The organism is Streptomyces sp. WZ.A104 (assembly GCF_002382885.1).
Taxonomy (GTDB): domain Bacteria; phylum Actinomycetota; class Actinomycetes; order Streptomycetales; family Streptomycetaceae; genus Streptomyces.
Genome location: NZ_NWVL01000031.1, coordinates 1 through 57,671 on the forward strand (window position 1 = coordinate 1; position 57,671 = coordinate 57,671).

At 72.4% G+C, this 57,671-nt stretch carries 47 protein-coding genes and 2 pseudogenes (1 of these 49 running past the window's edge); 29 read left to right on the forward strand and 20 right to left on the reverse strand.

Annotated features, from left to right (window positions below; all coding sequences use genetic code 11):
- The 5 genes and pseudogenes from CIB93_RS18125 to CIB93_RS18145 form a co-directional block, all read right to left on the reverse strand.
- A pseudogene (locus CIB93_RS18125) lies at window positions 1–597 on the reverse strand (condensation protein); the annotation flags it as partial.
- On the reverse strand, window positions 597–4,883 hold the full coding sequence (locus tag CIB93_RS18130) for an alpha-(1->3)-arabinofuranosyltransferase family protein (protein ID WP_179500154.1): 4,287 nt from the start codon (window positions 4,881–4,883) through the stop codon (window positions 597–599). The gene CIB93_RS18130 and the pseudogene CIB93_RS18125, both read right to left, overlap by 1 nt.
- Complete coding sequence (locus tag CIB93_RS18135; protein ID WP_096628020.1) at window positions 4,880–5,599, reverse strand: bifunctional 2-polyprenyl-6-hydroxyphenol methylase/3-demethylubiquinol 3-O-methyltransferase UbiG; 720 nt, start codon at window positions 5,597–5,599, stop codon at window positions 4,880–4,882. The genes CIB93_RS18130 and CIB93_RS18135 overlap by 4 nt, the downstream gene beginning before the upstream one ends.
- A complete protein-coding gene (locus CIB93_RS18140) occupies window positions 5,596–6,765 on the reverse strand; it encodes a glycosyltransferase family 4 protein (protein WP_096628022.1) in 1,170 nt (389 codons plus the stop codon). Before CIB93_RS18140 ends, CIB93_RS18135 begins: the two co-directional genes overlap by 4 nt.
- Window positions 6,766–7,010: 245 nt before the next feature.
- Window positions 7,011–7,994 carry a DUF3068 domain-containing protein gene (locus tag CIB93_RS18145; RefSeq protein ID WP_096628023.1) on the reverse strand — a complete coding sequence of 328 codons (984 nt, stop codon included), beginning with the start codon at window positions 7,992–7,994 and terminating at the stop codon, window positions 7,011–7,013.
- 184 nt (window positions 7,995–8,178) lie between these two features.
- On the opposite strand from CIB93_RS18145, the gene CIB93_RS37965 reads away from it, so the two are divergent.
- Both CIB93_RS37965 and CIB93_RS18150 read left to right on the forward strand, forming a co-directional pair.
- Window positions 8,179–8,331: a hypothetical protein gene (locus tag CIB93_RS37965; protein WP_179500155.1), complete on the forward strand. Its 153-nt coding sequence runs from the start codon at window positions 8,179–8,181 to the stop codon at window positions 8,329–8,331.
- Window positions 8,328–9,533: a helix-turn-helix domain-containing protein gene (locus CIB93_RS18150; RefSeq protein WP_096628025.1), complete on the forward strand. Its 1,206-nt coding sequence runs from the start codon at window positions 8,328–8,330 to the stop codon at window positions 9,531–9,533. The genes CIB93_RS37965 and CIB93_RS18150 overlap by 4 nt, the downstream gene beginning before the upstream one ends.
- Before the next feature lie 74 nt (window positions 9,534–9,607).
- Here CIB93_RS18150 and CIB93_RS18155 read toward each other — a convergent pair whose 3' ends face one another.
- The 3 genes from CIB93_RS18155 to CIB93_RS18165 are packed head-to-tail and all read right to left on the reverse strand — an operon-like array spanning window position 9,608 to window position 13,186.
- Complete coding sequence (locus CIB93_RS18155) at window positions 9,608–10,393, reverse strand: 3-oxoacyl-ACP reductase (RefSeq protein ID WP_096628026.1); 786 nt, start codon at window positions 10,391–10,393, stop codon at window positions 9,608–9,610.
- Window positions 10,394–10,398: 5 nt separating this feature from the next.
- Entirely contained in the window at window positions 10,399–11,781 is a 1,383-nt protein-coding gene (locus CIB93_RS18160; RefSeq protein WP_096628028.1) for an aldehyde dehydrogenase, read from the reverse strand.
- Window positions 11,782–11,821: 40 nt separating this feature from the next.
- Complete coding sequence (locus CIB93_RS18165) at window positions 11,822–13,186, reverse strand: glutamine synthetase family protein (protein WP_096628029.1); 1,365 nt, start codon at window positions 13,184–13,186, stop codon at window positions 11,822–11,824.
- 73 nt (window positions 13,187–13,259) lie between these two features.
- On the opposite strand from CIB93_RS18165, the gene CIB93_RS18170 reads away from it, so the two are divergent.
- From CIB93_RS18170 to CIB93_RS18180, 3 genes are all read left to right on the forward strand, one after another.
- Window positions 13,260–14,069: a FadR/GntR family transcriptional regulator gene (locus CIB93_RS18170; RefSeq protein WP_373558767.1), complete on the forward strand. Its 810-nt coding sequence runs from the start codon at window positions 13,260–13,262 to the stop codon at window positions 14,067–14,069.
- 137 nt (window positions 14,070–14,206) lie between these two features.
- On the forward strand, window positions 14,207–15,685 hold the full coding sequence (gene eat / locus CIB93_RS18175; RefSeq protein ID WP_096628031.1) for an ethanolamine permease: 1,479 nt from the start codon (window positions 14,207–14,209) through the stop codon (window positions 15,683–15,685).
- A gap of 59 nt (window positions 15,686–15,744) precedes the next feature.
- Complete coding sequence (locus CIB93_RS18180) at window positions 15,745–16,485, forward strand: gamma-glutamyl-gamma-aminobutyrate hydrolase family protein (protein WP_096628032.1); 741 nt, start codon at window positions 15,745–15,747, stop codon at window positions 16,483–16,485.
- A gap of 9 nt (window positions 16,486–16,494) precedes the next feature.
- On the opposite strand, the gene CIB93_RS18185 is transcribed toward CIB93_RS18180, so the two are convergent.
- The 3 genes from CIB93_RS18185 to CIB93_RS18195 all read right to left on the reverse strand — a co-directional run bounded on the left by CIB93_RS18185 (window position 16,495) and on the right by CIB93_RS18195 (window position 18,485).
- Window positions 16,495–17,157 carry a hypothetical protein gene (locus CIB93_RS18185; RefSeq protein WP_179500156.1) on the reverse strand — a complete coding sequence of 221 codons (663 nt, stop codon included), beginning with the start codon at window positions 17,155–17,157 and terminating at the stop codon, window positions 16,495–16,497.
- 93 nt (window positions 17,158–17,250) lie between these two features.
- Complete coding sequence (locus CIB93_RS18190; protein ID WP_096628034.1) at window positions 17,251–17,832, reverse strand: TerD family protein; 582 nt, start codon at window positions 17,830–17,832, stop codon at window positions 17,251–17,253.
- Window positions 17,833–17,909: 77 nt separating this feature from the next.
- Window positions 17,910–18,485: a TerD family protein gene (locus CIB93_RS18195; RefSeq protein ID WP_096628035.1), complete on the reverse strand. Its 576-nt coding sequence runs from the start codon at window positions 18,483–18,485 to the stop codon at window positions 17,910–17,912.
- A 185-nt stretch (window positions 18,486–18,670) separates the two neighbouring features.
- Here CIB93_RS18195 and CIB93_RS18200 point away from each other — a divergent pair, with 185 nt between their 5' ends.
- Complete coding sequence (locus CIB93_RS18200; RefSeq protein ID WP_096628037.1) at window positions 18,671–19,102, forward strand: BlaI/MecI/CopY family transcriptional regulator; 432 nt, start codon at window positions 18,671–18,673, stop codon at window positions 19,100–19,102.
- Window positions 19,103–19,104: 2 nt separating this feature from the next.
- Window positions 19,105–20,037 carry a M56 family metallopeptidase gene (locus CIB93_RS18205; RefSeq protein WP_096628038.1) on the forward strand — a complete coding sequence of 311 codons (933 nt, stop codon included), beginning with the start codon at window positions 19,105–19,107 and terminating at the stop codon, window positions 20,035–20,037.
- Window positions 20,038–20,132: 95 nt separating this feature from the next.
- Here CIB93_RS18205 and CIB93_RS18210 read toward each other — a convergent pair whose 3' ends face one another.
- Window positions 20,133–20,354 (reverse strand): hypothetical protein, encoded by a 222-nt coding sequence (locus CIB93_RS18210; protein ID WP_096628040.1) that lies wholly within the window; start codon window positions 20,352–20,354, stop codon window positions 20,133–20,135.
- Window positions 20,355–20,755: 401 nt separating this feature from the next.
- Here CIB93_RS18210 and CIB93_RS18215 point away from each other — a divergent pair, with 401 nt between their 5' ends.
- Window positions 20,756–22,087, forward strand: coding sequence for a hemolysin family protein (locus CIB93_RS18215; RefSeq protein WP_096628041.1), 1,332 nt, complete (start codon window positions 20,756–20,758; stop codon window positions 22,085–22,087).
- The gene (locus CIB93_RS18220; protein WP_096628043.1) at window positions 22,084–23,106 is read left to right on the forward strand and encodes a hemolysin family protein; all 1,023 of its coding nucleotides are present in this window, start codon (window positions 22,084–22,086) and stop codon (window positions 23,104–23,106) included. The genes CIB93_RS18215 and CIB93_RS18220 overlap by 4 nt, the downstream gene beginning before the upstream one ends.
- 24 nt (window positions 23,107–23,130) lie before the next feature.
- Here CIB93_RS18220 and CIB93_RS18225 read toward each other — a convergent pair whose 3' ends face one another.
- A complete protein-coding gene (locus tag CIB93_RS18225; protein ID WP_096628044.1) occupies window positions 23,131–23,403 on the reverse strand; it encodes a twin-arginine translocase TatA/TatE family subunit in 273 nt (90 codons plus the stop codon).
- A 149-nt stretch (window positions 23,404–23,552) separates the two neighbouring features.
- On the opposite strand from CIB93_RS18225, the gene CIB93_RS18230 reads away from it, so the two are divergent.
- Together CIB93_RS18230 and CIB93_RS18235 are read left to right on the forward strand one after the other, a co-directional pair.
- Entirely contained in the window at window positions 23,553–24,485 is a 933-nt protein-coding gene (locus CIB93_RS18230) for an ion transporter (protein WP_096628046.1), read from the forward strand.
- Window positions 24,486–24,610: 125 nt separating this feature from the next.
- Window positions 24,611–26,455, forward strand: coding sequence for a hypothetical protein (locus CIB93_RS18235; protein WP_143660062.1), 1,845 nt, complete (start codon window positions 24,611–24,613; stop codon window positions 26,453–26,455).
- Window positions 26,456–26,581: 126 nt separating this feature from the next.
- Here the strand turns inward: CIB93_RS18235 and CIB93_RS18240 are convergent, their stop codons facing one another.
- On the reverse strand, window positions 26,582–27,940 hold the full coding sequence (locus CIB93_RS18240) for a geranylgeranyl reductase family protein (protein WP_096628049.1): 1,359 nt from the start codon (window positions 27,938–27,940) through the stop codon (window positions 26,582–26,584).
- A 217-nt stretch (window positions 27,941–28,157) separates the two neighbouring features.
- Between CIB93_RS18240 and CIB93_RS18245 the strand changes: the two genes are divergently transcribed.
- The gene (locus CIB93_RS18245; RefSeq protein WP_257002249.1) at window positions 28,158–32,147 is read left to right on the forward strand and encodes a HEAT repeat domain-containing protein; all 3,990 of its coding nucleotides are present in this window, start codon (window positions 28,158–28,160) and stop codon (window positions 32,145–32,147) included.
- Between the two features lie 69 nt (window positions 32,148–32,216).
- Complete coding sequence (locus CIB93_RS38925; protein WP_257002250.1) at window positions 32,217–32,948, forward strand: HEAT repeat domain-containing protein; 732 nt, start codon at window positions 32,217–32,219, stop codon at window positions 32,946–32,948.
- 165 nt (window positions 32,949–33,113) lie between these two features.
- Here the strand turns inward: CIB93_RS38925 and CIB93_RS18250 are convergent, their stop codons facing one another.
- Complete coding sequence (locus CIB93_RS18250) at window positions 33,114–33,680, reverse strand: DNA polymerase ligase N-terminal domain-containing protein (protein WP_096628050.1); 567 nt, start codon at window positions 33,678–33,680, stop codon at window positions 33,114–33,116.
- Window positions 33,681–33,950: 270 nt separating this feature from the next.
- Between CIB93_RS18250 and CIB93_RS18255 the strand changes: the two genes are divergently transcribed.
- Window positions 33,951–34,943, forward strand: coding sequence for an aldo/keto reductase (locus tag CIB93_RS18255; protein WP_096628052.1), 993 nt, complete (start codon window positions 33,951–33,953; stop codon window positions 34,941–34,943).
- 65 nt (window positions 34,944–35,008) lie between these two features.
- On the opposite strand, the gene CIB93_RS18260 is transcribed toward CIB93_RS18255, so the two are convergent.
- From CIB93_RS18260 to CIB93_RS18270, 3 genes are all read right to left on the reverse strand, one after another.
- Window positions 35,009–36,292: a serine/threonine-protein kinase gene (locus CIB93_RS18260; RefSeq protein ID WP_257002252.1), complete on the reverse strand. Its 1,284-nt coding sequence runs from the start codon at window positions 36,290–36,292 to the stop codon at window positions 35,009–35,011.
- Between the two features lie 247 nt (window positions 36,293–36,539).
- The gene (locus CIB93_RS18265; RefSeq protein ID WP_096628055.1) at window positions 36,540–37,256 is read right to left on the reverse strand and encodes an HAD family phosphatase; all 717 of its coding nucleotides are present in this window, start codon (window positions 37,254–37,256) and stop codon (window positions 36,540–36,542) included.
- A gap of 40 nt (window positions 37,257–37,296) precedes the next feature.
- Entirely contained in the window at window positions 37,297–37,803 is a 507-nt protein-coding gene (locus tag CIB93_RS18270; protein ID WP_096628112.1) for an Lrp/AsnC family transcriptional regulator, read from the reverse strand.
- A 334-nt stretch (window positions 37,804–38,137) separates the two neighbouring features.
- Here CIB93_RS18270 and CIB93_RS18275 point away from each other — a divergent pair, with 334 nt between their 5' ends.
- The 15 genes and pseudogenes from CIB93_RS18275 (at window position 38,138) to mtnC (ending at window position 56,401) form a co-directional block, all read left to right on the forward strand.
- Window positions 38,138–39,643, forward strand: a complete 1,506-nt coding sequence (locus CIB93_RS18275; RefSeq protein WP_096628056.1) for an FUSC family protein — start codon at window positions 38,138–38,140, stop codon at window positions 39,641–39,643.
- A 326-nt stretch (window positions 39,644–39,969) separates the two neighbouring features.
- A pseudogene (locus tag CIB93_RS39625) lies at window positions 39,970–40,066 on the forward strand (type I-E CRISPR-associated endonuclease Cas1); the annotation flags it as partial.
- A gap of 462 nt (window positions 40,067–40,528) precedes the next feature.
- Window positions 40,529–42,325 (forward strand): non-ribosomal peptide synthetase, encoded by a 1,797-nt coding sequence (locus CIB93_RS18280; RefSeq protein WP_096628058.1) that lies wholly within the window; start codon window positions 40,529–40,531, stop codon window positions 42,323–42,325.
- Between the two features lie 4 nt (window positions 42,326–42,329).
- Window positions 42,330–45,851: a type I polyketide synthase gene (locus CIB93_RS18285; protein WP_096628059.1), complete on the forward strand. Its 3,522-nt coding sequence runs from the start codon at window positions 42,330–42,332 to the stop codon at window positions 45,849–45,851.
- Between the two features lie 38 nt (window positions 45,852–45,889).
- Window positions 45,890–47,098, forward strand: coding sequence for an aminotransferase class V-fold PLP-dependent enzyme (locus CIB93_RS18290; protein WP_096628113.1), 1,209 nt, complete (start codon window positions 45,890–45,892; stop codon window positions 47,096–47,098).
- Window positions 47,095–47,871: a thioesterase II family protein gene (locus tag CIB93_RS18295; protein WP_096628061.1), complete on the forward strand. Its 777-nt coding sequence runs from the start codon at window positions 47,095–47,097 to the stop codon at window positions 47,869–47,871. Before CIB93_RS18290 ends, CIB93_RS18295 begins: the two co-directional genes overlap by 4 nt.
- Before the next feature lie 2 nt (window positions 47,872–47,873).
- Window positions 47,874–49,019, forward strand: coding sequence for a peptidogalycan biosysnthesis protein (locus CIB93_RS18300; protein WP_143660063.1), 1,146 nt, complete (start codon window positions 47,874–47,876; stop codon window positions 49,017–49,019).
- A gap of 7 nt (window positions 49,020–49,026) precedes the next feature.
- On the forward strand, window positions 49,027–50,247 hold the full coding sequence (gene metK, locus CIB93_RS18305; protein ID WP_096628064.1) for a methionine adenosyltransferase: 1,221 nt from the start codon (window positions 49,027–49,029) through the stop codon (window positions 50,245–50,247).
- Window positions 50,244–51,809: an S-methyl-5-thioribose-1-phosphate isomerase gene (mtnA, locus tag CIB93_RS37970; protein ID WP_179500157.1), complete on the forward strand. Its 1,566-nt coding sequence runs from the start codon at window positions 50,244–50,246 to the stop codon at window positions 51,807–51,809. The genes metK and mtnA overlap by 4 nt, the downstream gene beginning before the upstream one ends.
- A complete protein-coding gene (gene mtnB / locus CIB93_RS18315; RefSeq protein WP_096628065.1) occupies window positions 51,806–52,459 on the forward strand; it encodes a methylthioribulose 1-phosphate dehydratase in 654 nt (217 codons plus the stop codon). Before mtnA ends, mtnB begins: the two co-directional genes overlap by 4 nt.
- A gap of 50 nt (window positions 52,460–52,509) precedes the next feature.
- On the forward strand, window positions 52,510–53,304 hold the full coding sequence (locus tag CIB93_RS18320; RefSeq protein WP_096628067.1) for an S-methyl-5'-thioadenosine phosphorylase: 795 nt from the start codon (window positions 52,510–52,512) through the stop codon (window positions 53,302–53,304).
- Window positions 53,301–54,485, forward strand: a complete 1,185-nt coding sequence (locus tag CIB93_RS18325; protein WP_179500158.1) for a pyridoxal phosphate-dependent aminotransferase — start codon at window positions 53,301–53,303, stop codon at window positions 54,483–54,485. Before CIB93_RS18320 ends, CIB93_RS18325 begins: the two co-directional genes overlap by 4 nt.
- Window positions 54,486–54,659: 174 nt before the next feature.
- On the forward strand, window positions 54,660–55,019 hold the full coding sequence (locus CIB93_RS18330; RefSeq protein WP_218839788.1) for a response regulator transcription factor: 360 nt from the start codon (window positions 54,660–54,662) through the stop codon (window positions 55,017–55,019).
- A gap of 54 nt (window positions 55,020–55,073) precedes the next feature.
- Entirely contained in the window at window positions 55,074–55,667 is a 594-nt protein-coding gene (locus CIB93_RS18335) for an acireductone dioxygenase (RefSeq protein ID WP_096628070.1), read from the forward strand.
- Window positions 55,664–56,401 carry an acireductone synthase gene (mtnC, locus tag CIB93_RS18340; protein ID WP_096628072.1) on the forward strand — a complete coding sequence of 246 codons (738 nt, stop codon included), beginning with the start codon at window positions 55,664–55,666 and terminating at the stop codon, window positions 56,399–56,401. Before CIB93_RS18335 ends, mtnC begins: the two co-directional genes overlap by 4 nt.
- Before the next feature lie 73 nt (window positions 56,402–56,474).
- On the opposite strand, the gene CIB93_RS18345 is transcribed toward mtnC, so the two are convergent.
- Together CIB93_RS18345 and CIB93_RS18350 are read right to left on the reverse strand one after the other, a co-directional pair.
- Window positions 56,475–57,203 (reverse strand): 4'-phosphopantetheinyl transferase superfamily protein, encoded by a 729-nt coding sequence (locus CIB93_RS18345; RefSeq protein WP_257002251.1) that lies wholly within the window; start codon window positions 57,201–57,203, stop codon window positions 56,475–56,477.
- Window positions 57,200–57,671: the final stretch of an ATP-grasp domain-containing protein gene (locus tag CIB93_RS18350; RefSeq protein WP_096628073.1), read on the reverse strand. The gene runs 788 nt beyond the window's last position; only the last 472 of its 1,260 coding nucleotides appear in the window; its start codon lies off the right edge, out of view; it ends in the stop codon at window positions 57,200–57,202. The genes CIB93_RS18345 and CIB93_RS18350 overlap by 4 nt, the downstream gene beginning before the upstream one ends.

The window sequence follows — 57,671 nt, forward strand, 5'->3', positions numbered from 1 at the left end:
GGGCCGGGCCGGCACCGGGGTCCGGGAGCGCCGGGGCGGCGCGGACGGCGGGCGGCCCGGGGCGGGCGGCGGCGGTGTGGGACACGCGCCGTAGATCTCCGCGGCCGTCCCCGCCAGCCGCAGACACGCCGGGCCGTCGAGAGCGGTGTGGTGCACGGTGAACAGCAGCACACAGCCCTCCCGGTCCGGCTCCCGGACCACTTCGAGCCGCAGCGGCGGCGAGGCCGTCAGCGCCGGGGCCCGCTCCAGTGCCCCGGCCCGCGCCCGCTCCAGTGCCCCGGGAGCGCACGGCGGGAAGGAGACCGGGTCCGTGTCCGGGCTCTCGGTCAGCTCCCACTCGTAACGCCGGGCGAACAGGCCCCGGGGCCGCTCCCGCATCAGCGCCCGGGGGTGCCGGGCGAGCGAGGCGGCGAACGCGGAGCGCAGCCGCTCCTCGTCGACCAGGCCCGGCAGCTGGATCTCGATGAGCACCGTGCTCGGCTCGGCGTCCTGCGCACAGTGCCGGGCCACCTCGTCGACGACCGGGAACGGCACCCGGGCGAGCCTCCCGGGCGGCTGCCCGCCGCCCGGGACCCGCTGGTGCTGCGTGGCCGCCATCAGGTGTCCCCTCCCTTCGCCGGGTGCTTGCCGTCGGCGGACAGCGTCCGGCCCGAGGGCGGTGCGGGCTGCGCCGGAAGCTGGAGCGTCCGCCCGTCCCCGGCGGCCGGGTCCGGCTCACCGCCGCCCCGGCCGACCCGGACCGCCCGCCTGCCGAGCGGCTCCCGGCCCACCGTGACCAGTGCGGCGAACAACGCGATCAGGGCGAGCAGTTGAGCGGTGGCACCGAACGCGCCCGCGCCCATTGCCGTACTCTCCCCGGTGCCCACCGCCGCGACGATCCCCGCGGCGGCCATCGCCGTGAACGCGACCGGCGCGAGCAGTCTCGGCCGGAAGTGCGCGAGCACGGCGAGGAGCGGAACAGCCACGGCGAGGGGACCCGCGATCACCACCCCCACCAGGGTGAGGGCGACCGTGCCCAGGACCAGCCCCGGCCCCGGCGGGACCGGCTGCTCCTCGGCCTCGTACGGTCCGGAGCCCCGGCGCGGTACGAAAGCGAGCGCCACGAGCGCCAGGAACAGCACACCCGCACCGATCAGACCCGCCCGGTAGATCTCGGCCGGTTCGTACTCCAGGGTGACCGTGCCACCCTCGCCCTCGGGCACCAGCCAGGCCTGCTGCCAGCCGTCGATCCGCAGCGGCGTCAGCTCCTTGCCGTCCAGGGTGGCCTTCCAGCCCTCGTTGTGGTTCTCGTGGATCTGGAGGTACGAGGCCTCGCCCGCACCGACGGAGACCGTGCGCCGGTCGCCTTCGCCCTGCTCGACATCCACCGTCCGCGGTGCCGCCGCCGCGGCCGCGGTGCTTCCGTTGCTCAGGGTGACGTCGGTGATGGCCAACGGGCCCGTGTCGCCCGCCTGGACCGTGGTGGACGAGGCGGCCAGCTCCACCTTGCTGTCCTTGGTGCACAGCGAGACCTGGATGGGCCGGCGCTGGGTCAGATCCCGCACCCGCCCTTCGGCCCGGGTCTCCAGATACGTACCGCCGACGGAGAGGACCGGACCCCTGCCGCACGGCAGGCTGAACTTCTGATCCGGCTTCGGCTGCGGCGAACGGAACTCCTCCAGCGCCGGGATGTAGACCTCGCTCAGCCCGACCGGCAGCTGCAACTGGCCGTCGGCCACCGGGTTGTGCACGGTCAGCGGCGCCTGGCGCGAGATGGTGATGTCCATCCGGTCGGTGTTGACGGGCGAGAAGCGGGCCATCCCGTTCTCGTCCACCGAGGCCACCGCCGTACCGTCCGGCGAACTGATCTGCACCTGCTCGGGCCGGGTGGACAGCCCCCCGGCCGCCGCGAAGACGATCTCGCCGACCGGCCTCTTCTCCGGCCAGGTCAGATGCAGTACGGGGCGTTCGCCCGCGATCCACGCCGTGGTCAGATCACCGTCGGTCAGGTTGCGGGGGCTGAGGTTCGTACCGAGCCGTGCCGTGGAGTCGGCACTCACCTCGATCCTGTCCCGCTCCCCGGTCAGCTCGAACAGCAGCTTGTCGAGCGCCTCGCCGGGCACCGGCAGCGCGCTCGCCGAGACCGTGTACTCGCCCGCCTCCTGTGCGGTGAACTGCCGGCTCAGCCCGACCTCGGCGGCCACGGACGACAGACCGCCCGGGTCACTGCCCCGCCGCAGTGAGAACATCGTCGAGTCCGCACCCTCGCGCGGCGCGTCGTTCGGCAGCTCCAGCATCCGGGTCACCTGTACGCCGGGGATGGCGATGTCGGTGAACCCGGCGCCGCTGAGTCCGGGGCGCCCCTGCTGGGAATCCAGGATCGTCACCTTCAGCCAGGCCGCCTGCCCGGCGGGAGCGGCCACCTGCTGCGCCGAGCCGTCCGGCCGCAGCGGGCTGTCCTTGAAGCCCCGGTCGGTCTGCACCCGGATCACGGTCGCCGCGGCCCGCATGTTCCCGCTGGGCAGCGGAGTCACCTGGAGGGAGCTCGGCAGCTCCGTCGGGGTGGCGAAGTCGACCCGCACCCACTCACCCTCGGGAGAGCCGGGGGACCCCTCCGCCCAGCCGGTCTCCGGATTGCCATCGAACGCGTTGACCGGGTCGTACTGCGGCAGATGGAACAGCCAGTTGCCCACCGACGACGCACTGACCGACTTCGCGCCCCGGAGTACCGCCGTCGTCTGGTGCTTCGCCCCGGAGGTCGGCAGGATCTGCCGGGGTTCGCGGCCCGGATCCTGCACCGCGCCCACGGCGTTGCGCTCATCGACGGTGTACGTGTACGAGGTGTTGGAGTTGACCAGACCGAACCGGGTGTCGGCGCGGCGCAGCCCGTCGCCCGCCGCGTACAACGACGGCCGTCCCAGGCCCGGGTGCGCGTCACCGGCCAGCACGGCCGGCCGGCCGTCCAGCGCACCGGTCGCCGACAGCGGCAGCAGCGACTCGGGGCCGCCGCTCACCACGGCCGTCGAGGCGACCGGGGTCGCTTCCGCCCGTCCCGGACGCTCGGTCCCGGCGGGCGGCCGGTAGATCTCCACCGCCTGCTGCCGCGGATACAGGCCCTCGATCTGCACGGGGGTGTCCGCCGCGATCCGGCCGCCGGTCATCACCGGCCCGTAGCCCTTCACCCGCCGGTAGCCGGACGCCTCCAGGGTGCGCTTCACCGTAGTGGTGGGGACGTACCCCAACTGGTCCGGGTCCAGGTCGTTGCGGACCACCACATAGTGCAGCCCGGCCCGGTTCAGGTACCCGCTCAGCCCGGGAACCTCGCCCCCGGAGGTCAGCGCCTGCTCGACGGCGTCCATCGCCCGCCGGTTGCCGGGCGTGCCGAAGGGGACGTAATCCCGTTGCGCGTAGGGCGAGTTCGCCAGCACGTCCAGTGGCTGGTCGATGGGGGAGCCCCAGGTGTAGATGCCGTGCGCGGTCGCCGGGACGACCAGGGCGCGGTCATGGGGCGAATTGTCCTTGAGCCAACCACCGGTCTTCTTCCAGTAGTCGGGCAGCTCCTTGAACGAACCCGGTTGCAGGATGGAGCCGTTGACGTACGGCCAGGCCAGACCGGGCAGCACGATCACGGCGGCGATCACCGGCGCGAGGCGGCGCATCCGGGCCGGGTCGCGGTCCCGGCGGGCGGCCGCCAGAGCGGCGACGGCGGTGATGTGCGTCAGGCCCAGGGCCAGCGCCAGCGCCAGACCCGTCTGGAACTTGTAGATGTTCCTGAAGGGCACCAGCCAGGTGTCCAGCCAGTCCTGCACGGTTCCGTGGAACAGCCCGCCCAGCGCACCGCCGTACCCGGCGAGCGTGATGAGCGCGACGGACAGGACGGTCAGCACCAGCCAGCGGCGTTCGGGCAGATCCCGCCGGGCAAGACCCGCGAGTCCCAGGGCGGCGGCGAGCGCCGAGCACAGGACGGTGAGGGTCGCGGTCGCGACGGTCCACCCGGCCGGGAGCCAGGCCTCGCCGAAGTTCAGATAGCCCACCCAGTTGCCGGCGCCGCGCAGCGCTTCGGTCGCCGACATGGTGGTCGTGGTGGTGTACGAGGACTCCACGTACGGCATGAAGTTCTCGCCGAAGGTCCCCAGCAGCAGCAGTGGAACGATCCACCAGGCGGTCGCCATGACCACGCCCGGTATCCACCAGGCGAGCAGTGCGCGCTTGCGTGGTCCGGGGGGCCGGGACAGCAGATACAGCCCGACCGGCAGCAGCGAGGCCAGTGTGGAGGCGGCGTTTACCCCGCCCATCAGCGGGATCAGCAGCGCGGACCGGGCCGCCGCGATCCTCGGCGCCAGGCGCGGGTCCGTCAGCGGCAGCAGCACCCACGGCAGCAGGGCGCCCGGCAGCGCGGCCGCGGACGTCGAACCCACGACGATGGTGTACGTCGGCCACAGCGCGTAGACGACGGCGCCCAGCAGCCGGGTGGCCGAGGAGCCCACCCGCAGCCGCTCCGCCAGCCGCAGCGCACCCCAGAAGGCGGTCGCCACGATCAGCGACAGCCACAGCCGCTCCGCGAGCCAGGTGGGCACCTTCAGCAGGTCGGCGGCCCCGTAGTACGGCAGCATCGGGACGAGATAGCCGATGTACTGGTCGGCGATGCCGCCGAACCCGGCCCGGCTGTGCCACAGCTCGCCCAGGTCACCGAGGAACCGGCGGGGGGCCGTGACGACGCCGAGCTTGGTGTCGAACGTCATCCGCCCGGGCGACACCGCCAGGAACGCCAGGAAGACGACGGCCCAGAACCCCAGGAGCCAGCGCCGCGACCGCGGCTGCGGCAGGCCGCCAGCAGGGACGGAGGGCTCGGGACCCGGGCCGTCCGGGGCGGCGGGCCGGGGTGGGTGGACAGCGCTGGTCATGAACACCGCCGGAGGATGAGGAGGAGGTTCCAGGTGGCGAATTCCCGCAGTACGGGGACCCGCGGCACGAGCTGGGGAAGGACGGGCCAGTAGCGCGAGCGTGCGGAGACGACGGACACATCGGTACGGGCCCGGACATGGCGCAGCGTCTCGCCGACGCCGATCCGGAAGAGGTTCTCGCCGAGCCGGTGCTTGGCGGGGGAGCCGGTGCGCCGCTCGTAGCGGCCACGGGCGCGCTCGGCGCCGAGATAGTGCCAGGGCGCCCACTCATGGCCGCCCCAGGGGGAGAGCCAGTTGGTGAACGACACGTAGATCAGCCCGCCGGGACGTGTCACCCGCGCCATCTCGCTGAGAAAGGTGTGCGGATCGGCGACGTGCTCCAGCACATTGGAGGAGAAGCAGACGTCGGCCGCGCCGTCGGCGAGCGGCAGCAGATAGCCGTCGGCGACGACGGTGTCCGCGCGCTGCCCCGGGCCGAGCTCCGAGGCGTCCGGCTCGAAGAGATAGCCGTGCGCACCGCGCCGCCGGAACTCCCGGGTGAAGTAGCCGTCGCCGCCGCCGATGTCCACGACGACCTTGCCCCGGAGCGGACCGTGCCGCTCCACCTGGTCCGCCGCATCGCGGGCCAGCAGGGTGTACGCCGTCGCCGGGTCGCCCTGTTCCCGCAGGAAGGCGCGGAACAGGGCGGCCGAGCGCCGGAAGGAAGGGTCTTTCACGCGCTCGCACCGATCGCCGGGGTGCTCGCGCCGCTGGTCGCCTCGGCGGCGACCGCCATGAACTGGCGCACGCTGGAGGTCCACCGGAACGCGGCCGCGCGTTCCCGGGCCGCCTTCCCCATCGCCTCGCGCCGCTCGTCGTCCAGCGCCAGCGCGCACCAGGCCGCGGCGAAGGAGGACGCACCCCGGGCCAGGATGCCGGTGACCCCGTCCTCGACGGAGTCGCGCAGCCCCGGCACGTCGAAGCCCAGCGTCGGGGTGGAGCGCGCACCGGCCTCCGTGACGACCAGCCCCCACCCCTCCACGGCCGCCGGATGCAGCAGCATCCACGCGGCGCAGAGCAGCCGGTGCTTCTCGGCCTCGGTGACATGACCGGCGAACTCCACCCCCGGTCCGGCCAGCCGTTCCAGCCGGGCGCGCTCGGGGCCGTCGCCCACGATGACGAGACGGCCGCCGGTGACCGGCCGGACCCGTTCCCACAGCTGGAGCAGCAGGTCGATGCGCTTGTAGTCGACGAGCCGGCCCAGCGCCAGGAAGAGCGGGGTCCCGGACCGGTCGCTCTGCGGGCTCGGCTCCTCGACACCGTTGTGCACCACCCGTATCCGCCGGTCGGGCACGCCCAGCTCGCGCAGGGCGCCCGCCGTGGACGGGGACACGGCGATCATCAGGTGGTCGCGGTAGGCGCGGGACAGCGCCCAGTGCTCCAGCCGCCGCCCGGCACGGGCCACCGGCGTGGGGAAACGCATGTCCCACAGGTCGGTGTGCACATGGTTGACGAGGCACACGGTGGGCCCGCGATGCCACAGGGGGGCCAGATACGGCATGCCGTTGCAGACCTCGACCAGCAGATCGCAGTCGCCGACCTGACGGGCGAACGCGGAACGCGCACCGAGGTAGTGCCCCAGCGTGCTGCCCGCCGAGACGACCCGGTAGGGCCTGCGGGCGGCCTGGCCGCCGCACAGGAGCGTCACGTCATGGCCCTCCTCGGTGAGGCCCAGGGCAAGCCGGTCGATCAGCAGCTCGGAGCCGCCGGCGGCCGGATTGCCCAGGTCGCGGTGGGCGAGGAACACGATGCGTCTGGGAGCGGCCGGGACCCTGGAGGACGTCGGGCCCTGACCCTGGCGCGTGGCTGCGTCGAGCAGTGGGGGAGGTACGTGCTGGGGCATGGGCGCTCCAACTCGGCTCTGGGTGCGGGGACTCGGGGATGAGCGGTACGAGGGGGGAGGGGAACCGCGGAAAGAGGGGAGAAGCGGCGGAGGGGCGAACCGGAGAGGGCGGGGAAGGAAGGGGTGGTGTACGCGAACGACGGAACGGAAGGGCGAGACCGGGGGGCCGTGCTCTGGTGGGGATAGACAGTTTTCGGCACGGGTTACCGCCCGGCTACTCACCGGCGCAACAACTTGCGAGTAACTCAGGTGCGCATACTCGTCATCATGTGAGTGCTCGGGGCCTCCGGCTCCGTCCGCCGCCCCCGCACGACGAGGACGACCCCCGCCGCCGTGAGTACGCCCCCGAGCCCGGCCGCCCCGATCGGCACGGTCTCACCGAGCATCGCCAGCCGGTCGCTGTCCGCCGAGGCGAGCGCGACCTGCTTCTCCTGGGTCTCCTTGGTGAACTCCACCCGCATGCTCTCCAGCAGCACCACGGCGTCCCTCTCCGAGCCCGGTGCGCGCAGCGTCTTCTTCGGCCCGATCGCCGCGTTGATGATGCGGCCGGTACGCCGGTCCACGACCAGCTCGATGCCGCTGTTGGAATACCACTCCTCGGCCAGCACCTGGGGCGTCTTCTTCCGGCCCACGAGCACGCCGGGCACCTGGCGCACCCCGGTCCTGGTGGGCTCGACCCGGCCCTTGAAGAGGTAGCCCGAGTAGCCCTGGACCTCCTGCTCACCCGCGTAGGAGAGCCGCACCACCCCGCCGAGCGTGCTGTCCCACCAGCGGTAGGCGCGCTTCTCGACGTCGAAGGGAAACTTCAGGTACGCCTCCCCGTCGAATGTCGGGGACTCCTCGCAGCAGTGCACCGGCTCGTTCGTCGTCCGGTTGGTCACCCAGCGTTCCAGCGTCCACTGGAGGGCGTCGCGGGGATCGGCGGCGGGCAGCGTCCCGTCGTGGTCCACGGAGGTGGACACGTCCCAGACGGCGTTGCCGCTCTTCTCGCTGTCGGCCACGTCCCCGCGCACCTGCCGGGTGATCGTGATCGTCTCGCCGTCGACCGTCTCCACCTCGCCGGTGTCGAAAAAGCTGCCGGTCCCGGTGAAGACGGTGGTGGTGTCGATGTCGATCGGGGTGCGCTTGGCCTGCGGCTGGACGTACCAGACGAGCAGCGGCGCGAGCACGAGCAGGAAGACCCCCGCCCCCAGCAGGACGAGCGAGAGGGGTGAAGTATTGCGGCGCATCCGGGCACTCCTGGGTCGAATCTCTTCGCGGAGGTGCACGGGCCCCGGGCCGGTCAGCCCTTGATTGGCGTGAACAGTAGGCAAGGCCTTGACGAGATGTCAATGACCTGTCGACACTGTGTGCCAGCCGGAGGGGCCCGGCTCACGGGGTGGGGATCGCCTCCAGCAAGGAGCTGACCCGACTATGCGCAGACTCATCGCCGCTCTTGTCACCGCTCTGGCGGCCGCGGCGCTCGCCGTAGGTGCGGCGGTCGGTGTCGTGGCACTGCTCGACGCCACCCCCGACCAGCCCAATACACCGCTGATCAGCTACGACACCGCACCGGCCGCCCCATGACGCGCACGGCCTGGCAGGAGGTGCCCCGGCCGAAACTGGACCGTTTCGCCGCCATCGCCCTGTCCGAGGCCCCGGAACTCGCGCAGACGATCCTGCACGCGATCCGCCGGGACTACCCCTATCTCCACCTGGTCGAGGACGAGTCCGGGGAGCCCCTGGCCCTGGTCGGCATCCGCCGCGCCATCGAGGGCTTCGTCCACAACCTCACCTCCGGTGCGCACCCCCGGGTGCCGCCGGAGATGTTCCAGGAGTTCGGGCGGGGCGAAGGGCTTGAGGGCCGCAGCCTCGACTCGCTCCAGGCCATCTACCGCCTCGGCGTGAGGCTCACCTGGCGCAGGTTCGCCGAGATCGGACAGCAGATCGACATCGCCGCACCCGCCATGTACGAGCTCGCCGAATCGGGATTCGAGTATCTGGACGGACTCGTGGAACAGTCGGTACGGGGCTACGCCGAGGCGGCGGCCCGGCGCGCCAGCGAACGCCTCCGCCTCCAGCGCCAGCTGATCGAGATGCTGCTCATGGAGCACCGGGCCGAATCGACCCGGACCCTGGCCGAGCGGGCCGCCCGGATCGGCTGGGAGCTTCCCGAGACGATCGCGGTGGGCGTCCTCATCCGCCCCGCCCGGGAAGCGGTGGCCCCGGCGGTCGGCCAGGGCATCCTGCTGGACATGGAGAGCGAGCAGCCGCGCATCGTCATCCCGGACCCGGACACGGCGGGCCGCGCGGAGACCCTGCGACGGGCCACGGCCGGCTGGTCAGGGGCGATCGGGCCGCCGGTCCCGCTGGCGTCCGCGGCGACGTCGTTGCGCTGGGCGGAGACGGCGGTCCAGCTGATCAAGAAGGACCTGCTGCCGCAGGGGGAGGTGCTGCACTGCACCGAGCGCACGGAGGAGCTGGTGCTGCTGCCCGCCCAGGAGCTGACCGACGCGTCCGCCCGCCGCTGCCTCGCCCCGCTGGACGGCCTCAGCCCGACCCAGACCCGGCGCCTGGCCGAGACCCTGCTCGCCTGGATCGAGACCTCCGGCGGCGCACCCGAGGTGGCCACCCGGCTCGGCATCCACCCCCAGACGGCCCGCTACCGGCTCCGGCAGATCCGTGAGCTGTGGGGCGACGCGATCGACGAACCGGACCAGCGCTTCGAGATGCTCCTCGTGCTCCGCTCCCAGCGGCTGCGGGGCGATCTGGCACCCGTCCAGGGCTGAGACCGCAACCGCCGCGGCCCCCGCGTCCGGGGCCGCGGGCGCCCCGGTGTGCCCGCGGGGGCTCGGGCCCGGGCTCAGACCGGGGTGACGTACGCCCCGGCGATCCCCCCGTCGACCAGGAAGTCCGTGGCGTTCACGAACGAGGAGTCGTCGCTCGCCAGGAAGGCGACGGCGGCGGCGATCTCGGTCGGCTCGGCGAACCGGCCCACCGGAATGTGCACAAGACGCCGCGCGGCTCGCTCCGGGTCCTTGGCGAACAGCTCCTGGAGCAGCGGGGTGTTGACCGGCCCCGGGCAGAGCGCGTTGACGCGGATGCCGTCGCGCGCGAACTGCACCCCCAGCTCGCGCGACATCGCCAGCACCCCGCCCTTGGACGCGGTGTAGGAGATCTGCGAGGTGGCCGCACCCATCCGGGCCACGAACGAGGCCGTGTTGATGATGGAACCCCTGCCCTGGGCCCGCATGTAGGGGATGGCCGCCTTGCAGCAGAGGTAGACGGAGGTCAGGTTGACCTCCTGCACCCGCCGCCAGGCCTCAAGACCGGTCTCCAGGATCGAGTCGTCCTCCGGCGGGGAGATCCCCGCGTTGTTGAACGCGATGTCCACCGAGCCGTAGGTGTCGAACGCCGCCTTGAACAGGGCGTCCACCTGCTCGGCGTCGGTGACGTCCGTACGGACGAAGAGCCCGGCGGCCTCCTCGGCGGCGGCCTTGCCGCGCTCCTCGTCCACGTCGGCGCAGACGACATGGGCGCCCTCGGCGGCCAGTCGCCGCACGGTGGCCAGTCCGATGCCGCTGCCGGCTCCGGTGACGACGGCGGTGCGGCCGACCAGGCGGCGGCAGACAGAAGACGTGTCGGTCATGGTGCTCAGGCCTCCGTGCTGATGAAGACGTTCTTGGTTTCGGTGAAGGCGGCCAGGGCGTCGGGGCCGAGCTCACGGCCCAGACCCGACTGCTTGTAACCGCCGAAAGGGGTCGAATAGCGCACGCTGGAGTGCGAGTTGACGGACAGGTTGCCCGCCCGCAGACCCTGGCCGACGCGGAGCGCGCGGCCGATGTCCCGGGTCCAGACCGAGCCCGCCAGCCCGTAGTCGGTCGCGTTGGCGAGGCGCACGGCGTCCTGTTCGTCCTCGAACGGCAGGACCACCGCGACCGGCCCGAAGACCTCCTCGACGGCCACCGGCGCATCGGGCGAGACCCCGGCGAGGACGGTCGGCGGATACCAGAACCCGGGCCCCTCGGGCGCCTTGCCGAGGAAGGTACGTACGCCGTCGGCGCCCCGGCCGCCGTCGACGAACCCCGCCACCCGGTCCCGCTGGACGGCCGAGATCAGCGGGCCCATCTGGGTCCTCTCGTCGGCCGGGTCGCCCACCACGACGGCGGCCACGGCGGGGACGAGCAGGTCGAGGAAGCGGTCGTACACGGACCGCTCGACCAGGATGCGGGTGCGGGCACAGCAGTCCTGGCCCGCGTTGTCCAGGAAGGACAGGGGGGCGGCGGCCGCCGCGGCCGCCACGTCGGCGTCCGCGAAGACGAGGTTGGGACTCTTGCCGCCCAGCTCCAGGGTGAGCCGCTTCACGCGCTCGGCGCACCGGGTCATGATGTGCTTCCCGGTCCGGGTGGAGCCGGTGAAGACGATCTTCGCGACGCCTGGGTGCTCGACCAGGGCGCTCCCGGCCACCGGCCCCTCGCCGGGCAGCACCTGGAAGAGACCCTCGGGAAGACCTGCCTCCAGGGCGAGTTCGGCCAGCCGGAGAGCGGTCAGCGGGGTCGTCTCGGCGGGCTTGAGGAGGACGGCGTTGCCCGCGGCGAGCGCCGGGGCCAGCCCCCAGGCGGCGATCGGCATCGGGAAGTTCCACGGGGCGATCACACCGATGACGCCGAGCGGCTCCAGGACCGTGAAGTCGATGCCACCCGCCACCGGGATCTGCCGGCCGAGCAGCCGCTCCGCCCCGCCCGCGCTGTAGTCGAGGAGATCGCGGACGTTGCCCGCCTCCCAACGGGCGTTGCCGATGGTGTGGCCCGCCTCGCGGACCTCCAACTGGGCCAGTTCCTCGATGTGTTCGTCGACGACGGCGGCGAAGCGGCGTAGCAGCCGGGCCCGGTCGGCGGGCGCGGCGGCCGCCCAGGGGCGCTGGGCGGCGGCGGCGCGGGTGACGGCCGCGTCCACGTCGGCGGCGGAGGCGGCGGGGACGGTGGCGATGAGCTCGGCGGTCGCCGGGTTGAGGACATCCAGGGTGGGCTGGGACACGTACGGACCTCGATCGGGAGTGGTCGTGGTGACGGGCGGGTCAGAGGCGTTCGAAGGAGCGGCGCAGCTCCCAGTCGGTCACCGCCGCGTCGTACGCGGCGAGTTCGACGCGGGCCATGTTGAGGTAGTGCGCCACGACCTCCTCGCCGAACGCCTCCTTGGCGATGGGGCTGGCCTCCCACAGCTCGGCCGCCTCGCGCAGGGTCGTCGGCACCTGGTCGTAGTCCCCGGTGTACGCGTTGCCCGTGCAGGCCTCGGGGAGCGGCAGCCGTTGCTGGACCCCGTACAGGCCGGCGGCGACCAGTCCGGCCACCGCGAGGTGCGGGTTGACGTCGCCGCCGGGCAGCCGGTTCTCGAAGCGCGTCGAGCGCCCGTGGCCGACGACCCGTAGGGCGCAGGTGCGGTTGTCGACGCCCCAGGCGACGGCGGTGGGGGCGAAGGAGCCGGGCTGGAAGCGTTTGTAGGAGTTGATGTTGGGCGCGTAGAGGAGGGAGAAGTCCCGCAGGGCGGCCAGCTGACCGGCCAGGAAGTGGCGCATCAGCTCCGACATGCCGTCCGGGCCGTCCCCCGCCATCGCGTTCTCGCCGTTCTCGTCGGTGAGCGAGAGGTGGATGTGGCAGGAGTTGCCCTCGCGCTCGTCGTACTTGGCCATGAAGGTCAGCGACACGCCTTCCTGGGCCGCGATCTCCTTGGCGCCCGTCTTGTAGACGGCGTGCTGGTCGCAGGTGGTCAGCGCCTCGTCGTAACGGAAGACGATCTCGTGCTGGCCCGGATTGCACTCGCCCTTGGCGGACTCGACGGTCAGCCCGGCCTCCTGCATCTCGTTGCGGATGCGGCGCAGCAGCGGCTCGATGCGGCCGGTGCCGAGGATCGAGTAGTCGATGTTGTACTGGTTGGCCGGGGTGAGTCCGCGGTAGTCGCGGTCCCAGGCCTCCTCGTAGCTGTCCCGGAAGACGATGAACTCCAGCTCCGTGCCGACCTGCGCCGTGTAGCCGAGCTCCGCCAGCCGGTCGAGCTGGCGGCGCAGGATCTGGCGCGGCGCGGCCACGACCGGGCTGCCGTCGTGCCAGGCCAGATCCGCGATCAGCAGGGCCGTGCCCTCGTGCCAGGGGACGGGGCGCAGGGTGGCGGCGTCCGGGACCATGCCGAAGTCGCCGTAGCCGTTCTCCCACGAGGACATCGCATAGCCGTCGACGGTCCGCATCTCGGTGTCCACTGCCAGCAGGTAGTTGCAGCCCTCGGTACCGTGCTCCAGCACCTCGTCCAGGAAGAACCCGGCCGCGAACCGCTTCCCCTGGAGCCGCCCCTGCATGTCCGGGAAGGCCAGCACCACGGTGTCTATCGACCCGTCCGCGACGCGTGAGCGGAGCTCGTCGACGCCGAGCGGGGGTGTGCGGTCTGCCACGGGATGCCTCCTTGGGTGAACCGGGAGCCATAAGGTATGACAGAGAACCATTGCTTGGGAAGGGGATTCGCCAGTGGTCACCAGAAGGAGAACCGACGGCACCCGTCCGGCGGTCGAGGAGGGCGCTCCCGGTGCCGGCGGAGCGGTGGCGGGCGGGGGAGCGGCCAAGGGCGGCTCCGGCCCGCTGGCCTCCGTCCTGCGGCCCGTGCGCGCGGGCAACGGCTTCGAGGAGACCCTTGAGCAGGTCCTGCAACTGCTCCGCCTCGGCCTCGTCCCGCCCGGCGGCCGGCTGCCCGCCGAGCGCGAACTCGCCCAGCACCTGGGCGTCAGCCGGGTAACCCTGCGCGAGGTGCTCAAGGTCCTCCAGGACCAGGGCATGGTGGAGAGCCGGCGCGGCCGCTACGGCGGGACGTTCGTCCTGCCGCGCACCAGTGGCGCCGACGGCAGCGACGAACTGCGGCGCCGGGTGGCGGCCGTCGACGTGGAGGACACCCTGCGCTTCCGCGAGGTCCTGGAGACCGGGGCCGCCGGGCTCTGCGCCGACGGCCTCGCGGCGGACGGGGCCGCCCGGCTGCGGGCGGCCCTGGAAGCCACCCAGGGTGCCCGGCTGGATGACTACCGCCGTCAGGACACCCTGCTCCACCTCACCCTCGCCGAGCTCTCCGGCTCCCGCTCGCTCGCGGCCCGGTACGCCTCCGTCCGGGCGACCCTCAACGAACTGCTCGACTGCATCCCCCTGCTGGTGCGCAACCTGGAGCACTCCCAGCAGCAGCACGCGGCCGTCGTCGAGGCGGTGCTCGACCGGGACGCGGAGGCGGCCCGCGAGATGATGCGCGAGCACTGCGGCGGTACGGCGGCGCTGCTGCGCGGCTTCCTGGCCTGAGACCCGGGAAGCGAATCCGTAACCGCTCTTTGACGCACGCCCCTTGCCATGCGTCCCGATGTTCCACAAAGGTGTGCCGACGAACCTTTGATCGACGCAGTTCCACCGGTGAAGTCGACACACATCTGGAGCACCTGATGGCTCAGGAAACCGAAACACCCGCAGGTCCACCCGGCGACGCGAGTACGGGAACGGCCGACGCCTCCGGCACCACCGCGTATCTCCACCGCCGGACCCTGCGCCGGGGCAGCGCCGGGTGGCTGCTGCTGACCGGGCTCGGCGTCGCCTATGTCGTCTCCGGCGACTTCTCCGGCTGGAACATCGGCCTCTCCAAGGGAGGCTTCGGCGGACTCGCCGTCGCCACACTCCTCATGGGCGTCATGTACGCCTGCCTCGTCTTCGCCCTGGCCGAACTCTCCGCCATCCTCCCCACGGCGGGCGGCGGCTACGGATTCGCCCGGCGCGCGCTCGGCACCTGGGGCGGCTTCCTCACCGGCACGGCCATCCTCATCGAGTACATCCTCGCCCCGGCCGCCATCTCCCTCTTCATCGGCGACTACGTCGAGTCGCTCGGCCTGTTCGGGCTCACCTCCGGCTGGCCCGTCTACCTCGCCTGTTTCGCGATCTTCATCGGCATCCACCTCTGGGGCGTCGGCGAGGCACTGCGCTTCAGCCTGGTGGTGACCGCCATCGCGGTGGCGGCCCTCCTCATCTTCGCCGTCGGCGCGTTCACCGAGTTCGACGCGGGACGCCTCAACGACATCCCGGCGGACGCCTCCGCCTTCGGCTCCTCCTCGTGGCTGCCGTACGGACTCCTCGGCATCTGGGCCGCCTTCCCCTTCGGCATGTGGTTCTTCCTCGGCGTGGAGGGCGTGCCGCTCGCGGCCGAGGAGGCCAAGGACCCGGTCCGCTCGATGCCGAAGGCTCTGGCCATCTCGCTCGCCGTGCTGGTCTTCCTCGCCCTCATCACCTTCGTCTCCGCCACCGGCGCCCAGGGCGCCAACGCCATCAAGGAGGCCGGGAACCCGCTGGTGGTCGCGCTCCAGGGCAGCGGCGAGCCGACCGTCCTGAGCCGCTTCGTCAACTACGCGGGCCTCGCGGGCCTGGTCGCCTCCTTCTTCTCCCTGATCTTCGCGGGCTCCCGTCAGCTGTTCGCCCTCTCCCGGGCGGGCTACCTCCCCCGCTTCCTCTCCCTGACCAACCACCGCAAGTCCCCCTACCTCGGGCTGCTGATCCCCGGAGCCATCGGGTTCACGCTCGCCGCCTGGAGCGGCAACGGCGGCCGGATGCTGAACGTCGCCGTCTTCGGTGCCACCATCAGCTACGCCCTCATGGCCCTCTCCCATATCGTGCTGCGCCGCCGCGAACCGGACCTGCCACGCCCCTACCGCACCCCCGGCGGCGCCCTCACCTCCTCGGTCGCCTTCGTTCTGGCATGCTCGGCGCTGGTGGCGACCTTCCTGGTGGACCGCGACGCGGCCTTCATCGCGCTCGGTGTGTACGCGGTGGCGCTCGCCTACTTCGCCTTCTACAGCCGCCACCGCCTGGTCGCCGGAGCGCCGGAGGAGGAGTTCGCCGCCCTCGCGGCGGCCGAGGCGGAACTCGCCCGCCACTGAACCCGTCCGCACCCTTGCGGCCGTCGACGCGATCCCCCCGACCCGAAGGAGTACGTTCCATGTCCCGGCCCGTCATCGGCATCAGCACCTACCAGGACCCGGCCCGCTGGGGTGTGTGGGAGATGCCCGCGGTGCTGCTGCCCGCCGCTTATCCGCGCCTCGTCCGGGCGGCGGGCGGCCTCGCGGTCCTGCTCCCGCCCGATGACGCGGCGGACGCGGCCCGGGAGACCGTCGCGGCCCTGGACGGACTGGTCATCGCGGGCGGCGCGGACGTCGAACCGGCCCGCTACGGCGCGGCCCCCGACCCCCGTACCGGCCCCCCGGCCCGCGAACGCGACGCCTGGGAACTGGCCCTGATCGGGGCCGCGATCGAGCAGCGCATCCCGCTGCTCGGCATCTGCCGCGGTATGCAGCTGCTGAACGTCGCCCGCGGCGGCACCCTGCACCAGCACCTCGACGACCACACCGGCGGCCCCGGCGTCTTCGGCCGCCACCCGGTGACCCCGGTACCCGGTACGGCGTACGCGGACGCCGTACCGGAGACGGCCGTGGTGCCCGCGTACCACCACCAGGCGGTCGACCGCCTGGGCGCGGGCCTGACTGCCTCCGCCCACGCCCCGGACGGAACGGTGGAGGCCCTGGAGCTCCCCGGCCACGAAAGCCTGGTGCTCGGCGTCCAGTGGCACCCCGAGATGGGCGAGGACACCCGGGTCATGACGGCCCTGGTCGAGGCGGCCCGCCGCGGCTCGCGCACACCGGGTGCCGGAGCACCCGCCGATGTGGCGGTCGCCGTCTCCTGACGCGACCGGTCAGCGGCGGGTGTCGGGGAGGTACGGGGAGGGGGCCGCCTCGGTCAACTCCCCGACGAGGAACGGCCGGATGCCCTTGTCCCGCAGGGCGTCCAGCCAGGCTTCGCGGGCACGGTCCAGGGTGTCCGCCCGGAGGGGAGCGGCCGACGGCCCGTCCGCCGACTGCCTCGCCGCCGTGCGGTAGAGGGCGACGATACTGATCAGGGACGCGGCCGCCGCGACCGAAAGGCTGATCCAGCCGACGCCGACGAGGGTGCCGGACAGCGCGGGCAGGCTCTCGGCGAAGCGCAGCGCGTAACCGAGGAGCAGGAACGTGGCCGCGGCGACGGCGGCGAGCACCGGCGTCAGCACCCCGAGCACCGCCAGCACCCCGGCCCCCGGCCGCTCCTGGTCACCCGGCCCGGACAGCGGCGCCGCCCTGACGCCGTGCCGGGCGCCCAGGGTCTCCTGCCGCAGGACCGCGTAACGGCGGTACTCGGTGTCCGCGGCGGCGGCCGTGCGCGGGGCGGCCTCCAGCGCCAGGGTGCGCAGCCGGCCGACGGGCACTCCTGACCGTTCGAGCAGCTGCTGGATCTCGGGACCGTTGATGACCTCGTCGAGCGCGCTCGTGTAGTCGGATCTGTCCTCGTCCTCGAAGTCCCCGGACCGGGAAGGCCTGCGCATACTGTCCCTCAGTCGATACATCGATACGTCGCTGTACAGCGGTGCGCCGACCCGGTGGCTGCCCTCCGGGCCGGCGCGGTGAAGCCGGTGGAACTACAGGTGCTGTGCGACCGCGGGCATGAGGTCCTGGAACGTGCGCCCGTCCGCCGCCGCTCCGATGGCGGTCATCTGCCAGCCCGCGCCCGCCCGCTGGACCTTGGCCATGATCTGCGCGGTGTGCCGTCCGCCCCCGGTCAGGGTGTAGCGGGCCAGCTCCTGTCCGTTGCTCTCGTCGACCAGTCGGCAGAAGGCGGCCTCGACCTCCTCGAAGGTCTGGCCGGTGAACGAGTTCACCGTGAAGACGATCTGGTCCACATGGGCGGGCACACGCCGCAGGTCGACGACGATGGACTCGTCGTCGCCGCCCTCGCCCGCCCCGCCCACCCGGTTGTCCCCGGTGTGCTGGACCGAACCGTCATCGCTGGTCAGGTGCTGGAAGAAGACCACGTCCTGCGGCTGACCGCCCGCGAAGAGCACCGCCGAGGCATCCAGATCGATGTCGCGGGCGGTCAGCCGGGCCAGGAACCCCTTGCGGGGAGCGGACTTCCAGCCCAGACCCATCCGCACGACGCCGAGTTCGCCGCCGCCGGACTTGGTGAGACTGACCTGCTGGCCCTTGGTGAGGTTGATCGTCATGGTTCCGCCTTCGGTGCCTGGTGCTGATGCCTGTGTTGCTGGACTTCGTGTGGTGTGCGTGTCCGGAGCCCGGCGGCTCAGAGACTGACCCCGAAGTCGGCGACGATGCCGCTGAGCCCGGAGGCGTAACCCTGCCCGACCGCACGGAACTTCCACTCCGCGCCGTGCCGGTACAGCTCGCCGAAGACCATGGCGGTCTCGGTGGAGGCGTCCTCGCTCAGGTCGTAGCGGGCGATCTCCGCGCCGCCCGCCTGGTTCACCACGCGGATGTAGGCGTTGCGGACCTGGCCGAAGCTCTGCCCGCGGCCCTCCGCCTCGTGGATGGAGACCGGGAACACGATCTTCGCGACGGTCGCGGGCACCGCGGAGAGGTCGACCTTGACGATCTCGTCGTCGCCCTCGCCCTCACCGGTGAGGTTGTCCCCGGTGTGCTCGACCGAGCCGTCGGGGCTCTTCAGGTTGTTGTAGAAGATGAAGTGCTCGTTCGACAGGACCTTGCCGGCCTCGTCGCAGAGCAGCGCGCTCGCGTCCAGGTCGTAGTCCGTGCCGGTCGTGGTGCGGACGTCCCAGCCGAGACCGACGAGGATCGCGGTCAGACCGGGGGCTTCCTTGCTCAGCGAGACATTTCCGCCCTTGGCCAGACTCACGCCCATGATGTTCTCCCTTGTACGGTGACGGGTGGTCAAATCTACAGCACTGTAGATTTGCCGTGCCGGAAGACGGACGATTCCCGCCGCTCCCGGCCGGTGGCCGCTCCTCCCGGTGGCTGGATACGATTTCCCGATGCCCGGCCGGTGAACGGCCGGAACCGGGCCGGACGGAAACAGGGGGTCGGGCCGTGGAAGCCGAAGGAGCCGGTGGCGAGCGGGAAGTGCCTGTCCGCAGACGGGGCCAGGGCGAGCTGGAGGCCCAGGTGCTGTCGGTGCTGGGCGAGGCCGGCGAGCCGGTGAACGCGGCCTGGGTGCTGGAACGGCTCGGCGGCGGCCTGTCGTACAGCACTGTCATCACCATCCTCACCCGGCTGCACGCCAAGCAGGCAGTCACCCGCACCGGGCCCAAACGCCCCGTCCTGTGGCAGCCCGTGGCGAACGAGGCGGGCCTCGCCGCGCTGCGCATGCGCCGACTGCTCGACAAGCAGAGCGACCGCGACGCGGTGCTCTCCAGCTTCGTCTCCGTCCTGTCCTCCCACGACGAGGAGCTGCTGCGGTCCCTGCTCGCCGAGAGCGGTCCCGGCCACCCCCACGCGCCCACGGACCGGCCGGAGCGCTGACGATGGGTGTCTTCGTCTTCCTGCCTCTCGTTCTCCCGCTGACCGCCCTGCCGATCGCGCGGCTCGCCGAACAGCACCTCCACCCCCGCAGGGCCGCGCGGCTGCTGGCCACCGCCGCCGTGATCCTCGCCTCGTGCAGCCTGGTCTGCCTCGGGCTGCTGGTGGTCGTCGGCACGGCCCAGCTGCCCGGCAATCCGCTGCCCGATGGCTGGTCCGACGACGAGGTCCGCGACGCCGTGCCCCACGACGCGTTCGCCGGCAAGGCCGCCATCGTCGCGCTCGTCGCCGTGGCCGTGTCCTGCGGTTTCACCGTCCACCGCCACTACCTCTTCCGGGCCCGGGCGCACCGGGCGCTGGCCGGTCTGCCGGGCGGCGACCTCGCCGTGCTCCCCGATGACGTGCCGTACGCCTACGCGCTTCCCGGTTCCCCGGGTCGGGTGCTGGTCTCCACCGCGATGCTCGCCTCCCTGGAGCCGGCGGAGCGCCGGGCGCTGTTCGCCCACGAGCAGGCCCACCTGGCGGGGCGTCACCACCGGCTGCTGCTCGCGACCCGGCTGGCTGGATGCGTCAACCCCCTCCTGCGGCCCCTGATCGCGGCCCTGGTCTACAGCACGGAGCGCTGGGCGGACGAGGAGGCGGCCCGGGTCACGGGCGACCGCAGGCTGACCGCTCGCGCGGTCGGCAAGGCGGCGCTCGTCTCCCGTCCGGCCCCCGGCCGCCCGGCCTTCGCCGCGTTCGCCGCGACGGGACCGGTGCCCCGCCGGGTGGCCGCGCTCCTCGGTCCCGTGCCGCCGGACCGGGGATGGCCGCCCGCCCTCACCCCGGCCGGGGCCGCCGCGTTCGTCGCCGCGGCCGGGACGACCGTCTCGGCACTGTCGGCGCTCAACGCGGCCGTGGCGCTGTTCCTCGTCCTGGAAGCGGCGACACCTCTCTAAGGGCTGTCCCGCGATCCCTGGTGGATCAGGGACAGCCCTTAGGGCAGGCGCGGTGCGGCCCGCCGGAGGAGCCCGGCGGGCCGCACCGGAGCCCGTCAGGCCCGGCCGACGTCGAGCGCGGCGAGGGCCTGGGCCCAGCGGGCGTACTTCAGGTTGGCCAGATCTGCCACCGTCTTGACGTTGAACGCCTCCTGGAGCAGCTCGCCGTCGCGGTCCGAGACGCCCTTCAGCGCCGAGACCGGGGCCGCCAGAATCGTGCTGAGGTCCTTGTCCGCGTAAGCCTTGTCGAGCACCTTGTCCAGGTCGATCTGGGCCACTGCTGCCTCCTGGGAGCATGTCGCCCCGCCTTGACGGCGGGTGGCCCCGGTCGGGGCCGACAGCACAACCGCGGAGGGCGTCCGGTCAGTTCCCGGCCGTGCCCGGCACCGAAAGGTTCTCGCCACGGAGGCCGCCCCGATCTCCGGTCTACTCCGCTGTAGAGTTCGTGGACCGCAGTCCCATCGTGGGCGCCGCCGGAAACGCACCGGCAGCGGCGGAGCGGGCGCTGCCCCTCCATACGTTGGCTGGACCCCCAGCCGGACAGGAGCCATGCGTTGTATGCCAGTCCGGGCCCTTCGGGGCCTGACCTCCGCCCTGCGGGGCCTGACTTCCACCGCGCCCGGTCCGCCACCGCGGCCCCGGACCGGGTGGGCCACCGCTCCTGTGGGGCGAGTGCCCGATGACCGCCGCGCTGCTCGGCCTCCTGGCCGTCTTCGTCCTCACCGCCGGGACCGGCTACTTCGTCGCCCAGGAGTTCGCCTACGTCTCCGCCGATCGCCTCACCCTCTCCCGGGAGGCCGCGGCGGGTGACAAGCGGGCCGCCCGCGCCGTGAACGTCCTGGAACGGCTCTCGTTCATGCTGTCCGGCGCGCAGCTGGGCATCACCGTCACGGGGCTGATCGTCGGCTTCCTCGCCGAACCGTCCGTCTCCACCCTGCTGCGGCCCGCCCTGAGCGGCACAGGTGTGCCCGACGGAGTGGTGTCGGGCATCTCCGTGGCACTCTCCTTCGTGGTGGCGACCGTCATCCAGATGGTCCTGGGCGAACTCGCCCCGAAGAACCTCGCCCTCGCCATCCCCGAGCGGATGGCGAAGTCCCTGGCCGCCTCCACCCTGATCTACCTCCGAGCCGTCGGCCCGGTGATCCGCGTCTTCGACAGCGCCGCCAACCGGCTGCTGCGTCGGATCGGCATCGAACCCGTCGAGGAGCTCCACCACGGCGCCACGCTGGAGGAGCTCGGCCATCTGATCGGCGAATCCCACGAGCAGGGCCAGCTGCCGGCCGCGACCGCCGAGCTGATCGACCACGCCCTGGAGTTCTCCGAGCGCACCCTCGGCGAGGTGATGATCCCGCGCGCCGATGTCGCCTTCGTCCGCCGGGACGCCATGGCCGCCGAGGCCGTCGAGCTGATCGCCCGCCACGGACACTCCAACTACCCCGTGCTCGGGGACCACCCCGACGACCCCGCCGGAGTCCTGGGCGTACGGGAGCTGATGCGCCTCTCGACCGCCGAGGTCGGCCGCACCACCGTGGGCACCCTGGCACGCCGCCCCCTCCTGCTGCCCGAGCTTCTGAGACTCCCCGCGGCCGTCGCGCAGATGCGGGAGCGTGACGACGAGTTCGCCGTCGTCCTGGACGAGCACGGCGGCCTCGCCGGGATCGTCACCTACGAGGACATCGCCGAGGAGCTCGTCGGGGACATCGCGGACGAGAGTGACACCGTCGTCGAACTCGCGGTGGCCGACGGGGCCGGCTGGATCGTCGACGCGGGGCGCCGCCCCGACGAGATCCAGGAGGCCACCGGCGTCGAACTGCCCCAGGAGAGCGACGACTACGACACCCTGGCCGGACTGATCATCGACCGGCTCGGCCGCTTCCCGACGGTGGGGGACCGGCTGACCACCGGCAGCGCCCGGATCGAGGTCCGTACGCTCGACCGGCATGTCGCCGAGTACGTGCGCATCGAAAGCACCCAAGGCACCGGACGCACCGAACAGGAGCCGCAGGCATGAGTTTCCCTCTGGCCCTCTTCGTGACCGTCCTGCTGCTGATCGGCAGCGGATTCTTCGTCGCCGCCGAATTCGCCCTGGTCGCCTCCAAGCGCCACCGCATGGAACAGGCCGCCGCCCGGGGGCAGCGCGGGGCGAAGGCGGCGCTCGCCGGAATGCGCGAGCTGTCCCTGATGCTCGCGGGTGCCCAGCTCGGCATCACCATCTGCACCCTGGGCCTCGGCTCCGTGTCCAAGCCCGCGATCTCGCACGAGCTGGACCCGCTGCTGGAGCGGCTCGGACTGCCCGCCGCCCTCAGCTACGGAATCGCCTTCGCGCTGGCGATGATGGTCGTCGTCTTCCTGCACATGGTCGTCGGCGAAATGGCACCCAAGTCCTGGGCCATCGCCCACCCGGAGCGCTCCGCGATGCTCCTGAGCCCGCCCTTCCGCGCGCTGGTCAACGCCGTACGCCCGCTGATCCGGCTGCTGAACGCGATCAGCAACGCCCTGGTACGGCTCTGCAAGGTGACCCCGCGCGACGAACTCACCTCGGTGCACAACCGGGACCAGCTCACCCACCTCATCGAGGAGTCGGAGCGGCTCGGCCTGATCAGCAAGGGCGACTCCGGGCTGATGACTCGGTCCCTGACCGAGCCGCAGGCCCCGGTGTCCACCCTCCAGATCCCCGCCGAACGGATCGCGACCGTCCCCGCGGACGCCGGACTCGACCGGATCCTGGCCACCGCGGCCGAGGCCGACCGCACCCGCCTGCTGGTACGGGACGGGGAACGGGTCCTCGGATCGGTGCACGCCCGCGACGCCCTGGTCGCCCGCGCCGGCGGCAGGGCCGTCCTCGCCCGCGACCTGGCCCGCCCGGTCCCGGAGCTGGCGCCGGAGGAGACCGCCGCCCACGCCGTGGAGCGGCTGCGCGATCGGCGCGCCACGATCGCCGTGGTCCGCGACGCGGAGGGCGGGCTTACCGGACTGGTCAGCCTGGACGATCTCCTCGCCCGCCTGCTGCACCCGCCGACGGCCGCCTGAGGGACCGCCGGGGCCGCGAGCGGGCTACAGGTCCTTGCGCTCGGTCGCCTCCCCGCGGATCACGCGAGGGGACGGCCGGGCGTCGTCGTCCGGGGCCGCCCCGCCGGGCGCCGCCCCGGCCTGCGGGACGCTCTGCGGGTCGGTGTGCGGGGTGTCCTGGTCCTTGAGGGCCCGCTTCTCGCTCTTGAGGATGCGCGCGGCCTTGCCGGCCGAACGCATCAGGTCCGGCAGCCTTTTGATGCTCAGGACCACCACGATCACGAGAAGAAGAAGGGTGAGCTCACCGAACCCCAACATGGCTGCTGCTTTCTCTCGTGCGATCTGCGTCGGTAGATAATCTACAGGGCTGTAGAGTATCCGTTCGCGGGTTCCATGATCAGGCTGCCCGGAGCAACCTCCTTTCAGGCCAGTCGTGTTCGGTGGCCGCGGACGACCAGGGAAGCAGGATGACGGACCCAGCGGCGCAGACCCCGCGCCGGCGGCGGGCGGTGGCCGGGCGGTGCAGGGAGATCACGGAAGCCCGCTGGTTCGCCGCCCTGGTCTTCTGCCTCATCCTCGCGAACGCGGCGGTCCTCGGCGTCGAGACGTACTCCGGACTGGCCGAGCGCTGGCATCTGGCCCTGCGCACGGTCGAGTACAGCTTCCTCGCCGCGTTCACCGTGGAGATCCTGTTACGCGCGGGAGCCCACGCCGAACGGCCCGCGGCCTTCTTCCGCGACCCGTGGAACCTCTTCGACCTCACCGTCGTCCTCTTCGCCTTCCTGCCGTTCCTCCGCGAGAACGGCACCGTGCTGCGCCTCCTGCGCCTCGCCCGGGTGCTGCGCGCGGCACGCTTCCTGCCCCAGCTGCGCGTCGTCCTGGTCGCGGTCGGCAGAAGCCTTCCCGGCACCGTCAGCTTCCTGCTCGTCGGCGGTCTGCTGCTCTACCTCTACGCCATGGTCGGCTGGATCTGCTTCTCCGACAGCGACCCGGAACACTTCGGCTCCCTGGGCCGCGCGATCCTCACCCTGTTCCTGCTGATGACCCTGGACGGACTGGGTGACGCGGTGCGCGCGGGCCTGGAGATCTCCCGCTGGAGCATCCTCTACTACGCCTCGTACGTCCTGTTCGCCTCTTTCGTCCTGGTAAATGTCCTTATCGGGGTCGTCATCACCTCGCTCGACGAGGCCCGTTCGATGGAGGAGTCGGCGGAATCACCGGAGCCCGCCCGCCCCGCCCCGGCCGACGCACCCCTGCCCACCGCCGACGCCATCGTGCTGCGCGAACGCGTCGCCGCGGCCCGCCGGGCCCTGGACGACCTCGAACGAGCCCTGGCGGCGGCCCCGGTGGAGCACACGGCCACCCCACTCGCACCCGCGTCCCGTACGCGTACCGACTGATCCGGGTCCGTCTGCGGACACCGCTGTCCGCCCTCCACCGGGCGGAGACGATACTGGCTGTCCTATCAGCGGTCATATCGGCAGTTCAGGCCTGTCGGCCGGCCGGTGGAGAGGCAGGGGCGCGCGTGAGTTCCACGAAGGATCGGGAGGGGACGGCGATCGCTCTCCCGGCCACCGCGAGAGCCGTCGCCCGCTACCGGAGACGGGCGGGCACATGGTGTGCTGCCGGGGGCGGGGCTCTCGTGGCCGGTCCGGCGGCGGCCCTCCTGGCGGGGAGCGGCGGGGCCCGTCGGGGCTGGGCCATGCCGCTCGCGGCGTGGCTGTCCGTGGCGGGCCTCATCGCTCTCCTCGTCGGCCTGGTCCTCGTCCTCAACGCCCGCCGCATGCACGGGCGGCTGTCCGCGGCCCCCTGGACGGCCTGCGTCGCCCGGTCGACGATCTCGGCCATGACCGGCGCACCGCGCCTGGTGCTCCGCGACCCCCGCACCGGTGACCTCGTGTGCCTCGGCGCCGTCGTCGCGCAGGCCAACGCCCGCCTCGCCGAAACCGGGTGGGACGGCATCCTGTGGTGGTGCGGCGACCCGGTGCGCGGCGGTGTCGCGTCACGGCCCGGCGGGGAAGGCCTGTTCTGGGCCCGCCCGGAGACCGGTGCCAAGGGGAGCCGGCTCATCGAGTGGGCGCGGGAGACGGGCATCGACGGCCGCCCCGACCCTGAGCGGATCCCCGGACAGCGGCCGCAGGCGGGGCCGGGCACAGCCGAGCACAGGGCCCCGGCGGCGGTGCCACGCCGGCGGCCGTGCTGGCGCTGGGTCCTGCTCGTGGGTTGTGCGGTCCTGGGGCTGGGCATCGCCGCGTCCCTGGCGGCCATGGACGACCCGAAGGCCGAGCTGACCGTGATCAGCGAGTCGGCCGACGGCGACTGCACCGTGCGCTGGGCCGACCCCTGGAGCGGCGAGCGGCGGGAAGGCCCGTTCCGCTGCGACCCCGACCGGGCCCCGATCCTGCACGACCGGGAGGTCGGCTGGGTGGTGTCCTACGGCCCGTGGAAGGGCGACCTGTACAACGCCGACTGGGAGGGCACCCCGGCCAACGAGGTGAACGATGTGGTGTTCCTGGCGGGCGTGCTGCTGATCCTCGGCTCCCTGATCGGCGGCGCCATCCGCGTCGTACGCCGGATGCGGGACCGCCGTTCCTTCGCGCACCGCCCGGCCCACGCCTCCCTCGTGACGCCGCCGCGCCCTCGTGTGTCCCTGGTCAAAGGCGCCCCGGCGGAACAGGGCCCCGACCTCTCCTGCGCGGTGATGTCCGCGGCGGCCGAGCGCCGGGCCCCGCACGTCACGGAACCACTGCCGCCCCTCCCGCCCGGAGCCCTGGAGCGGCCCTGGTGGCGGATCGGGCCGCTGCTGGAGCTCTCGGCGACGCTCGGGACCCTGCGCTCCCTGGCCGTGTCGCTGGCCGCGACCGCCTTGTGGTTGTGGCTGGACGAACCGGCGCCCCTGCTGGTCGGCGGCCTCGCGGCCTGCAATGCCGTACGGCTGGGCTACCGCGCCCTGCGCCACGGGATACCGAACGTCCGCGGACTGGTCCGTGCAACCCGCCACCCCGGACCCGTACGCAAGCGGTACGCCCTGCTGCGCAGCCACGACGACACGATGGTCCTGATCTTCTTCCCGCTGGACGGCGGACCGGAGGCGCAGGCGGAAAGCTCCCTGGAGGTATTCCCGCCGGGCACGTCACGCAAGCCGTGGCGTGGCCTGCCCGCCCCCACCGGCGTCGCGGAGCTGTACGGGGACGCCGACGGCACGCCGACGACGGACGGCGGACGGACGGGCGCCCTGCCGGACGACGCGGAGCGCCCCTTGCTCGTGCCGTGGATCGACGGACGCCCGCTGTGGCCGCTGCACGGATACGACGCCGTGCGACCCGAGGACGTACGGGACCGGGAGTACTTCGCCGGGCTCCTCTCCTGAGCCGCCCGGACACGATTTTGGGGGCCGGGGCATGGGCCGCGCGCGACCGCCCGTTCCGCGTCGTGCCGCGAGGGCCGATCGAGGGCGCACGCCGTGCCCCGATGGCGGAGGAAGGGGCCGGGCCCGTCAGCGTGAACGCGCGCCGCTGCCGCGAGCGCCCGGCTTCGGGGACGGGACCAGGCGGAACGCGGTGTTGAGCAGATGGTCGACGACATCGCGCGAGGGCGTGTCCGTGAGGTTGGTGAGCAGCCGGGCCAGTGTGTTGAGGAGAAACGGCGAGCCCATGACGTACCGGTTGAGCACCGGCTGGAAGCCCGACCGGCTGAAGACCAGGTCGGCGGCGGTGTTGCCCAGCCGGTAGTAGCGGCCCCAGCGGCGGTTCATCTCCACCGGGTAGCCGCGCAGCACCTGTTCGCGGCGCGGGCCCTCGGGATGGGCCAGGGCCAGCGCCGCGCTCTCGGCGGCGACCTCGCCCGCCTCCATGGCCTGGGCGATGCCCTCACCGTTCCAGGGGCTGACCATTCCGCCGGAGTCACCGACGAGCAGCAGCCCCCGCGCGTACAGCGGATGCCGGTTGAAGCCGAGGGGGAGCGCGGCGCTGCGGACCGGGCCCTCCGCGTTCTCCTCGCGCAGCCCCCACTCCTCGGGGGTACGGGCCAGCCACTGGTCCAGCGTGGCGCGCAGGTCCGCCTTGCCGTGCCGCCGGTGGGGGAGCGCCCCGAGCCCGACGTTGACCCGGCCGTCGCCCATCGGGAAGATCCAGCCGTACCCCGGAAGATACGGGCCGCCGTCCGGGAAGCGAAGGTCGGCCCACAGCTCCAGATAGTCCTCCCGGGAGCGCTCCGGGCTGCGGTAGTAACGGCGGGCCGCAGTCGCGATCTGCCGCCGGGGGTCCCGCTCCAGGCCCATCGCCAGGGCGAGCCGCGCGGAGGCCCCGTCGGCGGCGACGACGACCGGCGCGCGGAAGTCGACCGGTTCCGGCAGGTCCGGGGAGTCCGAAGTCGCGGCGACCCCGATGACCCGGCCCGCCCGGTCGGTCAGCGGCCGCTCCGCCTTCCAGCCGCTGTACAGCCGGGCCCCGGCCGCCACGGCGTGCCGCGCGAGAATGTCGTCGAAGTCGTGCCGGCTGCGGGAGAGACCGAAGTCCGGGTAGCGGCCGAGCGCGGGCCAGTCGATGTGCACCCGGTGCTCCCCGGCGACCCAGCGCATACCGCGCGAACGCGTCCAGCCCGGCGCGGAGACGTCGACGCCCATCCGGATCAGCTGATGCACCGCGTGCGGGGTCAGACCGTCCCCGCACACCTTCTCCCGGGGGAAGCGGGCCTTCTCCAGCAGGATCACGTCGACCCCGGCCCGGGCCAGGTGGTAGGCGGCCGACGAGCCCGCCGGTCCCGCCCCCACCACGATCACCCGGGCGTCCTCCCCCGAGCGGGACACCTCCCGTACGTCCGTCGTCGCCAGGTCCGGTGGTGAGAGATCCCGCATCGCAGTCCCTTCCTTCCGCGGCCGTTGCTCCTGCCGGGGCGGTGGGGCCCCGGGCCACATCATCGACCAGGACGGGCGGCAGCGATACCCGGCCCAGTGGGTGGGAGAGCCGACCGCCCGTCCACGATCCCCGGCCCAGGGGGTGGGAGACCGGACCGTCCGTCCACGATCCCGGCCCAGGGGGTGGGAGACCCGACCGCCCGTCTACGATCCCCGGATGGCCACCCCACCGGACGCGCTGATCGACGACGCCCTCGACCGCGCCGACGCCGGACTCCTCGCCCGGCACCTCGACGCCCGGACCTGCCCGCCGGAGCTGCTCGCCCGGCTGCTCCGGCACCCCGCCCCTCGGCTGCGCCACCTCGGCCTCCTGCTCCTCACCGAACGCACGGCCACCCCGGCGGCAGCGGGCGGCGGGGCGGATCAACAGGATGTCCTGGCACGCCTGTTGCCCGCATCGCCGGGCACGTCCCCCGAGGAGTCCCTGCTGCTCGCGGAGCTCCACGCGCGGCTCGGCGCGCAGCGGCCGGGGCACCGGCTGCCGGACTGGCGTACGGCGGAGCTGCCCGCGCGGGTACGGATCGCCTGGCTGCGGGCCGAACTCCTCGGTGACCCGGCCGCCGTCCGTACGGAACCGCCGGGCGAACTCCTTTACCGGGCCGTCGGCGCGATCGCCGCCGCCGTCGTGCACCGGCCCGACCGCCTCGACCGGCTCGTGGCCGAACTCATCGGCAGCCGGGACCCGGTCCTGGGGGCCGAAGCGCTGCGGCTGGCCCGGGAGGGGCTGCACGCCGGGCTGCTCGCGCCCGCGTCCGCCCGCGCTCATCTGATCCGGCTGCTCGACGCGCCCGACGGCGAGGTCGTCACCGGGGCGCTGCGCGAACTCGCCGAGCCCTGGGCGGCGGTGACGCCCCTGGAACTGCTGCCGCTGTCCCGCCTGGTGGGCGGGCCGGGGACGCCGGGGAGGAGGGAAGGGGCCACGGCGGTCGCCGACGCCGCTCTCCTCGCGGCGGCCCGCCACGGCCGTCAGGAGCTGCTGTGGAGGACGGCGGAGGACGCGGCCTCGCCCCCCGCCCTGCGCCGACGGGCGCTGGAACTGCTGGGCGACTCGGCCGAACGCACGGACACTGGCCGCCTGTTGGCGGTAGCCGCGCCGGACCCCCTGCTGCTCGCGGGGCCCGTACTGGCCGCTCTGCTCGGACTGCACCGGCGCGGCCACTTCCCCACCGGCCCGGACGTCCGGCCGCTTCTCGCCCTGGCCCTGGGGGACCACACGCTCCCGGCGGACGATGTCGCCACGGTCCTGTACACCTGCCGCCGGTACCTCTTCGACGCCCTCGTGGACGCACCGCCCACCGCCCCGGACTGGCCGCGCCGTCTGGAGCTGCTCGTCGCGCTGGCGGGGCAGGGCGCCACCGACGTGCCGATCGGTGAGGCGGTCACCCGGCTCCTTCCCACAGCTCCGGCCGCGCGCCCGTTTCTCGACGCGATCCGTGCTCTGCGCCCGCCGGACGCCGAGGAGGCCGTGCTCGCCCTGCTGCCGAGGGCGCCGGGCGCCGCACTGGCCGCGCTGGAGGCCGTCGGCGGGGCCCGTACGCGGGAGGCGCTCGCCCAGGGCCTGGGCGTGGCGGACCCTACGGCGGTCCCCGGTGCCGCCCCCGCCGGTGCGCCCGCGCCCGCCATCGCACCCGAGCTGCGCCCCGTACGCGACCGGGCCCTGGAACTCCTCTGGCACCTCACCGACGAGCCCGTCCAGCGGCGGCGGCTCCTCTCGCGGCTCGACCCCAAAGACCTTCCGGGAGCCGTCGAGGCCGACCTCGGGGCCCCGGACGAACGGGAACTGGCCGTTCTGCGCTCCCGGGTGGACGTCGACGACCCGGTGGGCGCACTGTGCCGGATCGCGGGGAACGCCGGAAGACGAACACCGCCCCTCGTCGCCGACCTGATCCTGCGCATCGTGCGCGATCTCGCCGCGCCCCGGGAGCCCGGCCCCGAACCGGAGCTGCCACAGGAGGCGTTGAGCGCCGTGCGGGCCCTCGGCCGCCGACTCCGCGGACGTGCGCGGATCAGGCCCGTCTGCCTGCTGGGCACCACCGACGGCACCGCGGCGGGCCACGCTCTGCTGTCCACGACGCTGCTCGACCTGCTGGAGCGCCCGGGTCTCTCCGGCGGCGAACAGGCCGTGCTGCTCAAGGCGTTGACGCAGACCACCGCCACCCCCGCCACCCGCGCCCGCGTGCACCGGCTGCTGCGCAGCCGCGACCCGCAGGTGCGCAAGCACGTCATCGCCCTGCTGGCCCATGACACTTCGGGACGCGACGCCCGGGCCCTGTCGGCGACGCTCGTCCCCCTGACGGCCGACCCGGACATCCGGACCGTACGACAGGCCCTGCTGGCCCTCGGAGCGGCGCGGGCGTTCTGGGCGGGCGAGGCGGTCGCCGCGTGCCTCGACCACCCGAACATGAACGTCAGGAAGACAGCGGCGGCGACACTGGTCCACGCGGGCGCACCCGCCTCCGTCCCCCGTATCCTCGGACGGCTCGGCCGCGACGACAATCCGGGACTGCGGGCCGCGCTGACCCGGGCGCTGCGGGCCGTCGTGGGCCCTGCCTACGCCGCCACCCTCCTCGCCGCCGCCGAGGCGGGCCAGGAGGCGCGCGGCCGCCGCCTGCTGCTGAGCGCGCTCGACGGCGAGCTGACCGCGCGTGCGGTGCTCGCCTTCGACGCGCAGGCTTCGCCGGTCGTCCCCCTCCTCCTGACGCTCGTGGCGGACGGCGGCGTCCGCCTCGCCGACGGTTCCGTCGAGGACCTGGCGGAACCACTGGCCCGGCACGGAGTTCCGGCGCCCCCGGTCGCCCCGAACCCGTCACCGTGCGTGCCCGATCCGGAGGTCGCGGCCCTGCTGCGGTCGGGCTGGGACCCGGCGCTCGCCCTGCGGATCGCCCGTCGGGCCACGCCCCCGGACCTCACCGACGTGACGGCCGCCGCCCTACGCGAACACCCGCGAGCTCGGGCGCAGTTGGAGAAGTGGCTCGTCCTGGCCGAGAGCACCCGCGAGGCCGGACTCCCAAGCCGTCTCCTGCGGTGCGCGCTGCGCCTGTGCCCGGCGCCCTGGTCCGCCGACGAGACGGCGCTCCTCGCCCGGTACGCCGGCACGGTGGCCGACGCGTTCGACGAGGCGACGGGGGTCGGCGAGGCATCGTTCGCGGGGGAGCTGACCGGCGTACTGCACGCCGTCGCACCGGAGTTGTCCGGTGTCCAGCGCTTCATGGTCGTCGAGGGGCTGCGCACCCTGCCGCCCGGTGCTGGTGAAGCGCCCGACGGGTACGGGCCCCCGGCGCTGGCGGCCGCTGCCACCCTGACCCTGCTCCGGGAGCTGGGTGCGGTGCTGGTCCGCGCCGATCTCGACCGGGCCCTGGACTCCGCCCACCTGGGCGCCGACCCCTGGCAGGCCGCGCCCGCCGTGCTCGGTGAGGCGTTCGGCGTAGCGGGACCGCGGGAGGTGTCCGGGGCGGCGCCGGAGGAGGACGCCGGGGGCGGCGTATCGGAGGCGTGGCGTGCGGAGTTGAGGGAAGCGGTACGGACGCCCGGGGCGCTGGCGGAGCTCCGGGGGCGCGGCACCAGTGGTGCGGCCGGGTCCAGGGATCTGCTGGCCGCCCTCGTCACCGCGTACCCGGCGGCCGGACCGGACGTACGGGGGCCGCTCGTCGACTGGATGGCCGAGCTCCAGCCGCTCGACGCGCCGCCGTGGAACGTCGCTGAGACCAGGACGGTGGTACGGGCCGCCGCCGCGCCACCGCGTCCGGTGCGGGCGGACGATCTCGACCAGCCCCGGTCGGCCGCGCAGCGAGCCCGCTTGCTGGCCATGCTGGAGGCCCCGGAGCCGGAACGCCGGAACACCGCCGTGCGGGCCCTGCGGACCTGGCCCGAGCCGGAAGTGTCGCTCGCCCTGCTCCGGGCTTTCCTGCACGGTCGCGTCGACCTCCTCCCCGCCGACCTGATCGGGCCGGCGGCTCGCGCGGGGCAGACCCGTCTCGCGGGGCAGACCGCCGACCAGGTCCTGGCCGCTGAGGGGGTACTGCCCGAACGGGCCCTGCGCTGGACGGGCCTGCTCCCCGAGGACGACCTGCCTCCGCTCGTCCCCCTGCTCCTGAAGTGGTGGGAACACGGCCCGCCCGCCGTGCGAGAGGCCGCCCGCACCGCGTAGCGGCGGGTACCCGCCGACGCCCTCGCCCACCTGCTGGCACCCCGTATCGACGCGGGCGACCTCGGGCTCGTGGACCTGCTGACCGGTCGCCCCCTGCTTCGGACCCCGACGCTGACCCGGGCCCTGGGCCGACTGCGCACCGAAGGCCGCGACAGCGTCGCAGACGGCCTCAGGCTCGTCGACGGTCCGTTGCGCGCACCCGGGACCGACAGCGAGGACGCCGCCGTGCTGGACGTCCTGCGCGCCCCGTCCCCCGCCCCTGCGGTTGTGGCGCCCCGCCCGTCACTGCCGGAGCTGCTCGACCTCGCCCGTACGGGAACGCCCGAGCAGACCCGCCGTACGCTCACCCGCCTCGTCGAGGAGCACGCACCGCCGCCCGGGGCGGAACCGGACGAGGCCCTGCGCGAGCTGGTCGAGGAGCTGCTCCGCCACCCGCGTGCCGGGGTCCGGCTCCACGCCCACCGCACCTCGCGGGCCCTGTTCGACCGGGCCACCCACGCCCGGCTCACCGGGCTCCTGCTGTCCGACCCGCTGCCGGACGTGGTGCGCATGGCCGTCCGGACGCTCGGCCGCGCCGCCTGGGAACCGGCGCTGCCGGACCTCGTCCGGCTCCTCGGCCATGCCAGGCCCGTGGTCCGGGGTGCGGCCCGGGAGGCTGTCGTCGGGTTCGGGGCGACGGCGGTTCCCGTCCTGCGCCGGGCCGAGGCGCACGCCCGGCCCGACCGGCGGTCGCTCTACACCGACGTCCTCACCGAGATCACGGACTCGGGCCCCGGCCCTGATCGGCGCGACGGGCCCTGAGGGCTGTCCCGTCGTCCCTGGCGGATCAGCACACGGCGTCAGATGCGGCGTATCCCACGGCGGAGGGGCGTCCGCATAGCAGACGTGTCCGGGCCTTCCGGCAACGCGGCCGGCTGCCGTGGCTGTCGTCCTGCGCCCGCCAGGGATCACGGGACAGCCCTCGGCTCAGCCCGCGTCTCCCCGCGCCGCCGCCGCGACCTGGTGCAGCGTGCGTCCCGTACGGGCGGACCGGGCGTGGTACGGGTCCGGTGAGCCGGGTCTGCCGCGTACGGCGAGCCGGTCGTTGGCCTTGATCAGCAGCCAGGCCTCGTGGCCGCCGCTGTCCGGCTCGTCGCCCTTCCGGATGCGGGTGAGCGCGAACTCCCCGTGCAGCTTCTTCCCGTACAACCAGAACGTCGCATGCCCGAGGCCGAGCGACTGGGCGAAGGGGACGGAGCCGCCCTGCCCGTCGTGTCCGAGCGGCCGGTAGGTTCCCTGGTCCCAGACGATGACCGTGCCGCTGCCGGACTCGCCCCGGGGAATGACCCCCTCGAACTCGCGGTACTCCAGCGGATGATCCTCCGTGGGCACGGCGAGCCGGCGGTCGCTGGGGTTCTCCGAGGGGCCGCGGGGCACCGCCCACGACTTGAGTACGCCTTCGACCTCCAGCCGGAAGTCGAAGTGCATACGGCGTGCGTCATGGATCTGCACGACGAAATGCGGCCGTGCCGTCTCGTCGCTCTCCGTCCCCACCGCTCTGCTCCCTCCGTCGGCCCGGACGTGTCACAGGTGCGTGTCTCCACTCTGCCGCCGTCCCGGGGGAATCGCGCGTCGGACCCGCTGCCTTCAGGTGCATATGCGCAACGACTGTGCCGTGAGGGCCGGTGGCGCGGGCCGTCGTCTTCGAGGACCGGTTCGACGCTCCGGCCGGCTCCGCCGTGGGCGGCGGCAGCGGTGCTCCTGCCGCTGTTCGCTCCCGCGGCTGCCCGCCACCCCTGCCGCTACGGGGCGGAGCGGAATAGCATGATCTTCATGGAGCAACGCACACTGGGCAGGACCGGCCGTGACGTGTCGGCCGTCGGACTGGGCACCTGGCAGCTGGGGGCCGACTGGGGCGAGGTCGCGGAGAGCGACGCCCTCGACATCCTCGACGCGTCGGTCGAATCCGGCGTCACCTTCTTCGACACGGCGGACATGTACGGAGACGGCCGGAGCGAACAGCTCATCGGCCGCTACCTCACGAGCCGTCCCGACGCGGACGTCTTCGTCGCCACCAAGATGGGCCGGCGCGCCGAACAGGTGCCGGAGAACTACGTCCTGGACAACTTCCGCGCCTGGAACGACCGTTCCCGGGCCAACCTGGGCACCGACACGCTCGACCTCGTACAGCTGCACTGTCCGCCCACCGGCGTCTACTCCTCCGACGCGGTCTACGACGCGCTGGACACCCTGGTCGCCGAGCAGCGGATCGCGGCCTACGCGGTGAGCGTGGAGACCTGCGCCGAGGCCCTCACGGCCATCGCGCGCCCCGGCGTCGCGAGCGTGCAGATCATCCTGAACCCGTTCCGGCTCAAGCCCCTGGACGAGGTGCTCCCGGCGGCGGCCGCCGCGGGCGTCGGGATCATCGCGAGGGTCCCGCTGGCCTCAGGTCTGCTCTCCGGCAGGTACACCAAGGACACCGTCTTCGCGCCCGAGGACCACCGTACGTACAACCGCCACGGCGAGGCCTTCGACCAGGGCGAGACGTTCTCCGGTGTCGACTACGCGACCGGTCTCGCCGCTGCCGCCGAGTTCGCCGAGCTTGCCCCCGAGGGTGCCACCCCGGCCCAGGCCGCGCTGCGCTGGATCATCCAGCAGCCCGGCGTGACCACCGTCATCCCCGGCGCGCGCACGTCCGAACAGGCGCGGGCCAACGCGGCGGCCGCATCCCTGCCGCAGCTGCCGCAGAGCACGCTGGACGCCGTACGGGAGCTGTACGACCGGTCTGTCCGCGCGGACGTGCACGGCCGATGGTGAGCGGCTGCCTCTGAACGACCGCCGCTGAACGGGCCGCCGCCGAACAGCCGTGCGACGAGCGGGAGTCAGTCGTCCCGCTCGTCGTCCTCGTCGTCCCGGTCCCCGTTCTGGTTCGTATCCTGATCTCGGCCCTGGTTCGGGTCGCTGCCCTGTCGGCCGCCCGGCTGGTCCTGTTGCTGATCCCGCTCCCGGCCGGGCTGCTGTTCACCGCCGTTGCCGCCGTCGCCGACGTTCTCCGCCGGGCCGGAGGACGTCGGCGACGGGCCCGGCGTGCCGGCGGAGCTGGAGTCCGGGGAGAAGAGGATCATCCCCAGATACACGGCGGCCAGGAACGTCGCCGTTCCCGCGATGGCGCTGGCCACCCTCGGGCGGCGACGGATCGCCTCGCGCGTGCTGCGGCGGCGGGCGGGGGCGGACCGGGATGAGGTGTTGCGCCTTCGGCCCGTCGGCTGCGGCAGCCGGTACGTCGTGGGGCCCACGGGGGCGGCGGCGGAGGCGGGAGGCGCCGCCGGGAGGGACGTCGAGGGTGCGGGGGCCGGGCCGGAGGCGCGGTGGGACGCGGGTGTCTGCATCGGGAGGGGCTCGGGCCGCCCCCGCCAGGCGTCGGTGCGGAACCAGTCGGAGACCTGCTGTGCGGTGGGCCGCTCCTCGGGCTGCTTGGCCAGCAGGCCCAGGAGATACGCGTCGAAGGCGGCGGAGATCTCCACGCCCCGCTGCCGCAGCGGGACCGGTGGGGTGTCGACGTGCTGATAGAGCGTCGCGGTCGCTGTGTCGGAACGGAACGGCGGTTGTCCGGCCAGCAGTTGGTAGATGACGCAGCCCAGGGAGTACATGTCGGAGGCGGAGTCGGCGGTGCGGCCGAGGGCGCGCTCGGGGGCCAAGTAGAGGCTGGTGCCCACGATCTGACCGGCCGTCGTCAGAGCGGTCGAGGGATCGTCGACGAACTGGGCGATGCCGAAGTCGCCGATCTTCACCGAACCGTCCGCGTCCAGCATCAGGTTGCCCGGTTTGATGTCCCGGTGGACGATGCCCTGCCGGTGCGCGGCGGCGAGCCCGGCGGCCGCCTGCCCCGCGATCTGCGCGACCTGCTCGGGGTGGACGCGTTCCTGGGCGGCCAGCAGGTCCCCGAGGCTCTGCCCCTCGACCAGCTCCATCACCAGGAAGAACCGGTCCTCCCAGGCGCCGAAGTCGAACACGGCCACCAGGTGCGGGTGGCTGAGCCGGGCAGCGGTCTGCGCCTCCAGCCGGAAGCGGGCGGTCGACGAGGCGTCCGCCTGGTCCCCGAGCAGCAGTTTCACGGCCACGGCCCGGCCCAGCACCTCGTCCGCGGCGCGCCAGACCTCGCCCATGCCGCCACGCCCGATGGGGGACACCAATCGGTACCGACCAGCTACCAGCACCTGTACACCTATCTCGAAGGGCGGCCCGTACCGGCTGTCGGCCCACCTGGGGCCTGGGGTGTCCGGGGCGGTGGGGCGAACGACATGATCAGGATATCCGTCCGGGGACCCCGGATGCCCCCGACGGCCCCTTCGCCGGGCACGGCTGACGGACCGGCACACCCCCGGGGCCCGGCGCGGCTGCCGCCGGCCCGGGTCAGCCGATCAGCCAGGTGTGCGCGGCCTCGGCCGTGAAGGCAGACTGCCCGCCCGTGAACAGCAGGTCGGCGGCCTCGAAGGCCGGGTCGGACGCGGTCTTCGGCACGTAGGGCACGGCGATGCACCGCATGCCCGCCGCGTGCGCGGCCGCCGCCCCCGGCGGGGCGTCCTCCAGCACCACGCAGTCGGCGGGTTCCGCCCCCATCCTGCGTGCCGTCTCCAGGAACACGTCCGGCTCGGGCTTGCCGCGGGGGACCTCCTCGGCGGAGACGTACAGCGGGATGTACGCGTCCAGCCCGGTGACCGCGAGCACCGCACCGATCGCGGCCCGGGACGATCCGGAGGCCACCGCCATCGGAACCCCGGCGGCGTGCAGGCGTTCCACGAACGCCCGCATCTGCGGGAAGACGTCCGTCGAGGCCCCGGCGAGCTCCAGATACAGGGCGTTCTTCCCGGCGAGCAGTTCGTCGACCGGGGCGTCGATCCCGTACTCCGCGCGCAGGGCGGTCAGGGTCTCGCGGGTGCCGATCCCGATGAACCGGGTGTGCTCCTCCCAGCCGAAGTCCCGCACCCCGTACCGGGCGAGCAGCCGCCGACCCGCCTCGTAGTAGTTCGGCTCGCTGTCGACCAGCGTCCCGTCGAGATCGAAGACCACGTGGACGGGGGCGGGGGAGGCGGGAACGGCCGCACGGCCGGCGGAGGGGTGCGAGGTCATGACCCCAGCATCCCGCAGCAGGGACGGGCGGCCGGGCCGGTCACTCGCGAGGGGCCCCCGGGCGCCCCTGGCTGCCGCCCGCCGCGCGTCCCACGGACTCCACCAGTGGCAGCACCCGGTGTGCCACCCGCTCGCGCAGCGCCACTTCCGTCCGCGTCCTGACGACGCCCGGCAACTGGATCAGTCGCTGGATCACGTCCTCCAGGTGTCCGTTGTCCCGGGCGACGACACGGGTCAGGAGATCACCGCCGCCCGTCGTCGAGAACGCCTCGATGATCTCGGGCACGGCCGCCAGCGCGTCGCCCACCTCCACCAGATGCCCCTGGGTGACCTCCAGGTGGACGAAGGCGAGCACCGGGTGGCCGAGGGCGGCGGGGGAGAGGGTCGGGCCCGTACCGGTGATCACACCGTCCCGCTCCAGCCGCTCCAGCCGCGCCTGGAGCGTGCCGCGGGCCACACCGAGGATGCGCGCGTACTCCCGGACGCTGGTGCGCGGCTGCTCGATCAGCAGCCGCAGGATCCGGGTGTCGAGCGCGTCCACCGCCATGATCCGCATATCCCTTCCGGCCCGTCCCCGTCGGCTTCAGCCGTTTCGACCCGACTGTACCCAGGTCACCCGCATCGCGCCGCGGTCCGGCCCTCCCCGCCGACCGCCGTCCACGCGTAGTCGCCAGGGATGTGGTCGTCCTTCCTTCCGGGTGGTCCGTTGGTCTGCTGATGGCCGACCATTCGGGTCGTGTGGTGGGCCATTGGTGCAGCGTTTTCCGCCTCGTTTGATCCATGGGTCCGGAGGATGCTCTTATATCTACGTCGATGGCGCTGCGGATCTCCGCGGCGCCTTTTTCATGCGAGCTCTGTGGCGACGCGGAAGGGGCAGAAGCGTGCTGAAGAGGGTGTTCGTGGCGCCGGACCCGGGGCGGGTGCGGCTGCGCTTCGCCGCCCGGGCGGTGCTCGGGATCGGCCTCGCGGTCGCGCTGTGCGGCCTCGCCGGTCTCTCGCTCGCCGCGGCCATCACGGGTGGCCTCGCGGCGCTTCTCGCCCTCTTCACCGTGACCGACCCGACGGTGCGCGGGCAGGCGGCCACCACGGCGCTGCTCCCCCTCGTCGGCCTGCCCCTCCTCGCCGTGGCCGCCGTGCTGCACGACCAGCCGGTCGCCCGTGACCTGGCCTTCCTCACCGTGATGGGCGTGGGCGTGTACGCCCGGCGCTGGGGGCCGCGCGGGCACGCGCTGGGCGTCTTCGCGTTCATGACGTTCTTCGCCGCCCAGTTCCTGCACACCGTCCCCGAGCAGCTGCCCGAGCTGTACGTGGCCGTTGTGCTGTCCCTGTGCGTCTCGTCCGCCGTGCGGTTCGGGCTGTGGTGCTACGAGCGGCGGCTGCCCGTCGCGGCGGCGCCCGCACCCCCGGAGGGCCGCGGACTGGCCCGGATCACCACCCGGCAGGCCGTGCAGGCCACACTGGGCGGGGCCTTCGCGCTGGGGCTCGGGCAGGTGCTGTCGGACCAGCGGTGGTACTGGGCCGTCGGCGCCACCTGGTGGGTCTTCGTCAACACCACCTCGCGCGGGGAGACGCTCGTACGGGGATTCCGGCGGGTCCTGGGAACGGTCATCGGCATCGTCGCCGGATTCGCCGTGGCCATTCCCCTCGACGGCGCGGGTGCCCCGACCGCTGCCATCGTCGCGGTCTGCGTCTTCGGGATCTTCTACACGGCGGCGGTCTCGTACAGCTGGATGATGTTCTTCGTGACGGTGATGGTGGGCATGCTCTACGGCGTCCTGGGCGTGCTGGACGCCTCGCTGCTGTGGCTGCGCGTCGCGGAGACCGCCGTCGGGTCGCTCGGCGCGGTGATCGCCGTGCTGCTCGTCCTGCCCGTCACGACCCATGCCATCACCGACGCGTGGATCCAGAAGGCCCTGCGGTGCGTGCACACCTGCACGGCCGAGGCCGCCGACCGCCTCGCCGGTTCGACGGTCGCCGACCCCGGGCCCCGCATCGCTGAGCTTGAACTTCTGCTGGGGCGGGTACGGCTCTCCCTCGCGCCCCTGGTTCACCCACTCAACCCACTTCGCGCCCGCAAGGCTCGCGCCCGCAAGGTCCTGGCTCTCCTCGACGACTGCGCCCGCGAGGTCCGCGGCCTGGCCCTCGTCGCGGCCGACCCGGACGCCTCGCACGACGACCGCCTCACGGCTGCCTGCTGGCGGGTCCAGTCCGCGGTCGAGGTTCTCACCTCACCCCGGCCCGGCGCGATCCCGGCCGCACTTGCCCACGCGCACCGCTGCACCGCGGCGGATCCCGCCCTTGCCCACCTCCACGACCTGGAACGCGCCCTCACCGAACTCGTCAGCCCGCTCAGCCACGCCCCTTACACGACGTCGATGAACACCTGAAGTCCGCAGTGGCATATCGCCGGACCGTCGGCAGTGGACCATCATGAAGACGGGCGGGGAGGCTGGCCCCACGGATCGAGGAGCAGTACGCGCGGGCCAAGGGACGTATCCGCCGCCGCGCGTGAACGCTTGAAGCAGGCCGCTGCTGCGATCCCTCCGCGCATGTCCGCTCAGCCGTCCGTCGGCACGCTGGCCGAGTTGGTCCAGGCGCGGCCGACACCACCGGCTTTGTGGTCCTGCACCGCTCGGCGGAGATCCTGGAAGGCCGCTTTCTGCCGTTCTCCCGATCCGGACCGCGTCACCGAGTAGTGCCTTGCCCAGCGGTTCCCGATCAGTGGGACTCCCAGGCCCGTCAACCTCGCTCTGCCCGCAGCCAGTGCCTGTCTCTACGGCATCGTCCATGCCGCCCCCACAGGAGCAGGGCGCCCCCAGTGGTGGATGCCGGGTCGGCTCCCTCGTACGCGGTGATTCCGGACTCTTCGGCCTCGGGGGAGGGCACCGGGACTTCGCACCGCTTCGGCGAATGGCCGGTGGGGCCCAGCAGTAGTCCGCTGCGCCCGTGCCGGCATGTGGCGTCCCGCATCCGTATGTCCGACCCACCCAAACCCCTGCCTCCCCGCATCTCTTGTACCGCCGCGCCGCGCGGTCTGGAGGGTGACCAGCGTCATGCGCGGGTGTGTACGTAGGTCCAATGTCTTCGCGGATCCAGCGTGTTTGGATCTTGCCTGGATCGCGGGTCGTGGATAAGGGGAACGGCCAACCGGATTGGTTCCGAGCCATTCTGAATGGCCATCGGGAGACGAGACGCCTGCCCGGCGGGACACCCGGCAGCCGCCGCCACCGTCCGCGCAGTCGCGAAGAGATCTCTGGAGAGAAAGTGGCTCGATGATCGACATCCAGCAGCAGGTACCGCACACCGGGGCGCCCGCACACTGCCTGAACGACCTGTTCGCCGTGCACGCGGCGGCGGTTCCAGGGGCTCCCGCCGTCACGCAGGCCGACCAGACCCTGACCTACGGCGAACTGCGCGACCGAGCGCTCCGGCTGGGCGCCCGCCTGCGTGGTCGTGGTGTTGGTCCCGACGTCGTGGTGGGTCTCCACGTCGAACGCTCCCTCGACATGATCGTCGGCATGCTCGGCATCCTTGAGGCCGGTGGCGCTTACCTGCCGCTGCGCACCGATGATCCCGTCGAGCGGGTGGCGGGCATCCTCAAGGACTCCGGGGCCGCGTCCGTGATCACCTCGGCTGCCACCCACGAGCGGCTGGCAGCCTTCGGTGACGCGCGGGTCAGGGTGGACGTCGCGTATCCGGCCCCGGCGCCCGGTGCCTTCCACGGGCCGCGGCCCACCGCGGAGAACCTGGCGTACGTCATTTACACCTCGGGGACCACGGGCGCTCCCAAGGGCGTCGCCGTCCCGCACCGGGCCGCCGAGCGCATCGTCCGCACCGGCGTCTACGCCGACTTCGGGTCGCAGGAGACGTTCCTGCAGATCTGCCCGCTCTCCTTCGACGCCCACGTACTCGAGGTCTGGGGCTCGCTCGCCAACGGCGGGCACCTGGTCCTGCACCCGAACAGCCGGGTGTCGGCCGAATCGGTCATGGAGACCGTGCGCGCCCACAGCGTCACCGCCCTGTGGCTCACGCCGACCGTGTTCAACCAGGTCGTCGACGAGGGCCTGTTCGAGGGATCCGGGCTCCGCCAGGTCGTCATCGGCGGCGAGGTGGTGTCGACGCCGCACCTCGCCCGGGCGATGCAGACGACGGACATCCGCTTCTCCAACGGTTACGGGCCCACCGAGGCAGGCGTGTTCACCTGCTGCCGCGTGTTCGAGGAGGCCGACCTGGCGTACTCGCCGCCCCCGGTCGGAGCACCGCTGCCCGGCACCCGGGTCTGGGTCGTGGACGCCGAGGGGAAGCAGGTGCCGGAAGGGGAACTCGGCGAGCTGTACATCGGCGGTGACGCGCTCGCGCACGGCTACCACGGGCGGCCCGACCTGACCGGGAAGAGCTTCATCCCCGACCCGTTCGGCGGCGCCCCGGATGAGCGGGTCTACAAGTCTGGGGATCTGGCCCGGGCGCTGCCGGGCGGCCTGATCCAGGTCATCGGCCGCATCGACAGTCAGGTCAAGATCCGGGGCAACCGGGTCGAACTGACCGAGGTCGAATCGGCGCTGCTGGCGGCGCCCGGGGTGCGGCAGGCCGCCGTGGTCGACAAGCCGCAGGGCGGTGAGCGGGTACTCGCCGCCTACATCGTCCCCGCGGAGGGCGCGGCACCGACCGTGGCCGAGCTGCGCGGCCTGCTCGCCGAGCGGCTGCCCGACTACATGATCCCGTCGGAGCTGTTCCGGCTGGACCGGATCCCGCTGACGAGCAACGGCAAGGCGGACCGCAGCGCATTGCGCCAGGGCACCGACGGCACACGCCTGGAACTGGGGGTCGCCTTCCGCCCGGCGGCCACGGACCTGGAGGGCACGCTCAGCGCCATCTGGGCCGAGGTGCTGACAACCCCATCCGTCGGCGTCGACGACAACTACTTCGACCTGGGCGGTACGTCGATCTCCATCAAGCAGGCGCACCAGCGCATCCAGGACGAGCTGGGGATCCGGCTGTCCCTCGTTTCGATGTTCGAGTACCCCACCGTGCGGCTCCTGGCCGAAGCGATCGCCAACTCTGAGGTGTAGAAAAGTGACCACTCCTTCGAACACGGGCCGCCCGGACATCGCGGTCGTCGGCATGGCCGCCGTCTTGCCCGGGGCCCCCGACCTCGACGCCTTCTGGTCCCTCGTACGCGAGGGCCGTGAGGCCGTCACACACGGCTCGCCCCGTGTCGTCGAAGACGGGACGGGACGCCGCTGGGTGCGGGCCCGCGGTGTCATGGACGGTGTGAAGGACTTCGATGCGGAGTTCTTCGGCATACCGAAGCGCGAGGCGGAGGTGCTCGATCCGCAGCACCGCCACTTCCTGCAGTGTGCGTGGAACGCCATGGAGGACGCGGGCTACGACCCGTACCGGATCGGTGAGGACGTCGCCGTCTACTCCTCGGTGGGCCCCAACACCTACTACGAGAGCCGGGACTTCGGGCCCCGCTCGGCGGCCGAGCGCATGCTCATCCAGCTCTCCAACGGCCCGGACACCCTGCCGACGCGCATCTCCTACAAGCTCGGTCTGACCGGCGAGAGCGTCAACGTCCAGTCGGCCTGCTCCTCGGCCGCCGTCGCCGTGCACCTGGCCTGCGAGGCGCTGCGCGAGGGCCGGGCGGGCACCGCACTCGTCGGCGCGGCCAGCATTGGCACCGCCGACACCCTGGCCTACGAGCACCAGGACGGGTTCATCCTGTCGGCGGACGGCAGCACCCGTGCATACGACAGCAAGGGGTCCGGCTACGTCGAGGGGGACGGTGTGGGCGTCCTGGTCCTGCGGCGCCTGGCGGACGCGCAGCGTGACGGCGACCACATCCACGCCGTCATCAAGGGCAGCGCGGTCAACAACGACGGCCGCGCCAAGGCGGGCTTCTCCGCTCCCAGCATCGAGGGCCAGTCGCGAGTGATCCGTACCGCACTGGAGGCATCCGGGGTGCAGGCCGAGTCCATCGGTCTGCTGGAAGGACACGGCACCGGCACGCTCGTCGGCGACCCGATCGAGGTCCGCGGCCTGACACGCGCCTACAAGTCGTTCACCTCGAAGACCGGTTACGTCTCGCTCGGTTCGGTGAAGGCGAACATCGGCCACCTCTGCTTCGCGTCCGGCATCGCAGGGCTCCTCAAGGCGATCCTGTGCCTCAAGCACGCCGAACTCCCGCCCATGGCCGTGCTCGACGAGATCAACCCGGACATCGACCTCGACGCCACCCCCTTCTACATCAACCGCACGCTGAGGCCGTGGGAAGCCGAGGTCAGGCGCGCCGGGGTGAGCTGCTTCGGCATGGGCGGCACCAACGCCCACTTCGTGCTGGAGCAGGCCCCCGAGCCGCAGCCGCGCGCGGAAACGGCCGACACCGACGGCCCGTACGCGGTTCTGCTGTCCGGCCGCACCGAGCAGGCGCTGCGTCAGGTCAAGGAGCGGATGCGCGAGTTCGTCGCCGCCCGCCCGGATACCGACCTGGCCGACCTCGCCTTCACCCTCGCCGCGGGCCGCCGTCCGCTGGCCCACCGGTGGGCCGCCGCCGTGGCTTCGACGGCCGAACTGGAGCAGGCGCTCACCGGCCCGGAGAACGATGCCGCCGCCGGGAGCACTGAGGGGGGCGGCACGGCCGCGGCCGTCGCGGGCGAGTGGGCCGCCGGGGGGAACCCGGACTGGAAGGCCGCCTTCGCGGCCCGCAGGCCCCGTCGCATCGCTCTGCCCACCTACCCCTGGCAGGGCGAACGGCTGTGGATCGAACCGTCGGCCGGGGAGAGCGCGAGCGGTGCCCTGTTGGAGCCCGAGGAGCAGGCGCCGCTCGCCGACTGGCTGTACCGGCCGGTGTGGACCAGGACCTCGCTGCCCCGCCCGTACCACCGGGGCGATCTGCCCGGCACCGACGGGGCCGCCCTCGTGATCGGCGACGGCCGCCCGATGACCGAGTCCGTCCGCGACGAGCTGGACGCCGCCGGCCTGACCTGCGTACTGGTCGAGCCGGGCACCGAGTTCGAGGCGGACCGGGAGCGCCGCCGGGTACGAGTGCGGCCTGCGCACGCCGAGGACGCGGCCCGCCTGGTGGAATGGGCGGTCGCCGAGGGCGGCCCCGTCCGCAAGGTCGTGCACCTGAGCTCGTACGGCGGCCGGGCCGCCGACAGCCAGGAGGGCATTGCCCTGGGTGCGCTCAGCATGCTCAACCTGGTCCGGGCGCTCACCGGCGCGGCCCAGACTCCCGAGATCTGGGTGGTCACCGAGAACGCGCAGCCCGCCCAGGGCGAGCCAACCGCCCTGGACCTGGAGGCCGCCGCACTACTCGGGCTGTGCCGGGTCGTCCCGCAGGAGCACAGCGGGATCAGCTGCCACTGCGTGGACTTCTCGGCCGGGAGCCTGCCGACCGACGTGGTCCCGCGTCTGCTGGCCGAGATGTCCACGGGCCAGCAGGAGCTGGAGGTCGTCTACCGGGGTGAAGACCGCCTGATCAGCACGGTGGAGCGGGTCGAGGCCGAGCCCGGCCTGCCCGCCCCGTTGCAGACCGACGGGGTCTACCTGATTACCGGTGGCCTCGGCCGGATCGGCCTCACCATCGCCGAGCAGTTCGCCCGCACCACCCGGGTCCGGCTGGCCCTGGTCTCGCGTGGCGGACTTGACCCGGCCGACACCGGAGGCCGCGGGCAGGCCGTGCGCGCGCTGCGGGAACTCGGCGCCGAGGTAAGGGTGTTCGCCGCCGACGTGGCGGACGAGCAGCAGATGGAACAGGTAGTCGAGCAGGTCACCGAGGAGTGGGGACCAGTCAACGGTGTGGTCCACTCGGCCGGCATCGAGGAAGGCCGTAACTTCTCCCTGCTCGCCGACACGACCACCGAGCGGGCAATCGAGGCCCTGCGCCCGAAGGTGCCGGGCATCGCCGCCCTCGACCGGGCCACCCGGGCCCAGCCGCTCGACTTCTGTCTCGTCTGTTCCAGCCTCGACACCCTGCTCGGCGGCATCGCCTTCGGTATCTACACCGCGGCCAACCGCTACCTGGACAGCTACGCCCACTGGAGGCGCGCCCACGGTGCCCCGTGGGTCAGCGTCGACTGGGACTCATGGCGCTTCGACGACAGCGGCAGCGCCCGAATCGGTGCCGCCGCCGCCCGTACCGCGATCCGCCGTGAACAGGGCGGTCGGTTGCTGGGCGCGATCCTCGCCTTGGGCGAGGCCCAGGTCGTGGTCTCGACCGTCCCGCTGGCCGAGCGGATCGAGCGGATCCGTCTTACGTTCGAGCCCAAGAACGACGCCTGGGACCCCGGCGCGGCGGGCCACACGACGAAGGACGAGGTGGGCGCCCTCATCCGGCAGATCATCGCCGAGGTCGCCGAGGTGGACGAGATCGCCGATGAGGACGAACTGCTCGCGGTCGGCTGCGACTCGCTCGCACTCCTGGAGGTGGTTTCCCGCGTTGAGCAGGCACTCCAGGCCAAGCTGCCCCTCGCGGAGTTCTGGGGGTGCACCACCGTCGGCGAGCTCGTGGAGGTCGGCTGGGGCAGCGTGCCCCGGCAGCCCGAGGGGGAGACCGACGCGGGACAGGAGGCACTGCGCCATCTCGCCGGTTAGCCCTCGTGCCCACGGACGCCAGCAGACTTGGAATGAAGATGTACGAGAATCTTGATCTCGCCAGGGCACGTGCCGAAACGCCCGGGGTCAACCACGTGGTCCACCTCAACAACGCCGGCGCCAGCCTCGCCCCCCTGCCCGTACTCGATGTGATGACGGCGTACCTGCGTCTTGAAGGCAGGGTGGGCCCGTACGAGGCGGCGGAGCGTTCCGAGCCTGCCATCGGCAACGCCCACGCGGCGCTCGCCTCCCTGCTCAACTGCAGCCGCCAGGAGATCGCCATCCTGGACAGCGCGACCCGGGCCTGGGGCCTGGCGATGTCCTCCCTGCCGCTCCGGGCCGGCGACCGGGTGATCATCTCCGCGGTCGAGTACGGCAGCAACTACCTTTCGCTCCTGCACCTCGCGCAGCGTCTGGAGCTGTCCCTCGAAGTGGCGCCCGTCGACGCGAACGGCGTGGTCGACGTGGCCGCGCTGGAGGCGATGCTGGACGAGCGGGTCGGGCTGATCGCCATGGTTCATGTCCCCATGCATGACGCCCTGGTCAACCCGGTGGCCGAGATTGGAATGGTGGCCCGCCGGCACGGCATCCCCTACCTGGTCGACGCATGCCAGTCGGTGGGGCAGCTGCCTGTCGACGTCGCGGAGATCGGCTGCGACCTCCTGGTCGGCACGGGACGCAAGTTCCTGCGTGGACCACGGGGAACTGGATTCCTCTATGTGCGTCAGGACATCGCCCACCGTCTTGTACCGCCCCTCGTCGGCCTGGACGGCGTCGAATGGCTCTCGGGTACCTACCGGCTGGCGCCCGGTGCCCGCCGCTTCGAGACCTGGGAGACCAACGCGGCCGCCCGCATCGGCCTCGGCGTCGCCGTCGACTACGCGCTGGGCTGGGGGGTCGAGCGTACGTACGGGCGGATGCAGCGGCTCGCGGCGGATCTGCGTGGGGAACTCGCCGGCTTGCCCGGCGTGGTCCTCCACGACCGCGGCCGTGAGCAGTGCGGCACCATCGCGATGTCCTTCGAGGGCTGGGGCGAATTCGAGGTGCGCAATGCCCTGAAGGACGCGGGGATCAACACATGGGTCTGCCTGGAGAACGCGGCCTGTGTCGACATGCAGCAGCGGGGGCTGAGCACTCTGCTCCGGGTCTCACCCCACTACTACAACTCGGAGCAGGAGCTGGAACGGTTCTGCAGCGTGCTTGAAGACGTACTCGTCGGCACCCGCCGAGAAAGGGTGTTCGCATGACCACGACGACGGCCTCCCCCTGGATCAAACGCCCGCGCGTGCTGCCCGAGGCGCGCGCCCGCCTCTTCTGCGTGCCCCACGGCGGCGGCGGCCCGTCCTCCTTCGCTCGCTGGGTGCCCGGACTGGCCCCGGAAGTGGAGGTGTGCCTGATCCATCTCCCCGGGCGGGAGAGCCGGCTGCGCGAAGAGCCGCTCACTGACCTGAGGCTCATCGCCGCTCATATCGCCGAGGCCATGGCCCCCCTGCTCGACCGGCCGTTCGCCCTGCTCGGGCACAGCATGGGCGCGATCATCGGGTACGAAGCCGCCCTGCTGCTGCCCGCGGCGCCGAGCCATGTGTTCGCCTCCGCCTCCCCGCCGCCCCACGGCGTGGAGGAGGAACCGCCGGTCTCACACCTGCCCGACGCCGAGTTCCTGGCCGAGGTACGCCGCTCCTACGACGGCATACCGGACGTCGTCTGGAACGACGCGGACCTGATGGCGCTCATGCTGCCCTCGCTGCGCTCGGACTTCGCGGCGTACGAGGAATACCGGTGGCGGCCGAGCGAGCCGCTGCCTTGCCCCGTCACCGTCCTGGGTGGCAAGGACGACCCGCTGGCACCGGTCGGAACGCTCTCGGACTGGTCCCGGCTCACCTCGGGGATCTGCCGGACGCTGCTGTTCGACGGCGGGCACTTCTACCTGAACGAGGCCCGCCCGCAGGTGCAGGACCTGGTGCGCGAGGCCCTGACGACACCGGCACCAGCACCGGCAGCGACGAAAGGGCTCGGGTGAAGATGGCCGTACGCACCTACGGGACGATGGCGGAGGCCCGTGAAGCGGGTTGGGACGAGCTGTCCCCATCCTGGGACCTTTTCCATTCCGCGGACTGGCTTTCCCTGGAGAGCGAGCAGACCAACCTCCCGCCCCGGTTCCACCTGGCGGGCGAGGAGGGCTGCCGCCCGGAGGCCGCCTTGGCGGGCTTTCCACTCGACGAGGCCTCCGAACCCTGGCCCTTCATGCGGGTCGACCGCACGTTGGCCATGCTTGCGGACCGGTACGGAATCCCGGCGCCGGACGGTGCCCTGGCACCCGAGCGGCTCCTGCCCTCCTACCTGTGCGGCAGCCGCCGGGTGCCGGACACCCTGCTGCTCACCGCCGGGTACGGCGGTACCGACCGGCGGCGGGCCCACACCGGGGAACTCGTCGCGGCAGCCGAGGAGGAGGCGCGCACCCAGGGCTCCCGCAGCGTGGCCTTCCTCTACGTCGGCGAGGCAGATCCGCTGCGTGAAGTGCTGCGCGAGCGCGGCTATGCGGAGTTCCCCACGGCCCGCTACGCCACCCTGCACCTGCCGAAGCCCGGATTCGACGCCTACCTCAAGACCCTGCCCGGTGTGCGCCGCCGCAAGGTTGTGAAGGAGCGCCGGCTGCTGGACGGATCGGGCCTCGAGTACGCGGTACGCCCGCTGACCGGCGATCTCATCCCCGAGCTGGTCCCACTGATGATCAAGCACGGCGCCAAGTACGGTCACGCATATACAGAGGAGCAACTCACCCGCACTCTCGAACTGCACGTCAGGCATTGCGGCAGCATGCTGCACGCCTGTACGGCACGTAGTGCGGACGGTGTGCTGCGCGGGTTCTCGGCCTTCGTGCAGCGGGGCTCCCGCCTCTATCTGCGGCAGACCGGCTACGACTACGACTGGCTCGGGAAACTGCCGCTCTACTTCGAGCTCATCTTCTACCGGCCGATCGAGTACGCGGCCGGGGCGGGTGTCACGGCCGTCGACTACGCCGTGGAGTCCGAGCAGACGAAGCTCTCCCGCGGCTGCACTCTCGAACAGCGCTACGGCTACCTCAAGCTCTTCGACGCGTCTCGGCAGGCGGAGCTGGAGCCGCTGCTGGAGGGAATCCGCAGCATCCAACAGCCATCACCTTCCTAGGAGTTCCATGTCCCGCCGTCTGTTCACCTCGGAGTCTGTGACCGAGGGCCATCCGGACAAGATCGCAGACCAGATCAGCGACACGATCCTCGACGCACTCCTCACCGAGGACCCGACCTCCCGCGTTGCCGTGGAGACCCTGATCACGACCGGTTTGGTCCACATCGCGGGCGAGGTGACGACCAAGGCGTACGCACCGATCGCCTCCCTGGTCCGCGACAAGATCCTGGAGATCGGCTACGACTCCTCGGCGAAGGGCTTCGACGGCGCCTCCTGCGGAGTCTCGGTGTCCATCGGCGCGCAGTCCCCGGACATCGCGCAGGGCGTCGACGCCGCCTACGAGAAGCGAGTCGAGGGTGCCGCCGGAGGCGCAGAGGGCGACGACCTCGACAGGCAGGGCGCCGGCGACCAGGGCCTGATGTTCGGCTACGCCTGCGACGAGACGCCCAGCCTGATGCCGCTGCCGATCGAGCTGGCCCACCGGCTCTCGCGGCGCCTGTCCGAGGTGCGAAAGAACGGGACCATCCCGTACCTGCGCCCGGACGGGAAGACCCAGGTCACCGTCGAGTACGACGGCGACAAGGCAATCCGCCTCGACACGGTCGTCGTCTCCTCGCAGCACGCCCCGGACATCGACTTGGAGCTGCTCGCTCCCGACATTCGTGAGTTCGTCGTCGGGCACGTGCTCAAGCAGCTGGCCGAGGACGGCATCGGCCTGGAGACGGACAGTTACCGGCTGCTGGTGAATCCGACCGGCCGCTTCGAGATCGGCGGCCCGATGGGCGACGCCGGTCTCACCGGCCGCAAGATCATTATCGACACGTACGGCGGTATGGCCCGTCACGGTGGCGGCGCCTTCTCCGGCAAGGACCCGTCGAAGGTCGACCGCTCCGCCGCCTACGCGATGCGCTGGGTGGCTAAGAACGTCGTGGCCGCTGGTCTGGCCTCGCGCTGCGAGGTCCAGGTCGCGTACGCGATCGGCAAGGCCGAGCCCGTGGGCCTCTTCGTCGAGACCTTCGGCACCGCCAAGGTGGAGCTCCAGAAGATCGAGGACGCGATCGGTGAGGTCTTCGACCTGCGCCCGGCCGCGATCATCCGCGACCTGGACCTGCTGCGCCCGATCTACGCCCGGACCGCCACCTACGGTCACTTCGGCCGCGAACTGCCGGACTTCACCTGGGAACGCACCGACCGCGTCGACGCCCTGCGCAAGGCGGTGCGGGCGTGAACGCGCGCCTGCCCGCAGCGTCGCCGGAGGTCTCCCTCTCCTGGTCGGACGGCGCGATCGTCACCGTCGACCAGCGTGCCCTGCCGCGCGAGCGCCGCGTCCTGCGGATGACCGAGGTCGACCACGTCGTCGACGCCATCGCCACGCTGGCCGTGCGCGGGGCACCTGCCATCGGTCTGGCCGGCGCGCTGGGCGTCGCGCTCAGCGCATACGCCCACACCCACGGGGACACCCTCGACGAGGAGGCCGTACGCGCGGACGCCGAGCGACTGGCCGCGGCCCGCCCCACGGCGGTGAACCTGGCCTGGGCCGTGGGGCGTGTGCTGGCCCGCCTGAGTGGGGGCGCCGACGCGGTGCTCGCGGAGGGGCTGGAGATGCTGGCCGAGGACGTGGCGGTGAACACCGCCATGGTGCTGCGCGCGGCCGACCTGGTCGAAACGCTCACCCCTGACCGCCCCTTGCGGCTGCTGACCCATTGCAACACCGGCCGGCTGGCCACGGCCGCGGTCGGGACGGCGCTCGGGACGATCCTCGAACTCTCCCGCCGGGGCAGGGTCGCCGAGGTGCTCGTCGACGAGACCCGTCCGCTCCTGCAGGGAGCCCGGTTGACTGCCTGGGAACTCGGGGAGGCGCACGTGCCCTACCGGGTGTGCGTGGACTCGGCCGCCGCCGCGGCGATGTCTCAGGGGCTGGTGGACTGCGTCCTGGTCGGAGCCGACCGCATCACGGCGAACGGGGACACCGCGAACAAGATCGGGACCTACGGTCTCGCGGTCGCCGCGGCCCGGCATGGCATCCCGTTCATCGTGGTCGCCCCCGAGTCCACGTGGGACGAACTCCTTTCAGACGGCTCGCAGATCGTGGTCGAGGAACGCTCCCCGCGAGAGGTGGTGGAGTTCGCGGGTACGCCGACCGCGCCCGACGGTGCCGCCGTGTTCAACCCCGCCTTCGACGTCACACCGGCCGAGCTGATCACCGCCGTTGTCACCGAGCGGCGGACCTTCGACGGCGGCCGAGCCGTGCCGTCCGCCGCCGCGGTGCCCGCCGAGCGGATAGCCGGCCTCCTGGAGGAGTTCCCCGACCATCCCGCCCCCGGGGTGGTCTTCCGGGACCTGTCGCGCGTCTACGCCGAGCCGGGCCTCCTTGACGCGCTGGCCGCCCAAGTGGTCGAGGAGACAGGCGGGTCGTTCGACCAAGTGCTGGCCGTGGAGTCCCGGGGCTTCGTGCTCGGAGCGGCCGTCGCGGCCCGCGCGGGGCTGCCGCTCACTCTGGTCCGCAAGCCCGGGAAGCTGCCGGGAAAGGTGCGCTCGGCAGCGTACGCGCTGGAGTACGGTGAGGACCGGCTGGAGATCCGTACCGACTCCCTCGCCCCGGGTGAACGGGTGCTGTGCGTCGACGACGTGCTGGCCACCGGCGGGACCCTGGGCGCCGCCGCCCGGCTCGTGGAGGCCTGCGGAGCGAAGGTGGCGGGCCTCGTGGTCCTCGTCGAGCTGACCGGACTGGGCGGCCGGACCGCCCTGGCCGACCATCCGCTGACAGCACTGTGCGAGGTGGCGGTATGACGCTGAGTCAGGATGATTCCCTGACGGCCGCACATCAGACGGAGGCGGCGGAACTGGCCCGCTTCTCGCGGCTGTTCTACGAGCGAGGCTGGATGCCCGGCACCTCGGGGAACCTCTCCGTGCGGCTGCCCGGCGAGGCCGCGGACACCGCGCTGATCACGGCCAGCGGCCGCGACAAGGGCGAGCTCACCGCCCAGGACATGGTCGCGGTGCGCGCCGAGACCGGCGAGGTGCTGCGCCCCGGGGGGTTGCGAGCCTCGGCCGAGACCTCCATCCATGCCGCGGTCTACCGGACCACACCGGCGGGCGCGGTGATCCACGTGCACTCCCCGTATGCGACGGTGATGGCCTGCCGGGCGGCGGACCGCGAGCGCCTGGCCACCCTGGAACTCACCCGGTTCGAGCTGCTGAAGGGGCTGGGCCTGGACGCGGGGGAGCGGACCGAGGTGCCGGTCTTCCCCAACTGGCCCCACGTACCGCGGATCGCCGACGAGGTGGCCGACCACCTGAGCCGTGCGCGGGAATGTCCGCCCGGGCTGCTGATCGCCGACCACGGCATCACCGTCTGGGGGAGCGACCTCGCCCAGGCCCGCAACCGTCTGGAGTGTTTCGAGGCGATCTGCCAGTTGCTCGCCATCGGCGTGGGCTGACCGCCGGCGCCGCTCGGGAACACCCGTCACACGTATTCAGGAGGAATCCCATGGCAGACATCGCCGTCATCGGCGGCAGCGGCTTCTACGAGCTGCTGGACGACGCGGAACGTATCGAGGTCGACACCCCGTTCGGGGCGCCGTCGGACGAGATCACCGTGGGCACGGTCGGCGGCCGCGACGTCGCGTTCCTGCCCCGGCACGGGAAGGACCACCGGTTCCCCGCCCACCGGATCAACTACCGCGCCAACCTGTGGGCCCTGCGCTCGCTCGGAGTCCGGCAGATCCTCGCGCCCTGCGCGGTCGGTTCGCTGCGGCGCGAGCTGGGCCCGGGCTCGATCGTCGTCCCCGACCAGATCGTGGACCGGACCACCGGCCGGATCCAGACCTTCTACGACCGGGGCGCGGTGCACGTGTCCTTCGCCGACCCGTACTGCCCGCACGGGCGGACCGCCGCGCTCAAGGCCGCGGCCGCCTCGGCCACCCCTGCGACCGACGGCGGCGCGATGGTAGTCATCGACGGGCCGCGCTTCTCGACCCGGGCGGAATCGCAGTGGTACGCGTCGGCCGGCTGGTCGCTGGTGAACATGACCGGGCACCCGGAAGCCGTCCTCGCCCGCGAACTCGCCCTCTGCTACACCTCGGTGGCGCTCGTTACGGACCTCGACGCCGGCATCAGCGCAGAGGAGAGCGTCTCCCAGGAAGAGGTCTTCAAGGTGTTCGCGCAGAACGTCCGGCGGCTGCGGGAGATCATCCTGGAGACCGTCAAGGAACTGTCCGTGGCACGCACCTGCGGCTGCTCCGAGGTCCTCGACGGCATGACCGTGCCGCTGGACCTGCCGTGACGGCACGTGCGGGCCATGCGGTGGAACACCGGCTGAGCGCCTTCGGCACCACTGTCTTCGCCGAGATGTCCGAACTTGCCGCCCGGACCCGGTCGGTCAACCTGGGGCAGGGATTCCCCGACACCGACGGGCCCGCGGAGATCGTGGAGGCTGCGGTGCGCGCGCTGCGCGACGGCCGCGGCAACCAGTACCCGCCGGGGGCCGGTGTCCCCGAGCTGCGCGAGGCCGTCGCGGAGCACCAGCGACGCTGGTACGGCCTGACGTACGACCCGGACACCGAGGTGCTGGTGACGGCGGGTGCGACAGAGGCGATCGCCGCCACGCTGCTGGCGCTGGTCCGCCCCGGTGACGAGGTGATCGCGCTGGAGCCGTACTACGACTCCTACGCCGCGTGCATCGAACTGGCCGGCGGCACCCGCGTGCCGGTGACCCTGCGGCCTCACGGGGGAGAGTTCCGGCTCGACCTCGACGAGCTGCGGGACGCGGTCACCGAGCGCACCCGGCTGCTGCTGATCAACACGCCCCACAACCCCACCGGGACCGTGCTCACGCGGGCCGAGCTGGCCACGATCGCGGAGCTCGCCGTCGAGCGCGATCTCCTCGTCGTGATGGACGAGGTGTACGAGCACCTGGTCTTCGGCGGTGTCCATGTGCCTGCCGCCACCCTCCCGGGGATGCGCGAGCGCACCATCTCCATCGGGTCGGCGGGCAAGACCTTCTCCTTCACCGGGTGGAAGGTGGGCTGGGTCACGGCGCGACCGGAGCTGGTCGCGGTGGTGAGGAGCGCCAAGCAGTACCTGACGTACGTCTCCTCCGGCCCCTTCCAGTACGCGGTGGCCGAGGCGCTGCGGCTGCCCGACGACTATTTCACGTCATTCCGCGAGGACCTGCGAGGCAAGCGGAATCTCCTGGTCTCCGGCCTGGAGTCGGTGGGGTTCGAGGTCTACGCGCCGGCGGGCACATACTTCGCCACCGTCGATATTCGGCCACTGGGGGAGAGTGACGGAGTTGCCTTCTGCCGCAGTCTGCCTGACCGGGTGGGCGTGGTAGCCATTCCGAATCAGGTTTTTTATGACGTACCTGAGCGGGGCGCCCCCTTTGTCCGATTCGCTTTTTGCAAGCAGATTTCGGTTCTGGAAGAGGCCATCGCGCGTCTGCGGGGTGTGAAGTTTCTCGCGTGACGAGAATACGGGCGGCCGGCGCGGCCGCGTGTAATTGGCCGGTCCGGACGATCTTCCTTCTGTTACGCTGAGAACGATGGCATGTCCAAGAAAACTCGCACCACTATGCGAGGCCGCCGAACGGACGCCGACACAATTGGCTTAAGGCCTCTTGAGCCCGCTGGCAGGAGGAATATGACTGTCGCGCAACGGGGAACCAACCACAGGGCAGAAGGGAGTGTTTCACAACCAGACAATGCGTGGAGCCGGATCAAGTCGCTGATCGGGGACGTCGAAGCCGACTGGTCCGAGGCTTCCGTCCGCCGCATCCGGGATCTGACGGACCGGGAGTTCGAAGTCTTCATCCTTCTCGGCCGAGGCCTGTCCAACCAGGCCATCTCGCGTCTACTGCTCGTCACCGAGCGCACCGTCAAGGCCCATGTGACGCGCGTTCTCGCAAAGCTCCAGCTGGAGTCGCGCCTGCAAGCCGGTCTCGTTGCGCAGTCCTACACGCGCACGGCCGCGCCGTATTCCTGCAGAGGCATCGCGAGCTGAATCGGCACATCATTTTCACACGCCCACAATAGGATTGCCATCAGGGGGATAGAAGTGACCTTGCTGACTACCTGGCCTGACTCCGACCCCGGCGTCGTCATCCGCCGCACTTCGGACGTCGCGGAGATCGCCGGGGCTCTCGCCCCGATCGGGGTGCGCTACGAGCAGTGGCCGGTTCGCGACGACGTGCCCGCCGGAGCGCCCGCCGAAGTCGTGCTTGAGGCGTACCGCGAGGAGATCGACAAGCTCAACGCGGAGGAGGACTTCTCCACGGTGGACGTGGTTTCGCTGCACCCGGCGGATTCCCCGGACTGGGCGGAGACCGCGAAGGCCGCTCGCCAGAAGTTCCTCCGTGAGCACACCCACGACGACGACGACGAGGTCCGGTTCTTCGTCGCCGGCGCAGGAATCTTCTATTTGCATGTGAACGGTGAAATCCACGCGGTCTACTGCGAAAAGGGCGATCTGCTGGGGGTCCCCAGGGGCACCACCCACTGGTTCGACATGGGAACCTCGCCCTCCTTCACTGCCATCCGCTTCTTCCACGAGGAGGACGGCTGGATCGGCAACTTCACGGGCAGTGACATCTCCCTCCGTTTCCCCGACTTCGACCGGATCCACGCCGAGTACGCCGGGCGGTCGGTGTGACCCTGTGCTTCGACGTCGAGGCCGTGGTCCTGGACATCGAAGGCACCACGAGTGCCACGGGTTTCGTAGTCGACGTCCTCTACCCCTACTCGCGCGCGGCGTTCGGCGCGCTCCTGGCGGAGGGCGCCGATGAGCCCGAGGTCCGGCGTGCCGTCGACCAGATCCGGGTACTGATCGGGGAACCGGAGGCCAGTGCCGCCCGCGTCGAGGAAGCCCTGAACTCCTGGCTCGACGAGGACCGCAAGGTCACTCCGCTCAAGACGCTCCAGGGAATCGTGTGGGCGCGCGGCTTCGCGGCCGGTGAGCTGGTATCCCACTTCTACGACGACGTGGTGCCGGCGCTGCGCCGGTGGCACGGCGGCGGAGTGGGGCTGCACGTCTACTCCTCGGGCTCTGTGGCCGCCCAGCGCGCCTGGTTCGGCCACACTCCGGAGGGCGACCTGCTGCCCTTGGTGGACGGCATGTTCGACACCGAGAACGCGGGGCCGAAGCAGGAGACCGCCTCGTACCGGACCATCGCCGCGGCCCTGGGCGTCCCGGCCGGGCGGATCCTCTTCCTGAGCGACCGCACGGCGGAGCTGATCGCGGCCCGGGCCGCCGGATGGCACACGGCCGGGCTGCGACGGCCCGGCGAGCCGTACGTGGCGGAGGACCCCGAGGGGATCCCCTCCGCGCGGTCGTTTACCGAGATCACCGTGGTGCCCCCGGCCGACCGGTCCGCCCCCGGCCACTGATCCCGAACACGAAGACCTCGGGTGCATCCGCGGTCCCGCGGGTGCACCCGAGCTTTGGTTCGTTCTCATGCGTTCAGGGGTTCTCGTCCCGTACGGCGCAGGCGGCGAAGAAACCGTCCGGGGCGGCGACGTCAGTCAGGGTCCAGTCCGTCAGCGCCGCGGCCTCGCCGCCGGCACCTACGTAATCGAGGTGTGGGCCCCTGGCCAGACCGATCCCGAGCCCCTTGAGGTACGCCTCCTTGCGCGCCCAGCAGGCGGTGAAGGCCGACGGCCGCTCGCCGGCCGGCAGCGCGGCGAGTTCGGCACGCTCCCGCTTGTGCAGGCAGGGGACGAGATGGCTCAGAGCGTCCTGGGCAGGGGGCTTCTCGACGTCGACCCCGATCGGCGTCCCCGCGAACCCGAGCAGCGCCACGCCCTCGCCATGCGAGAGGGAGAAGTGCACAGGGGACCCGGCCACCGCGGGCCGACCGTGCGGCCCGCCGCACCTCGGGCAGTCCTCCCGTACGAAGCGCACCGCCGCGGGGTCCTGCGCCAGGTAGGCGCCGAGCAGCATCCGCAGTGCGATGTGCGCGGCGACGTATATTCGACGGTGCTCCTCGCGCCGGTACGCGGCCGCCCGCGCGCGCTCCCGGGCATCCAGCACCGCCTCGCAGCCGGGTCCCCAGGTCCTGTTGCTGCGGCTGTCGACGAGCCACAGGACCGGCCCCGCGTGCGGCCCCGGCCAGAGGTCCGGCGTGACACCGGCTTCGTACCGGAAGGGGAGTGCGGCGGTGGGCGCCCCGTTCACCGTGGCCGCCGTCACGCGGCCGGGCCGTCGGTGGGCTCGACCACGAAGCGCACCGACTCCACCAGGCGGCCCACGAGTTCCTCGGCCTCCCGCACGGTGTTCGCCCCGACGGCAAGCGCGCCGATCCGCTCCTCCGAGTGCCGGTACGGCGCTATGACGTCGCCCGGTGCCACCCGCAGCTCTGCCGCCACCACGGCGGGGTGGCTCGAGGCCTCCGCCCAGCCTTCGACGGCGATGAGCCGGCCGGCGGGCGGCGTGAAGAAGCGGGAGGCGCCCGCGCGGGTGCACACGAGATCCGCGGTGGCCCGCGGCCTGCCCAGCGCATCGTCGAAGACGGCGCCGAACATCTCAAGCCCTGGTACGGCGTACGCGAGCATGCGGTGGATGTAGCCGCCCGCCAGCCGGGCGTGCACCTCGCCCAGGACGATGCCCTCGGCGGTGAGCCAGAACTCGACGTGGAACAGCCCGAACCGGAGCTTGAGC

Excerpts from the sequence above, each read along its gene's own strand:
- CIB93_RS18260 (WP_257002252.1), bottom strand. The coding sequence starts at position 36,292 with ATGGGCGAGGTCTGGCGCGCCGCGGACGAGGTGCTGGGCCGGGCCGTG.
- CIB93_RS18180 (WP_096628032.1), top strand. The coding sequence starts at position 15,745 with ATGTCCCGGCCCGTCATCGGCATCAGCACCTACCAGGACCCGGCCCGC.
- mtnB (WP_096628065.1), top strand. The coding sequence starts at position 51,806 with ATGACGCTGAGTCAGGATGATTCCCTGACGGCCGCACATCAGACGGAG.
- CIB93_RS18300 (WP_143660063.1), top strand. The coding sequence starts at position 47,874 with ATGGCCGTACGCACCTACGGGACGATGGCGGAGGCCCGTGAAGCGGGT.
- CIB93_RS18330 (WP_218839788.1), top strand. The coding sequence starts at position 54,660 with ATGACTGTCGCGCAACGGGGAACCAACCACAGGGCAGAAGGGAGTGTT.
- CIB93_RS18295 (WP_096628061.1), top strand. The coding sequence starts at position 47,095 with ATGACCACGACGACGGCCTCCCCCTGGATCAAACGCCCGCGCGTGCTG.
- CIB93_RS18265 (WP_096628055.1), bottom strand. The coding sequence starts at position 37,256 with ATGACCTCGCACCCCTCCGCCGGCCGTGCGGCCGTTCCCGCCTCCCCC.
- CIB93_RS18240 (WP_096628049.1), bottom strand. The coding sequence starts at position 27,940 with ATGCGGGATCTCTCACCACCGGACCTGGCGACGACGGACGTACGGGAG.
- CIB93_RS18270 (WP_096628112.1), bottom strand. The coding sequence starts at position 37,803 with ATGGCGGTGGACGCGCTCGACACCCGGATCCTGCGGCTGCTGATCGAG.
- eat (WP_096628031.1), top strand. The coding sequence starts at position 14,207 with ATGGCTCAGGAAACCGAAACACCCGCAGGTCCACCCGGCGACGCGAGT.
- CIB93_RS18185 (WP_179500156.1), bottom strand. The coding sequence starts at position 17,157 with ATGCGCAGGCCTTCCCGGTCCGGGGACTTCGAGGACGAGGACAGATCC.
- CIB93_RS18150 (WP_096628025.1), top strand. The coding sequence starts at position 8,328 with ATGACGCGCACGGCCTGGCAGGAGGTGCCCCGGCCGAAACTGGACCGT.
- CIB93_RS18230 (WP_096628046.1), top strand. The coding sequence starts at position 23,553 with ATGACGGACCCAGCGGCGCAGACCCCGCGCCGGCGGCGGGCGGTGGCC.
- CIB93_RS18290 (WP_096628113.1), top strand. The coding sequence starts at position 45,890 with ATGTACGAGAATCTTGATCTCGCCAGGGCACGTGCCGAAACGCCCGGG.
- CIB93_RS18130 (WP_179500154.1), bottom strand. The coding sequence starts at position 4,883 with ATGACCAGCGCTGTCCACCCACCCCGGCCCGCCGCCCCGGACGGCCCG.
- CIB93_RS18145 (WP_096628023.1), bottom strand. The coding sequence starts at position 7,994 with ATGCGCCGCAATACTTCACCCCTCTCGCTCGTCCTGCTGGGGGCGGGG.
- CIB93_RS18215 (WP_096628041.1), top strand. The coding sequence starts at position 20,756 with ATGACCGCCGCGCTGCTCGGCCTCCTGGCCGTCTTCGTCCTCACCGCC.
- CIB93_RS18195 (WP_096628035.1), bottom strand. The coding sequence starts at position 18,485 with ATGGGCGTGAGTCTGGCCAAGGGCGGAAATGTCTCGCTGAGCAAGGAA.
- CIB93_RS18155 (WP_096628026.1), bottom strand. The coding sequence starts at position 10,393 with ATGACCGACACGTCTTCTGTCTGCCGCCGCCTGGTCGGCCGCACCGCC.
- CIB93_RS18220 (WP_096628043.1), top strand. The coding sequence starts at position 22,084 with ATGAGTTTCCCTCTGGCCCTCTTCGTGACCGTCCTGCTGCTGATCGGC.
- CIB93_RS18205 (WP_096628038.1), top strand. The coding sequence starts at position 19,105 with ATGGGTGTCTTCGTCTTCCTGCCTCTCGTTCTCCCGCTGACCGCCCTG.
- CIB93_RS18255 (WP_096628052.1), top strand. The coding sequence starts at position 33,951 with ATGATCTTCATGGAGCAACGCACACTGGGCAGGACCGGCCGTGACGTG.
- CIB93_RS37965 (WP_179500155.1), top strand. The coding sequence starts at position 8,179 with ATGCGCAGACTCATCGCCGCTCTTGTCACCGCTCTGGCGGCCGCGGCG.
- CIB93_RS18320 (WP_096628067.1), top strand. The coding sequence starts at position 52,510 with ATGGCAGACATCGCCGTCATCGGCGGCAGCGGCTTCTACGAGCTGCTG.
- CIB93_RS18245 (WP_257002249.1), top strand. The coding sequence starts at position 28,158 with ATGGCCACCCCACCGGACGCGCTGATCGACGACGCCCTCGACCGCGCC.
- CIB93_RS18280 (WP_096628058.1), top strand. The coding sequence starts at position 40,529 with ATGATCGACATCCAGCAGCAGGTACCGCACACCGGGGCGCCCGCACAC.
- metK (WP_096628064.1), top strand. The coding sequence starts at position 49,027 with ATGTCCCGCCGTCTGTTCACCTCGGAGTCTGTGACCGAGGGCCATCCG.
- CIB93_RS18140 (WP_096628022.1), bottom strand. The coding sequence starts at position 6,765 with ATGCCCCAGCACGTACCTCCCCCACTGCTCGACGCAGCCACGCGCCAG.
- CIB93_RS18190 (WP_096628034.1), bottom strand. The coding sequence starts at position 17,832 with ATGACGATCAACCTCACCAAGGGCCAGCAGGTCAGTCTCACCAAGTCC.
- CIB93_RS18225 (WP_096628044.1), bottom strand. The coding sequence starts at position 23,403 with ATGTTGGGGTTCGGTGAGCTCACCCTTCTTCTTCTCGTGATCGTGGTG.